Annotated in this window: 46 protein-coding genes and 12 pseudogenes (1 of these 58 cut by a window edge); 10 read left to right on the top strand and 48 right to left on the bottom strand. The window is 71.3% G+C overall.

Annotated elements, in window-relative coordinates:
- From HUN58_RS19025 to dusB, 7 genes and pseudogenes are all read right to left on the bottom strand, one after another.
- Positions 1-36, bottom strand: partial view of an ABC transporter ATP-binding protein gene (locus HUN58_RS19025; RefSeq protein WP_180225176.1) — the 5' portion only. The gene continues 1,650 nt to the left of window position 1, outside the view; only the first 36 of its 1,686 coding nucleotides appear in the window; its start codon is at positions 34-36; its stop codon lies off the left edge, out of view.
- Positions 33-972 (bottom strand): annotated as a pseudogene (locus HUN58_RS19020) (ABC transporter permease). The gene HUN58_RS19025 and the pseudogene HUN58_RS19020 overlap by 4 nt, the downstream one beginning before the upstream one ends.
- 2 nt (positions 973-974) lie before the next feature.
- Positions 975-2,048: an ABC transporter permease gene (locus HUN58_RS19015; RefSeq protein WP_141863297.1), complete on the bottom strand. Its 1,074-nt coding sequence runs from the start codon at positions 2,046-2,048 to the stop codon at positions 975-977.
- Between the two features lie 117 nt (positions 2,049-2,165).
- Complete coding sequence (locus tag HUN58_RS19010; protein ID WP_058742429.1) at positions 2,166-3,782, bottom strand: ABC transporter substrate-binding protein; 1,617 nt, start codon at positions 3,780-3,782, stop codon at positions 2,166-2,168.
- Between the two features lie 435 nt (positions 3,783-4,217).
- Positions 4,218-6,137, bottom strand: coding sequence for a DNA primase (dnaG, locus tag HUN58_RS19005; RefSeq protein ID WP_180225175.1), 1,920 nt, complete (start codon positions 6,135-6,137; stop codon positions 4,218-4,220).
- A gap of 355 nt (positions 6,138-6,492) precedes the next feature.
- Positions 6,493-7,782 carry a deoxyguanosinetriphosphate triphosphohydrolase gene (locus tag HUN58_RS19000; protein ID WP_141861219.1) on the bottom strand — a complete coding sequence of 430 codons (1,290 nt, stop codon included), beginning with the start codon at positions 7,780-7,782 and terminating at the stop codon, positions 6,493-6,495.
- Positions 7,779-8,951, bottom strand: a complete 1,173-nt coding sequence (gene dusB / locus HUN58_RS18995; protein ID WP_114850962.1) for a tRNA dihydrouridine synthase DusB — start codon at positions 8,949-8,951, stop codon at positions 7,779-7,781. Before dusB ends, HUN58_RS19000 begins: the two co-directional genes overlap by 4 nt.
- Positions 8,952-8,999: 48 nt before the next feature.
- Here dusB and HUN58_RS18990 point away from each other — a divergent pair, with 48 nt between their 5' ends.
- On the top strand, positions 9,000-9,485 hold the full coding sequence (locus HUN58_RS18990) for an aminoacyl-tRNA deacylase (protein ID WP_058742433.1): 486 nt from the start codon (positions 9,000-9,002) through the stop codon (positions 9,483-9,485).
- 16 nt (positions 9,486-9,501) lie between these two features.
- Here the strand turns inward: HUN58_RS18990 and HUN58_RS18985 are convergent, their stop codons facing one another.
- From HUN58_RS18985 to HUN58_RS18970, 4 genes are all read right to left on the bottom strand, one after another.
- On the bottom strand, positions 9,502-9,666 hold the full coding sequence (locus HUN58_RS18985; protein WP_180225174.1) for a hypothetical protein: 165 nt from the start codon (positions 9,664-9,666) through the stop codon (positions 9,502-9,504).
- Between the two features lie 5 nt (positions 9,667-9,671).
- Positions 9,672-10,406 (bottom strand): DsbA family protein, encoded by a 735-nt coding sequence (locus tag HUN58_RS18980; protein WP_058742434.1) that lies wholly within the window; start codon positions 10,404-10,406, stop codon positions 9,672-9,674.
- A 79-nt stretch (positions 10,407-10,485) separates the two neighbouring features.
- A complete protein-coding gene (locus tag HUN58_RS18975) occupies positions 10,486-11,871 on the bottom strand; it encodes a glycine--tRNA ligase (RefSeq protein ID WP_180225173.1) in 1,386 nt (461 codons plus the stop codon).
- Between the two features lie 87 nt (positions 11,872-11,958).
- Positions 11,959-13,032, bottom strand: coding sequence for an aminotransferase class V-fold PLP-dependent enzyme (locus HUN58_RS18970; RefSeq protein WP_180225172.1), 1,074 nt, complete (start codon positions 13,030-13,032; stop codon positions 11,959-11,961).
- A 70-nt stretch (positions 13,033-13,102) separates the two neighbouring features.
- Between HUN58_RS18970 and HUN58_RS18965 the strand changes: the two genes are divergently transcribed.
- On the top strand, positions 13,103-14,140 hold the full coding sequence (locus HUN58_RS18965; RefSeq protein ID WP_180225171.1) for a LysR family transcriptional regulator: 1,038 nt from the start codon (positions 13,103-13,105) through the stop codon (positions 14,138-14,140).
- Between the two features lie 118 nt (positions 14,141-14,258).
- On the opposite strand, the gene HUN58_RS18960 is transcribed toward HUN58_RS18965, so the two are convergent.
- From HUN58_RS18960 to HUN58_RS21155, 9 genes and pseudogenes are all read right to left on the bottom strand, one after another.
- Complete coding sequence (locus HUN58_RS18960; RefSeq protein ID WP_058742438.1) at positions 14,259-15,056, bottom strand: isoprenyl transferase; 798 nt, start codon at positions 15,054-15,056, stop codon at positions 14,259-14,261.
- Positions 15,053-15,901, bottom strand: coding sequence for a DNA repair protein RecO (gene recO, locus HUN58_RS18955; RefSeq protein ID WP_141861209.1), 849 nt, complete (start codon positions 15,899-15,901; stop codon positions 15,053-15,055). Before recO ends, HUN58_RS18960 begins: the two co-directional genes overlap by 4 nt.
- Before the next feature lie 269 nt (positions 15,902-16,170).
- The gene (leuA, locus tag HUN58_RS18950; RefSeq protein ID WP_180225170.1) at positions 16,171-17,940 is read right to left on the bottom strand and encodes a 2-isopropylmalate synthase; all 1,770 of its coding nucleotides are present in this window, start codon (positions 17,938-17,940) and stop codon (positions 16,171-16,173) included.
- A gap of 245 nt (positions 17,941-18,185) precedes the next feature.
- Positions 18,186-18,632, bottom strand: a complete 447-nt coding sequence (locus tag HUN58_RS18945; RefSeq protein ID WP_208745671.1) for an ABC transporter permease — start codon at positions 18,630-18,632, stop codon at positions 18,186-18,188.
- A complete protein-coding gene (locus tag HUN58_RS18940; protein WP_208745670.1) occupies positions 18,629-19,540 on the bottom strand; it encodes an FtsX-like permease family protein in 912 nt (303 codons plus the stop codon). Before HUN58_RS18940 ends, HUN58_RS18945 begins: the two co-directional genes overlap by 4 nt.
- Positions 19,537-20,289: an ABC transporter ATP-binding protein gene (locus HUN58_RS18935; RefSeq protein ID WP_058742442.1), complete on the bottom strand. Its 753-nt coding sequence runs from the start codon at positions 20,287-20,289 to the stop codon at positions 19,537-19,539. The genes HUN58_RS18940 and HUN58_RS18935 overlap by 4 nt, the downstream gene beginning before the upstream one ends.
- A 112-nt stretch (positions 20,290-20,401) precedes the next feature.
- The gene (locus tag HUN58_RS20750; RefSeq protein ID WP_058742443.1) at positions 20,402-21,091 is read right to left on the bottom strand and encodes a response regulator transcription factor; all 690 of its coding nucleotides are present in this window, start codon (positions 21,089-21,091) and stop codon (positions 20,402-20,404) included.
- Positions 21,088-21,492, bottom strand: coding sequence for a sensor histidine kinase (locus HUN58_RS20745; protein ID WP_254631554.1), 405 nt, complete (start codon positions 21,490-21,492; stop codon positions 21,088-21,090). Before HUN58_RS20745 ends, HUN58_RS20750 begins: the two co-directional genes overlap by 4 nt.
- Before the next feature lie 46 nt (positions 21,493-21,538).
- A pseudogene (locus HUN58_RS21155) lies at positions 21,539-21,664 on the bottom strand (histidine kinase); the annotation flags it as partial.
- Between the two features lie 217 nt (positions 21,665-21,881).
- Here HUN58_RS21155 and HUN58_RS20740 point away from each other — a divergent pair.
- A complete protein-coding gene (locus tag HUN58_RS20740; protein ID WP_254631553.1) occupies positions 21,882-22,223 on the top strand; it encodes a hypothetical protein in 342 nt (113 codons plus the stop codon).
- A 6-nt stretch (positions 22,224-22,229) separates the two neighbouring features.
- On the opposite strand, the pseudogene era reads toward HUN58_RS20740, so the two are convergent.
- From era to hrcA, 9 genes and pseudogenes are all read right to left on the bottom strand, one after another.
- Positions 22,230-23,025 (bottom strand): annotated as a pseudogene (gene era / locus HUN58_RS18925) (GTPase Era).
- A gap of 160 nt (positions 23,026-23,185) precedes the next feature.
- A pseudogene (locus HUN58_RS20735) lies at positions 23,186-23,272 on the bottom strand (transporter associated domain-containing protein); the annotation flags it as partial.
- Between the two features lie 113 nt (positions 23,273-23,385).
- Positions 23,386-24,150 (bottom strand): annotated as a pseudogene (locus HUN58_RS18920) (CNNM domain-containing protein); the annotation flags it as partial.
- Between the two features lie 35 nt (positions 24,151-24,185).
- Positions 24,186-24,647, bottom strand: coding sequence for an rRNA maturation RNase YbeY (gene ybeY / locus HUN58_RS18915; RefSeq protein WP_058742447.1), 462 nt, complete (start codon positions 24,645-24,647; stop codon positions 24,186-24,188).
- Positions 24,644-25,705, bottom strand: a complete 1,062-nt coding sequence (locus HUN58_RS18910; RefSeq protein WP_229666903.1) for a PhoH family protein — start codon at positions 25,703-25,705, stop codon at positions 24,644-24,646. The genes ybeY and HUN58_RS18910 overlap by 4 nt, the downstream gene beginning before the upstream one ends.
- 67 nt (positions 25,706-25,772) lie before the next feature.
- Complete coding sequence (locus HUN58_RS18905; protein ID WP_180225167.1) at positions 25,773-26,129, bottom strand: histidine triad nucleotide-binding protein; 357 nt, start codon at positions 26,127-26,129, stop codon at positions 25,773-25,775.
- Between the two features lie 49 nt (positions 26,130-26,178).
- The gene (locus HUN58_RS18900) at positions 26,179-26,952 is read right to left on the bottom strand and encodes a 16S rRNA (uracil(1498)-N(3))-methyltransferase (RefSeq protein ID WP_180225166.1); all 774 of its coding nucleotides are present in this window, start codon (positions 26,950-26,952) and stop codon (positions 26,179-26,181) included.
- Positions 26,952-28,064 carry a molecular chaperone DnaJ gene (gene dnaJ, locus HUN58_RS18895; RefSeq protein ID WP_144801452.1) on the bottom strand — a complete coding sequence of 371 codons (1,113 nt, stop codon included), beginning with the start codon at positions 28,062-28,064 and terminating at the stop codon, positions 26,952-26,954. The genes HUN58_RS18900 and dnaJ overlap by 1 nt, the downstream gene beginning before the upstream one ends.
- A gap of 108 nt (positions 28,065-28,172) precedes the next feature.
- Positions 28,173-29,195, bottom strand: a complete 1,023-nt coding sequence (gene hrcA / locus HUN58_RS18890) for a heat-inducible transcriptional repressor HrcA (RefSeq protein ID WP_058742452.1) — start codon at positions 29,193-29,195, stop codon at positions 28,173-28,175.
- 109 nt (positions 29,196-29,304) lie between these two features.
- On the opposite strand from hrcA, the gene HUN58_RS18885 reads away from it, so the two are divergent.
- Positions 29,305-29,736, top strand: a complete 432-nt coding sequence (locus HUN58_RS18885) for a DUF4870 domain-containing protein (RefSeq protein ID WP_229666891.1) — start codon at positions 29,305-29,307, stop codon at positions 29,734-29,736.
- 20 nt (positions 29,737-29,756) lie between these two features.
- Here the strand turns inward: HUN58_RS18885 and HUN58_RS18880 are convergent, their stop codons facing one another.
- The gene (locus HUN58_RS18880) at positions 29,757-30,950 is read right to left on the bottom strand and encodes a coproporphyrinogen-III oxidase family protein (protein ID WP_208745668.1); all 1,194 of its coding nucleotides are present in this window, start codon (positions 30,948-30,950) and stop codon (positions 29,757-29,759) included.
- Between the two features lie 29 nt (positions 30,951-30,979).
- On the opposite strand from HUN58_RS18880, the gene HUN58_RS18875 reads away from it, so the two are divergent.
- Positions 30,980-31,615: an HAD family hydrolase gene (locus HUN58_RS18875; RefSeq protein ID WP_208745667.1), complete on the top strand. Its 636-nt coding sequence runs from the start codon at positions 30,980-30,982 to the stop codon at positions 31,613-31,615.
- A gap of 45 nt (positions 31,616-31,660) precedes the next feature.
- Here the strand turns inward: HUN58_RS18875 and HUN58_RS18870 are convergent, their stop codons facing one another.
- The 3 genes from HUN58_RS18870 to HUN58_RS18860 all read right to left on the bottom strand — a co-directional run bounded on the left by HUN58_RS18870 (position 31,661) and on the right by HUN58_RS18860 (position 35,530).
- A complete protein-coding gene (locus HUN58_RS18870) occupies positions 31,661-32,308 on the bottom strand; it encodes a DUF1990 family protein (protein ID WP_144801458.1) in 648 nt (215 codons plus the stop codon).
- A 52-nt stretch (positions 32,309-32,360) separates the two neighbouring features.
- Complete coding sequence (gene lepA, locus HUN58_RS18865; protein WP_180225164.1) at positions 32,361-34,208, bottom strand: translation elongation factor 4; 1,848 nt, start codon at positions 34,206-34,208, stop codon at positions 32,361-32,363.
- A 155-nt stretch (positions 34,209-34,363) separates the two neighbouring features.
- Positions 34,364-35,530 (bottom strand): pyridoxal phosphate-dependent aminotransferase, encoded by a 1,167-nt coding sequence (locus HUN58_RS18860; protein WP_141861187.1) that lies wholly within the window; start codon positions 35,528-35,530, stop codon positions 34,364-34,366.
- 140 nt (positions 35,531-35,670) lie between these two features.
- On the opposite strand from HUN58_RS18860, the gene rpsT reads away from it, so the two are divergent.
- Positions 35,671-35,931 (top strand): 30S ribosomal protein S20, encoded by a 261-nt coding sequence (gene rpsT, locus HUN58_RS18855; protein ID WP_058742457.1) that lies wholly within the window; start codon positions 35,671-35,673, stop codon positions 35,929-35,931.
- A 296-nt stretch (positions 35,932-36,227) separates the two neighbouring features.
- Here the strand turns inward: rpsT and HUN58_RS18850 are convergent.
- The 15 genes and pseudogenes from HUN58_RS18850 to HUN58_RS18775 all read right to left on the bottom strand — a co-directional run bounded on the left by HUN58_RS18850 (position 36,228) and on the right by HUN58_RS18775 (position 55,136).
- A pseudogene (locus HUN58_RS18850) lies at positions 36,228-37,154 on the bottom strand (DNA polymerase III subunit delta).
- A gap of 705 nt (positions 37,155-37,859) precedes the next feature.
- Positions 37,860-39,089: pseudogene (locus tag HUN58_RS20730) on the bottom strand (ComEC/Rec2 family competence protein); the annotation flags it as partial.
- 509 nt (positions 39,090-39,598) lie between these two features.
- Positions 39,599-40,387 (bottom strand): ComEA family DNA-binding protein, encoded by a 789-nt coding sequence (locus tag HUN58_RS18835; RefSeq protein WP_180225162.1) that lies wholly within the window; start codon positions 40,385-40,387, stop codon positions 39,599-39,601.
- A gap of 413 nt (positions 40,388-40,800) precedes the next feature.
- A complete protein-coding gene (locus HUN58_RS18830) occupies positions 40,801-41,448 on the bottom strand; it encodes a DUF4276 family protein (protein WP_180225160.1) in 648 nt (215 codons plus the stop codon).
- Positions 41,449-41,452: 4 nt separating this feature from the next.
- Positions 41,453-42,595, bottom strand: coding sequence for an AAA family ATPase (locus HUN58_RS18825; RefSeq protein WP_180225159.1), 1,143 nt, complete (start codon positions 42,593-42,595; stop codon positions 41,453-41,455).
- Positions 42,596-42,692: 97 nt separating this feature from the next.
- Positions 42,693-45,204: pseudogene (gene leuS / locus HUN58_RS18820) on the bottom strand (leucine--tRNA ligase).
- Positions 45,205-45,342: 138 nt separating this feature from the next.
- Positions 45,343-47,034, bottom strand: a complete 1,692-nt coding sequence (gene cydC, locus HUN58_RS20355; protein WP_368075809.1) for a thiol reductant ABC exporter subunit CydC — start codon at positions 47,032-47,034, stop codon at positions 45,343-45,345.
- Between the two features lie 174 nt (positions 47,035-47,208).
- A pseudogene (locus tag HUN58_RS20725) lies at positions 47,209-47,522 on the bottom strand (ATP-binding cassette domain-containing protein); the annotation flags it as partial.
- 269 nt (positions 47,523-47,791) lie between these two features.
- Positions 47,792-48,430: pseudogene (locus HUN58_RS20720) on the bottom strand (ABC transporter transmembrane domain-containing protein); the annotation flags it as partial.
- Positions 48,431-48,592: 162 nt separating this feature from the next.
- Complete coding sequence (gene cydB / locus HUN58_RS18805) at positions 48,593-49,597, bottom strand: cytochrome d ubiquinol oxidase subunit II (protein ID WP_141861175.1); 1,005 nt, start codon at positions 49,595-49,597, stop codon at positions 48,593-48,595.
- 19 nt (positions 49,598-49,616) lie between these two features.
- Positions 49,617-51,029 (bottom strand): cytochrome ubiquinol oxidase subunit I, encoded by a 1,413-nt coding sequence (locus HUN58_RS18800; protein ID WP_058741682.1) that lies wholly within the window; start codon positions 51,027-51,029, stop codon positions 49,617-49,619.
- A 277-nt stretch (positions 51,030-51,306) separates the two neighbouring features.
- Complete coding sequence (locus HUN58_RS18795; protein ID WP_141861171.1) at positions 51,307-52,227, bottom strand: ABC transporter substrate-binding protein; 921 nt, start codon at positions 52,225-52,227, stop codon at positions 51,307-51,309.
- On the bottom strand, positions 52,224-53,534 hold the full coding sequence (locus tag HUN58_RS21150; RefSeq protein ID WP_368075769.1) for an ABC transporter permease: 1,311 nt from the start codon (positions 53,532-53,534) through the stop codon (positions 52,224-52,226). The genes HUN58_RS18795 and HUN58_RS21150 overlap by 4 nt, the downstream gene beginning before the upstream one ends.
- Positions 53,531-54,445 (bottom strand): ABC transporter ATP-binding protein, encoded by a 915-nt coding sequence (locus HUN58_RS18780; RefSeq protein ID WP_058741685.1) that lies wholly within the window; start codon positions 54,443-54,445, stop codon positions 53,531-53,533. Before HUN58_RS18780 ends, HUN58_RS21150 begins: the two co-directional genes overlap by 4 nt.
- A 229-nt stretch (positions 54,446-54,674) precedes the next feature.
- Positions 54,675-55,136, bottom strand: coding sequence for a TetR family transcriptional regulator (locus HUN58_RS18775; protein ID WP_302694876.1), 462 nt, complete (start codon positions 55,134-55,136; stop codon positions 54,675-54,677).
- Between the two features lie 222 nt (positions 55,137-55,358).
- On the opposite strand from HUN58_RS18775, the gene HUN58_RS18770 reads away from it, so the two are divergent.
- From HUN58_RS18770 to HUN58_RS20705, 4 genes and pseudogenes are all read left to right on the top strand, one after another.
- Positions 55,359-56,432, top strand: a complete 1,074-nt coding sequence (locus HUN58_RS18770) for an App1 family protein (protein WP_058741687.1) — start codon at positions 55,359-55,361, stop codon at positions 56,430-56,432.
- Between the two features lie 107 nt (positions 56,433-56,539).
- Positions 56,540-57,001, top strand: a pseudogene (locus HUN58_RS20715) (trehalase-like domain-containing protein); the annotation flags it as partial.
- Positions 57,002-57,296: 295 nt separating this feature from the next.
- Positions 57,297-57,392 (top strand): annotated as a pseudogene (locus HUN58_RS20710) (glycoside hydrolase family 15 protein); the annotation flags it as partial.
- On the top strand, positions 57,368-57,671 hold a 304-nt coding region (locus tag HUN58_RS20705; RefSeq protein ID WP_254631708.1), incomplete at its 3' end, for a glycoside hydrolase family 15 protein. The pseudogene HUN58_RS20710 and the gene HUN58_RS20705, both read left to right, overlap by 25 nt.

The following is a 57,671-nucleotide window of genomic DNA, read 5'->3' as shown; positions in this document are numbered from 1 at the left end:
GGGTGCGTGCTGCTGGTCGTTCGCTGCGCCGGTCATGCCGTCGCCCCTTCCGTGGTCGCGGCCTGCTTGCGCGACACCAGCTGCTTCAGCCGGCGACGGGCGCGGAGACGCGGGTCGGAGATGTCGTTGAGGCTCTCGCCGATGAAGGTCACGCCGAGCACGAGCACGACGATCGCGACGCCGGGGAACACGCCGGTCCACCAGACGCCGGAGGCGACGTCCGACAGCGCGCGGCTGAGGTCGTAGCCCCACTCGGCCCCGGCGGTCGGGCCGATGCCGAACCCGAGGAACCCGAGGCCGGCGAGCGTCAGGATCGCGTCGCTCGCGTTGAGCGTCAGGATGAGCGGGAGCGACCGCGTGGAGTTGCGGAGCACGTGGCGCGTCATGATCCGCCACGGGTTCGTGCCCACCACGCGGGCGGACTCGACGAATGCCTCGTTCTTCAGCCGGACGGCCTCGGCACGGACGACGCCCGGAGTAGCTCGAGTTGCCGCCGGAGATGACGATCGAGACGACGATCGCCAGGAGCAGCGACGGGAACGCGTAGATCGCGTCCGCCACCACGACGAGCACCCGGTCGAGCCAGCCGCCCAGGTAGCCGGACACCATGCCGAGGATGACGCCGATCGTGATCGAGACGACCACGGCGACGATGACCACGAGCACCGCGGTCCGCGCGCCGAACACCACGCGGCTGAACACGTCGAACCCGCCGACCGTGGTGCCCCAGATGTGCTCGGGGCTCGGAGCACCGGTGCGCGGGAAGCCCTGGCCGTCGGCGCCCTGCAGCTGGCCGAAGCCGTACGGGGCGATGAGCGGCGCCGCGATCGCGACGATCAGGTACAGGGCGCAGATGACCACGCCGGTGATGAGCATGGCGCGCTGCCAGCCGGTGCTCCGGCGGAGCTGGACCACCACGGGCAGCCGCTTCCAGAGCGGCTCGTGGCGGTCGACGAGCGAGACGTCGGCCATCGCTAGAACCTCACTCTCGGGTCGATGAGCGCCGCGACCACGTCGACGACGAAGTTCGTCACGGCGACGATGACGGCGAGCATCGCGACGATGCCCTGGACCGCGACGAAGTCGCGGGCCGACAGGTACTGGTTGAGCTCGAAGCCGAGTCCTCGCCAACCGAAGGTGGTCTCGGTGAGCACCGAGCCGCCGAGCAGCATGGCGATCTGCAGACCCATCACGGTGATGATCGGGACCAGCGCCGGACGGAACGCGTGCGTCCGGACGAGGCGAGCCTCCCGGACGCCGCGCGAGCGGGCTGCGTCGACGTACTCGGAGCCGAGCGTGCCGATCATGTTGGCGCGCACCAGGCGCAGGAAGATGCCGGCGGTCAGGAGCCCGAGCGTCAGCGCGGGCAGGACGGCGTGTGCCAGCACGTCGCCGATGATCTGCGCGTTGCCGGTGCGGAGCGCGTCGACGATGTAGATGCCGGTCGCGCCGGGGATGTTGTCGAGGACGAGCGACACCCGCGTCGACGCACGGTCGCCGAGCGGCAGCCATCCGAGCCAGACCGAGAAGACGAGCTTGAGCAGCAGACCGCCGAAGAACACCGGCGTCGCGTAGGTCAGGATCGCGAGCGCGCGGAACAGCACGTCCGGCCACTTGTCGCGGACGTACGCGGCGAGCATGCCGAGCGGGATGCCGAGGACGAGCGCCACGATGAGCGCCCAGAACACGAGCTCCGCGGTCGCACCGCCGTACGTGACGATGATCTCGGTGATCGGACGGTTGTCGGTCGACGTCGTGCCGAAGTCGCCGCGGACGATGTTGCCGAGGTACTCGAGGTACTGCACGATGACCGGCCGGTCGTACCCGGCGGCGTGCAGGCGCTCCTGGAGCTGCGCCGGCGTCAGGCGACCACCGACGGACGCGGTGATCGGGTTGCCGATGACGCGCATCAGGAAGAAGACGAGCGTGACCAGGATGAACACGGTCGGGAAGATGAGGAGGAAGCGGACCAGGATGTACCGGCCGAGCCCGCCGCCCTGCCCGCGGGCACGTCGCTGTGCCTGGGGCTTGGTGGGGTCGGTGGCCAGCTCCGAGGCCGCCTCCGGGGTGCTGAGGGTCACGAGGACGGGTGCCTTTCGGTGCCGTTCGGGACGCGGCCACGGGGGCGTTCCTCGTGGGAACGCCCCCGTGGGCCGACGCCGGTGTTACTTGGAGAGGGTGGCGTAGCGGAACTTGTACGAGGAGTCGAGGACCAGGCCCTTGACGTCCTTCGAGGCGACCGCGACCGACTTGCCCTGCAGCAGCGGCAGCGTCGAGATCTGGGTGGCCTCACGCTCCTGCGCCTGCTCGATCAGGTCGGCACGCTTGCTCTTGTCCGATTCCTGCTGCTCTTGCGAGATCAGGTCCTGGATCGTCGGGTCGTCGTAGTGGTTCTGCACGAAGTTCTCCTTCGTGAAGAACGGCGACAGGTAGTTGTCGGCGTCCGAGAAGTCCGGGAACCAACCGAGCTGGTACACCGGGTAGGCGTCCTTCGTGCGCTCCTGCGCGTACGTCGTGTAGACCGTCGACTGGATGTTCACGGTGAACAGGCCCGAGTTCTCGAGCTGCGTCTTGAGCTCGGCGTACTCGTCGTCCGAGGTCGAGCCGTAGTGGTCCGGCGCGTACTGGATGTCGAGCTGGACCTTGCCGGTGACGCCGGCCTTGGACAGCGTCTCCTTCGCCTTGTCGACGCTCGGACCACCGTTGCCGTCGCCGTAGAGCTGCTCGAACGGCTTCGCGGCACCGGTCAGGCCCTCGGGGACCATCGAGTACAGCGGCGAGTAGGTGTCGTTGTAGACGTCCTTGGCGAGCTTCTCGCGGTCGACGACGTCGGCGACGGCCTGACGGACCGCGAGGGCCTTCGTCTCGTCCTTGTCGGACTGGCTCGCACCGAACGGCTGCGTGTTGAAGTTGAAGACCAGGTAGCGGATCTCGCCGCCGGGGCCGTCGGTGACCTCGAGCTTGGAGTCCTTGCGGAGGTCCGCGATGTCGGTCGGCGTCAGGGAGCGGTACGCCACGTCGACGTCGCCCTTCTGCACGGCGAGCTTGAGGTCGGTCTCCTTGGTGTAGTAGCTGGCGGTGACCTCGTCGGTCTTCGCCTTGCCGAGGAGCCCGTCGTACTTCGGGTTCGCCTTGTACTGGATGGTGTCGTTCTCCTTGTACGAGGTGATCTCGTACTGCCCGGCGAACGCCTTGCCCTTGACGATGTCGGCCGCGGGCGTGAGCTTGTCGGCCGAGAACACCTGCTCGTCGACGATCGGGCCGGCGGGGCTCGAGAGCACCTGCGGCCAGGTCTGGTCGGCGTGGTCGAGGTTGAACACCACCGTCGTGTCGTCCGGGGTGTCGATGCTCTTGAGGTTGGCGAGCAGCGACTGCGGGCCGTTCTCGTTGTTGATCTTCAGCTCGCGCTCGAACGAGAACTTCACGTCGCTCGACGTGAGGTCGTGGCCGTTCGCGAACTGCAGGCCCTTCTTGAGCGTGACGGTGTACGTCGTCGGGTTCGTGAACTCGCCCTTGGTGGCGATGTCCGGCTTCACGTCCGGGCTGTTGACCGGGGTGTTCATCAGGAACGGGAACACCTGGTTCTGCACGGCGAAGGAGCCGTTGTCGTAGGAGCCCGCCGGGTCGAGGGACGTGATCTTGTCCGTCGTGCCGATGCTGATGCCGTTCAGGGCGGTGTCGGAGACGCTGCTGCTCGCGCAGCCCGTGAGCACCAGCGCCGTCGCTGCTGCCCCGGCGCCGAGCGCGAGACCGCGCTTGCCCCACTTGGTCACGGATGCCATGTCCGCTCTCTCTCTGGTGATGGTTGCAAGGGTCCTGGACAGGGCCGTGGTTCGACTGTGTGCCCGGCCAGGAACGCTCATTGGTACCACCCTGACACGGAATCTCCGGCGCCGGAGGGCATTTGTTTACACCCTTGTAATGCAGGACCGCGTCGCATGGCGCATGATGCGCGCGTGGCGCCCCGGCGTGTCACGCAGGATTGTTGCGTTCGGCAACGGGGCCGCGCGAGCGGGCCGAGCGTGCCACTTGTGGCCCGCTCGGCGGTCCGACCCGACACTTCTCGACCGCTCGACGTCGAGCACGCGGCGTGTCCTGCCCGTTCGGCGGAGGGCAGACAGCGGGCATGCCGGACCGCGGGCACGCCGGACAGCGGTCACGCCGGCCAGCGGGCACGCCGGCCAGCGGGCACGCCGGACGAGGCGGACGACGAGTCCCTACGCGGACGCCTCGCCGTCGGCCCGGAGCCGCATGCGCTGGGCGTCGAGCTCCACGAGCTCCCGCTGGATCTCGGCGCGGCGGTCGCCCTGCTCGTGCGGGTCGGCGCGCTGCAGCTGCCCGAGGAGCGCGGCCTTGCGGGCGAGCAGGTCACGCTCGACCAGGGCCTGCACGATGCTCCGGGCGTAGAGCGCGAGGTCCTCGTCGGTGCGGGCGGGGATCGGCGCGAGCGCGAGCTCCTGCACGAGGCCGCGGAACGGCGCCGGCACGTCCTGCAGCAGCCGGTCGAGCCAGTCCCCCGCGCCGATCGCGTCGACGTTGGCCACGACGGCGTCACGGACGACCGACAGCATCGGCGCCGAGAACGTCGCCGATGCAGCGAGCCAGATCAGCGGCGTCCCGACGTACCCGGGCTGCTGCACCATCGCCATCACGGCGTCGCGCTCCATCCGGGTGACCGGGTCGTTCGGCAGCAGTCGCAGCCCGGCCACGGGCTCCTCCGGAGGGGCGACCAGCTCGCCACCCGGACCCGCCTGCCCGACCGGCACCGAGCCTCCTGACTGGTCCTGACGGGCCGATCCCTGCCGCTGCCGCGCGTTCTCGACCGCGCGCCGGACCTCCGGGATGTCGATCCCGAGCCACTTGGCGGTCTCGCGGACGTAGGCGCTGGCCAGTGTGCGGTCGCGGATGCCGGCCACGACGGGTGCGGCGTCGCGGAGCCCGGCGACCCTGCCTTCGGCGGTCTCGATGTCGTGGGACGCCAAGCGGCGACGGATCATGAACTCGAACATCGGGCGCTTGGTCTCGACGAGCCGCTCGATCGCGGCGTCGCCTCGCGTCAGGCGGAGGTCGCACGGGTCGAGGCCACCCGGCGCGACCGCGACGTAGGTCTGCGAGGCGAACCGGCTCTCCTCGGAGAAGGCGCGTGCCGCGGCACGCTGCCCGGCCTCGTCCGGGTCGAACGTGAAGACGATGTCGCCGAGCTGCGACAGGTGCGCACCGGCCGAGTCGCCGAGCATCGGCCGCAGGACCTTGATGTGGTCGACCCCGAAGGACGTGCCGCACGTCGCGACCGCGGTGGTCACGCCCGCGAGGTGGCACGCCATCACGTCGGTGTAGCCCTCGACGATCACGACCTGCTTCTGCTTCGAGATGTCCCGCCGGGCGAGGTCGAGCCCGTAGAGCACCTGGCTCTTGTGGTAGATCGGCGTCTCGGGGGTGTTGAGGTACTTCGGCCCCTTGTCGTCGTCGAGCAGGCGACGCGCACCGAAGCCGATCGTCGCGCCGGTGACGTCGCGGATCGGCCACATCAGGCGTCCGCGGAAACGGTCGTACGGCGACCGGTCCCCCTGGCCCGCGAGCCCGGCGGCGAGGATCTCGTCCATCGAGAAGCCCCGGCCGCGCAGGTGCTCGCGCGTCGCGTCGTACGACTGCGGCGCGAAGCCGACCCCGAAGTGCTGCGCCGCGGCGGGGTCGAAGCCACGCTCCCCGAGGAACCGGCGGGCGGGTTCGGCGCCCGCAGTCGTGAGCTGCGCCTGGTAGAACGCCAGCGCGGCTTCGTTCACGGCGATCAGCCGCGCGCGCTGGTTGTAGTCGGTGCGCGGCCCGTCGCCTTCTTCGTAGTGGAGCGTGAAGCCGATCTTCGCCGCCATCCGCTCGACGGCTTCCTGGAAGGTCGTGTGGTCCTGCTTGATGATGAACTCGAAGACGTCGCCGTCCTCACCGCACCCGAAGCAGTGGTACCGACCGACCTGGGGCCGCACGTGGAAGGACGGGGAACGCTCGTCGTGGAAGGGGCAGAGGCCCTTGAGCGACCCGACTCCGGCGGACTTCAGCGTGACGTAGTCGCCGACGACGTCGGCGATGTTGACACGCGAGCGGACCTCGTCGATGTCGTTCCGCGCGATCCTGCCAGCCACCCCTCGATCCTAGTTCGTGCCGGTGACCCCGGCTGACGGTCGCGCCCGCCTGTGGACGAGCATCCGCCTGTGGACGGGTGACGGCCCCCGGACGGGTGACGGACTGTGGACGGGTGACGGCCTGGAGGCACCGGTGACGGCCTGGAGGCACGGCGCACCTCCGGCACGTCGGCTGCGGTCGCGGGGCGGTTCGGACCGGAGGCGTGCGCGGCCGCGTCCGCGTCCACGTCCGGTCGCGCCGAGACGGTCCGGTCGCGCCGAGACCGTCACCTCCCACCGAGACGGTCCCGGAACCGGCGGCGTCCCGCGCGCACGAGGGCGTCTCGCGGGTCCGGGACCGGCACCGGCACCCGGCTCAGACCGGGATGTGCGTCGTCTCCCGCTCACCGACAACGAGCCGCCTGTGCCACGCCAGTGCCCCCTGGTCGGTCAGGCTCGCCACCTGGTCGACCACGGCCCGCAGCCGCCCGGCGTCGTCGGACGCCGCTCGCCAGTCCGCCGCGAAGCCCGGCTCGAGGTCCGCGCTCCCCGTGGCCGCGAGGGCGTCGAGCAGCTCGGTGAGGACGCGACGCTGGTCCTCGTACACCGGCTGCCGGTCCCCCTGGGTCATCACGAACGCCGCGACGATGCCCTTGAGCACCGCGATCTCCCCGATGATCTCGGGCGGTGTGACGACGGACGCCGCGAACCGCACGAGCGACCCGGACGCGTAGGACTCCCGTGTCGCCGCCGTCGCCGTGCGCGCGAAGCGCCCGATGAGCTGCGACGTCAGGTTCTTCAGCCGCGCCATGTCCCGCCGCGACCCGTCGTACGAGGTCATCCACAGCGGCAGGGAACGCAGCCGGTCGAAGGCCTCGAGCAGCTCGTCGCGGCTGAGGTCGGACCCCACCCACGCGTGCATCGCCGTGACGATGTCGTTCTCGCCGACCCGGTCGCCGAGCGCCGCCACGTCGATGAAGCCCGCGACGACCGCGTCCTCGAAGTCGTGCACCGAGTACGCGATGTCGTCGGACAGGTCCATGACCTGCGCCTCGATGCACCGCTGCCGGCGGGGAGCCCCCGCACGGAGCCACTCGAAGGCGTCGTGGTCGTCGTCGTAGAAGCCGAACTTCGTGCGCCCGGACGACGCCTCGGCCACACCCTGCGCCGCCGGCCACGGGTACTTGCAGCTCGCGTCGAGGGAGGCCCGGGTGAGGTTGAGCCCGTACGGACGGTCGTCGTCCGGACCGACGCCGTAGACCTTCGGCTCGAGTCGCGTGAGCAGACGCAGGGTCTGCGCGTTGCCCTCGAACCCGCCGATCCCGGCAGCCCAGGCGTTCACGGCCGTCTCGCCGTTGTGGCCGAACGGCGGGTGGCCGATGTCGTGCGCCAGACAGGCCGTGTCGACGACGTCGGGGTCGAGCCCGAGCGAGTCGGCGAGCTCGCGGCCGACCTGCGCGACCTCGAGCGAATGCGTCAGGCGGTTCCGCGCGAAGTCGAGCCCCGTGGTCGGGCTGAGCACCTGGGTCTTCGCGGCGAGCCGCCGGAGCGCGCTCGAGTGCAGCAGTCGGGCACGGTCGCGGGCGAAGTCGGACCGACGGTTGCCGTGGGTCTCGGGCAGCCAGCGCTCGGCGTCGGCGGGCCCGTACGAGGCGGTGGCGCTCATCCGCCGCTGTGGTGCAGCTCGGCGGCGGCGAGGACCTTCCGGAACGCCTCGTCGACGTCGCGGGACTCGAGCCAGCGGTCCGGCAGGGCCGTGCGCTTCGGGTGCCCAGCGCGACCGCGCGGCCCCTCGACGTCGGCGCCCGGGTACGGGGCCGTCCAGTCGAGCTGCCCGAGCAGGTCGTCGATCTCCTGCAGGCTCGACGCCATCGACAGCGCCGACCGGACGTCGCCGCCGATCGGGTAGCCCTTGAAGTACCAGGAGACGTGCTTGCGGGCGTCACGGCAGCCGTGGTCCTCGGACCCGAAGAACTCGACGAGCAGCTCGGCGTGCCGGCGGAACGCGGTCGCGACGTCGCCGAGGGACGGCATCGCACGGACGTCCTCGCCGCGGAACGCCGCCGCGAGGTCGCCGAACAGCCACGGACGCCCCAGGCACCCGCGGCCGACGACCACGCCGTCGCAGCCGGTCTCGTCGACCATGCGCAGCGCGTCGGCGGCGGACCAGATGTCCCCGTTGCCGAGCACCGGGATGTCGGTGATCGCTTCCTTCAGCGTCGCGATCGCCGACCAGTCCGCGTGCCCGGAGTAGTGCTCGTTCGCGGTGCGGGCGTGCAGCGAGATCGCGGCCACACCCGCGTCCCGGGCGATGCGCGCCGCGTCGAGGTACGTGAGGTGGTCCGCGTCGATGCCCTTGCGCATCTTGACGGTCACCGGGACGTCACCGGCGGCCTTGACGGTCTTCTCGACCAGGTCCTTGAACAGGTCGAGCTTCCACGGCAGGGCCGCTCCCCCGCCCTTCCGCGTGACCTTGGGCACCGGGCACCCGAAGTTCAGGTCGATGTGGTCGGCCCGGTCCTCGCCCACCAGGATCGTCGCGGCCTCGGCCACGGTGTTCGGCTCGACGCCGTACAGCTGGATCGACCGGGGCGTCTCCGACTCGTGGTGCTGGATGAGCTGCATCGAGACCGGGGTCCGCTCGACCAGGGCGCGCGAGGTGATCATCTCGCAGACGTAGAGACCCGCGCCGTACTCGCGGCAGAGTCGGCGGTAGGCCATGTTCGTGATGCCCGCCATCGGAGCGAGCACCACGGGCGCGTCGACCTCGATGGGGCCGATGCGCAGGGGCTTCGCCGGTCGGGTCGCCGTCCGGGGCGCGTCAGTGATCGTCATACGTCGTCCATTCTCCCATGCCCGTTCCGCGCCGGTAGCGTTCTCCACATGTCCGACACCGCCATCGCCCGCTTCGACGCCGACGCAGCAGCCAGGGGGCTCGACGTCGAGGTCGTCGAACGCCCCGCGGCCGACTCGCTCGAGCAGGCCGCCGCACTGCTCGGGATCATCCCGGGCGACATCGTCAAGACCCTCGTCGTCAAGCGGCACGACGGCGGCTTCCTGCTCGCGCTCGTACCGGGAGGGCGGAGCATCGCGTGGAAGAAGCTCCGCACGGTCGTCGGGGTCAACAAGCTCTCGATGCCCGACGCGGCCACCGCGCTCGAGGCCTCGGGCTACGAGCGCGGCACGATCACCCCGATCGGTGCGACGGGTGACCTGCCGGTCGTCGCCGACGAGCGCGTGCTCGGCCGACGGATCGCGCTCGGCGCGGGACGGCACGGCGCGAGCGCGTTCGTCGACGCGGACGCCCTGGTCGCCGCCTACGACGCGACGGTCGCGGACATCACGGACGAGGAACCCGTCCGGGGCTGACCCGGGCGCGGGTCCGTCAGTCCGGGACCTCGGTCCAGCTCCCCTCGGCGCCGGGCACGAAGCAGCTGTCGCCCTCGCAGACCGGCGCGCCGCCGGTCACGGGGAACGTCAGCAGTACGGGTCCGGCGGACGGGTTCGACCCGGCCTGGAGGCCCGGTGCGGCCCCGCCGGTCGTCGTCACGTCGCTCACCGGGCCGCCGCCGCATCCGCTGCCGCGTCGTCCTCGGCTCGCTGCTGCTCGGCTGCGAGCTCCTCGGGTGTGGACGAGCGCAGCGCCACGACCTGGCGGAGCACCTGCTCGAAGGCCGCCGGGTCCTGGGCGCCGGAGACGCCGTACTTGCCGTCGATGACGAAGAACGGGACGCCGTTGATGCCGAACGCCTGTGCCTGGGCCTGGTCGGCACGGACGGCGGCGAGCTGCCCGTCGTCGCGCAGGGTCGTCAGGACCTCGTCGCGGTCCAGGCCGACCTCGGCAGCCAGGTCCGCGAGGGACTCGTCCTGCCCGACGTGCTCGCCCCGCTCGAAGTACGCGGTGAAGAGCCGCTCGACCATGTCGAGCTGCTTGCCGTGCTGCTTGGCGAGGTGGATGACCTGGTGCGCCTTCACCGTGTTGGTGTGGTGCATCGCGTCGAAGTCGTAGTCCAGGCCGACACCCTCTGCGATGCCGGCGACGTGCTCGAGCATCTGCTGCGCCTGCTCGACGGGCATGCCCTTGTGGCCGGACAGGAACTCGGCCTCGGTTCCCTCGAAGTCGACCGGGGTGTCCGGGCTGAGCTCGAACGAGTGGTACTCGACCTCGACGGGCGCGGCGTCGGGGCCGGCGCCGAACGCCGCGGCTCCCGCCTCGAACTTGCGCTTGCCGATGTAGCACCAGGGGCACGCGATGTCGGACCAGACATCGACCTTCACGGAGTCGTTCACGCGGACGACAACGCGGCCACAGCCCGGGTATTCCCGGGCCGTGGCCGCGTGTGTCTGTCCGTCGGTCGGGCGGTCGGTGCTACGCGCCGAGCAGCCGCTGCGCCAGGTAGCCCTGCAGCTGGTCGAGGGACACGCGCTCCTGCGCCATGGTGTCGCGCTCGCGGACCGTCACGGCCCGGTCGTCGAGGGTGTCGAAGTCGACCGTGATGCAGAACGGCGTGCCGATCTCATCGTGGCGACGGTAGCGGCGACCGATCGCGCCCGCGTCGTCGAAGTCGACGTTCCAGTGCTTGCGGAGGTCATCGGCCAGACCACGGGCGACCGGCGAGAGCTGCTCGTTGCGCGACAGCGGCAGGACCGCGGCCTTGACGGGGGAGAGTCGGGGGTCCAGGCGCAGGACGGTGCGCTTGTCGACGCCGCCCTTCGCGTTCGGGGCCTCGTCCTCGTGGTAGGCGTCGAGCAGGAACGCCATGAGCGCACGGGTGAGCCCGAACGACGGCTCGATGACGTACGGCACGTACTTCTCGTTGGCGGCCTGGTCGAAGAACCGGAGGTCCTTGCCCGAGGACTCGATGTGGTTGTTCAGGTCGAAGTCGGTGCGGTTCGCGACGCCCATGAGCTCGCCCCACTCGGACCCGGCGAAGCCGAAGCGGTACTCGATGTCGGCCGTGGCGTCGGAGTAGTGCGCGCGCTCCCCGTCCGGCACGTCGAACCGGCGGAGGTTCTCCGGGTCGATGCCGAGGTCGGTGAAGAACGCGACCGAGTCGGCGATCCACTGCTCGTAGTGCGTGTCGACGTCGGCCGGCGGCACGAAGTACTCGATCTCCATCTGCTCGAACTCGCGGGTCCGGAAGATGAAGTTGCCGGGGGTGATCTCGTTGCGGAACGCCTTGCCGACCTGGCCGATGCCGAACGGGGGCTTCATGCGGCTGGTCGTGACGACCTGCGCGAAGTCGACGAAGATGCCCTGCGCGGTCTCGGGGCGCAGGAAGTTCAGGCCCTCTTCGGACTCGACCGGGCCGAGGTACGTCTTGAGCATCCCGGAGAACTCACGCGGCTCGGTCCACTCGCCGCGGGTGCCGCAGTTCGGGCAGGCGATCTCCGCCATGCCGCCCTCGGGGTCGCGGCCCTTCTTGGCGACGAAGGCCTCGACCAGGTGGTCCTCGCGGAAGCGGTGGTGGCAGTGCAGGCACTCGACGAGCGGGTCGGTGAAGGTCGCGACGTGGCCGGAGGCCTCCCACACCTTGCGCGGCAGGATGACGGCCGAGTCCAGGCCGACCATGTCGCCACGGCCGCGGACGAACCGCTGCCACCACTGGCGCTTGATGTTCTCCTTGAGTTCGACACCGAGGGGCCCGTAGTCCCACGCGGAGCGCGATCCGCCGTAGATCTCCCCCGACTGGAAGACGAAGCCGCGGCCCTTGGCCAGGGCGATGACGCTGTCGAGACGGGAGGACGGTGCCAAGAGGGACTCCTGTGGTCGCCGGACTGGGTGCCCGGGTCGGAACGGTACCCGGCAAGCGTACCGGCCCGTCGAGCGGGGGCGGACGGGCTACCGCACGCTGTGGACGAGCGGCCGCTCCACCGGTCGGAAGCTGCCGAGTCCCCCGAGCACCGCGACGACGCGGTCGACGTCCTCGGTGTCGTTCCACAGGTGGAAGGCGAGCCGCAGCCGCCCGGCCCGGCCGCTCGCGGTGACCCCGGCGTCCGCCAGTGCGCGGAGCGCCGTGCCGTCAGGGTCCGGGAACGTCGTGATCGCCTGCCCGGGTCGGGGCCTCCCGAGCGCGTCGGCGAGCCGGTCCGCGAGACCGGTGGCGTGCCTCCAGGCCGAGGCCGCGTCGACGGACGCGAGGTGCCGCAGGGCGGCGACCGCCCCGGGCCAGGCCTGCCAGGCCGGGGAGACGTCGAAGCGACGGGCGTCGTCGGCGAGCCGCATGTCGGGTCCGTAGCACGAGGACCACACGTCGGCGCCCGCGTACCAGCCCGCCTGCACGGGCCGGAGCTCCGCGAGCGCGCGGTCCGAGAACGTCGCGAACGCGACCCCGCGCGGCGCGCAGAGCCACTTGTAGGCGTGCGTCACGGTGACGTCGAAGGGTGCCGCGTCGACGGGGAGCACCCCGGCCGCCTGCGTGAGGTCGCACAGCGTCAGGGCGCCGACCGCCCGGGCCGCGGCGAGCACGGGCGCCGGGTCGGTCACCACGCCGGAGGCGGACTGCACGGCGGACCACGCGACGAGTCGGGTGCCCGGGCGTACGGCGTCGGCGAGGTCCGCGAGCGGGACGCTCCGCACCCGGACCCCGCGGTGGGCCTGGGCGAGGAACGGGAAGACGACGGAGCTGAAGTCCCCGTCGGGGACGACGACCTCGGCGCCGTCGGGCAGCGAGGCGGCCACGACGGCGACCATCGCCGACGTCTGCGAGCCGGTGGCGACCCGCGCCCGGTCGACGCCGACGATCCCCGCGAACAGTTCGCGGCCCTGTTCGACGAGTGCGCCGTAGCCGGTCGGGGTCGTCGCCGCCCGGGACCACGCGTCGAGGTCCGCGCGCTGGGCGGCGAGCGTGCCGAGGGTCGGCAGCCCGGCAGTGCAGGCGGCGAGGTACCCGGAGCCGTCGACGAAGGAGTCCATGCGTCCAGCGTCGACGGCAGGCCGCCATCACACCAGGGCAGCTTCCTTCGGCACCCCATAACATCGTGTTGTGGACGACCTCGACCCCCAGCTGCTCCGTGTGCTCCGTGCCGTCCGGGACGCCGGGTCGATCAGCCGCGCCGCGAACGTCCTCGGGTACAGCCAGCCGGCCGTCAGCCAGCTCCTGGCGCGGGCCGAGCGTCGGCTGGGCCACGAGCTCGTGCTGCGCGGCGGGACCGGCGGGAGCGCCGGGCCCGGTGGCAGCGCCGGCACCGGTGGCAGCGCCGGCACCGGCGTCGGCCGCGGCGGAGTCGGCGGTCGTGGTGGGCGCGGCGCCACGCTCACCGAGGCCGGCGCGGTGCTCGCCGACCACGCGCAGGCGGTCGAGTCCGCGCTGGCCGCCGCACGCGAGGACCTGGACGCCGTCGGCGGACTCGCCCGCGGACGGGTGCGGTTCGCCGGGTTCCCGAGTGCCTCGTCCACCCTGGTGCCCGCCGTGCTCGCCACCCTGGCGGCGGACCACCCCGGGGTCGTGACCTCGTACGTGGAGGCCGAACCGCCCGAGGCCGTCGAGCTCGTCCGCCGCGGCGAGGTCGACGTCGCCCTGGTCTTCTCGCACGCCTTCGTCGGGCCCGCCGACGACACCACCACGGACCCGACGCTCCGCACCCGGGCGCTCGGACGCGACCCGCTCGCACTCGTGACGCCGAGTCCGGACGGCGGCCACGCTGCACTGCCGGTCGACTGGTCCGGCGGAAGCGTCGCGGACCTCGCCGACCACCGCGAGGCGCGCTGGATCGGCGGCTGCCCGCGCTGCCGGGGACACCTGCTCGCCTCGTGCGCCGCCTCCGGGTTCACCCCGGAGATCGTGCTCGAGACCGACAACGCTGCGGCGGTCGTCGGGCTCGTCGCGGCCGGGCTCGGGGTGGCGCTCCTGCCCCGGCTCGCGCTCGTGTCGACCGTCATCCCGGCCGGCATTGCCGTCACCCCGGCCGAGGACGACCTGGCCAGGCGGGTCGAGGTCGTCGTCGCGCGCGGGGCGGACCGGGTGCCGAGCGTGCGCGCCGCGCTCGACGCGGTGTGCGGGGCGGCGCACCTGCTCGACTGACGGGGCCGGCCCGTGCCTGGCTGTGGCCGGTGCAGGTCGGTCCGCGTCGGTCCGTGTTCGTGCTTGTCGGTCCGTGTCGGACGGGAGGATCGTGGCGGAGCCCGCCACGCGCCTCCGGTCAGGCGGTGGGTGCGTCGACGGCGCCGCCGTACCGGCGGTCCCGGCTCGCGTACTCCTCGATCGCGCCCCAGAGGTCCGTCCGCCGGAAGTCCGGCCAGAGCCGGTCGAGGAACACCATCTCGGCGTAGGCAGACTGCCAGAGCATGAAGTTCGAGGTGCGCTGCTCCCCCGAGCTCCGGAGGAAGAGGTCGACGTCCGGCAGCTCCGGCACGTAGAGGCGCTTCGCCAGGGCCTTCTCGGTGACCTGGCTCGGCTTCATCCGCCCGGCGGCGACGTCCTCGGCCATGCCGCGGACCGCGTCGACGATCTCGTTCCGGCCGCCGTAGTTCACGCACATCGTCAGCGTGAGACGCGCGTTGTCGGCCGTCATGCGCTCGGCGGTCTGCAGCTCGTCGACCACGCTCCGCCAGAGCCGCGGGCGCCGTCCGGCCCACCGCACGCGGACGCCCCAGGCGTGGAGCTGGTCCCGTCGGCGGTGGATGACCTCGCGGTTGAAGCCCATCAGGAAGCGGACCTCGTCCGGGGAGCGCTTCCAGTTCTCGGTCGAGAACGCGTACGCCGAGACGTGCTTGACGCCGATCTGGATCGCGCCGGCGACGACGTCGAGGAGCGAGGCCTCGCCCGCCTTGTGCCCCTCGACCCGCGTCAGTCCGCGCTGGTTCGCCCACCGGCCGTTGCCGTCCATCACGATCGCGACGTGCTCGGGCACGAACTGCGCGGGGATCGCGGGCGGCTGCTCCCCCGTCCAGTCGACGGGCTTCATCGGCTCGGACGCTGCTGACCGGCGTGGGCTCATGCAGGGGCTCCTTCGGGATCGGACGGCACGGTGTCGGTCGGCACGGGGACCGTGGGTGCCGGTGTCGCGGAGACCGCGGCGGGGACCCCACCCGGCGTCGGTGCGACCGGTGCCGGGTGCTCGCTGCGGTCGACGTGCGGCAGGGACCGGAGCGATCGTTCCAGGTGCCACTGGGCGTACGCCGCCACCACGCCGGAGGCCCGGGAGCGCGTCCGTTCGTCCGCGACGTCCACGGTCGCCCAGTCGCCCGCGAGGAGGGCTCCGAGCAGGCCGAGCGTGTCGATGTCCAGGCGCGGGGTGCCGGGCGGCGCCGCCCGGTCGGCCACGACGCCGCCGAGTTGCACGACGAAGGCGGTGTGCGGCCCGGGCTCCCCGGTCACCGCGCAGTCGCCGAACGAGGGCGCCCAACCCGCGATGCTCATCGCCCGGAGCAGGTAGGAGTCGAGCGTCGCGCTCGTGACGTGCTCGCGACGGGACAGCGAGCGCAGGGCCCCGACGAGCAGCAGGTACTGCTGCAGCCCGGCGTCCGCCTCGCTCAGGCGGTCGGCGGTCTCGACCATCGCACTCGCGGCCGTGTACGCGCCGTAGTCCGCGACGATCTGGGCACCGTACGACCCGAGGCTCTCGGCCTGCGTGACGATGTCGAGCGTGCGGCCCTCGTAGAACTGCGCGTCGACGACCATGAACGGCTCGAGCCGAGACCCGAACTTCGACGCGGTGCGCCGGACGCCCTTCGCGACGGCCCGGATCTTGCCGTGCTGCCGGGAGAGCATCGTGACGATGCGGTCGGCTTCACCGAGCTTGTGGGTGCGCAACACGACGCACTCGTCCCGGTACAGCGGCATCGCACCAGTATCCCCCGCCCCGCCGACAGCGGGGTGCGCGGGGGGGGGGGCGACCGTTCCGCGCGTCGGAGACCGATCCGCGCGTCGGAGACCGCGAGTTCCGTCCTCCCATGCGCGATCCGTCCTCCCATCTCGGGCGCGATGGGACGGAACGCACCACGCGACGGCGGGCGCGACGGGTAGGGACGGGACGGCACCACGGACGGGAGGCGCGGTGCGGGTCGGACCCGCACCGCGCCTCCCGTCAGGTGGTCGCGCTGAGCGCGCGGTCAGGCGGAGACCAGCTCCGGCGCGCCGGACGCGGCCCCGGCGCGGATTGCGCGGTTCACCGCCGAGACGATCGCCTTGAGCGAGGCCGTCGCGATGTCCGCGTCGATGCCGACGCCCCACAGGCGGACGCCGTCGACGTCGAGCTCGACGTACGAGGCGGCCTGCGCGTCACCCGAGGCGCTCATCGTGTGCTCCGAGTAGTCGTACAGCGTGACGGCGACGCCCTGGTCGCGCATCACCGACAGGAACGCGTCGATCGGCCCGGTCCCGACCGCCTGCGCCTCGACCGACCCCTCGTCGACGCGCATCGCGACCGAGAGCTTCGTCGTGCCGTCGAAGTCGCTCGACGTCGCCGTCTTCGTGATCTCGTAGCGACCCCACTTGTCCTCGTCCGTGGTCGCGGGCAGGTACTCGTCGCGGAACAGGTCCCAGATGCGCTCAGACGAGAACTCGCCGCCCTCGGAGTCGGTGCGCTGCTGCACGACACCGGAGAACTCGATCTGCAGCTTGCGGGGCAGGTCGATCGCGTGGTCGGTCTTGAGCAGGTACGCGACACCGCCCTTGCCGGACTGCGAGTTGACGCGGATGACCGCCTCGTACGAGCGGCCGATGTCCTTCGGGTCGACCGGCAGGTACGGCACCGCCCAGGCGATCTCGTCGACGGTCGTGCCGGCCGCCTCGGCCTTCGCCTGCATGGCGTCGAAGCCCTTCTTGATGGCGTCCTGGTGCGACCCGCTGAAGGCGGTGTACACGAGGTCGCCCGCCCAGGGCTGACGCTCGGGCACCGGCAGCTGGTTGCAGTACTCGACCGTCCGCTTCACCTGGTCGATGTCGCTGAAGTCGATCTCGGGGTCGATGCCCTGGGTGAACAGGTTCATGCCGAGGGCGACGAGGTCCACGTTGCCGGTGCGCTCCCCGTTGCCGAACAGGCAGCCCTCGATGCGGTCGGCGCCGGCCATGTAGCCGAGCTCCGCAGCGGCGACGGCCGTCCCGCGGTCGTTGTGCGGGTGCAGCGAGAGGATGACGTCCTCACGGTGGTCGAGGTTCCGCGACATCCACTCGATCGAGTCGGCGTAGACGTTCGGCGTCGCCATCTCGACCGTGGCGGGCAGGTTGATGATGACCTTGCGATCAGGGGTCGGCTCGAAGACCTCGAGCACGGCGTTGCAGATCCGGACCGCCACCTCGAGCTCGGTGCCCGTGTAGGACTCCGGTGAGTACTCGTAGAACACCGTCGTGTCGTGCTGCAGCGCCGCCTCGGCCGCCTTGCACATCCGCGCGCCCTCCACCGCGATGTCCACGACACCCTGCACGTCCGTCCGGAAGACGACCTCGCGCTGCACGATCGACGTCGAGTTGTACAGGTGCACGATCGCCTGCTTCGCACCGTCGATCGCTTCGTACGTGCGGTTGATCAGGTGCTCGCGGGCCTGCGTGAGGACCTGGATCGTGACGTCGTCGGGGATGGCTCCGTCGTCGATGAGCGACCGGACGAAGTCGAAGTCGGTCTGCGAGGCGCTCGGGAACCCGACCTCGATCTCCTTGTAGCCCATCCGGACGAGCAGGTCGAACATCGCCCGCTTGCGCTCGGAGTCCATCGGGTCGATCAGGGCCTGGTTGCCGTCCCGGAGGTCGACCGCGCACCACCGCGGCGCACGGTCGATGCGCTTCGTCGGCCAGGTGCGGTCGGGCAGCTCGACCGCGATCTGCTCGTGGAAGGGGACGTACTTGTGGATGGGCATCCCGGAGGGGCGCTGCGTGTTCTGCATCGGTTCGTCGCTTTCGTCGTCAGGTGTGTGTCAGGCCACGACGGACTCCGCGACGAGGTGGGCCGTTGTGTCAGGCCTCGTCGCGGCAGCGAAGGAGGAGGAGTGCCGGGTACATCACCGCCACCGTAGCACTGGTACACCAGCGCGGTGCAAGTGCGTGACGCTGCCGGCGCCCGGGCCTGGGTGCTGCAGTCCTGGCCCGGGCGCTGCTGTCCGGGCACTGCTGCCCGGGCCAGGTGCCGTGCTCAGTCGACGGCGAGCGCCTCGGTCGGCGGGACCCGCATCGCCCGTCGGACCGGAGCGACGGTCGCGACCACCGCCAGGACGAGTGCCCCGACGACGACCACGGCGACGGTACCGAGCGGCAGCACGGGCGGCACGACGGTGCCGATCGAGCCGAGGAGCGTCTGCCCGCCGACCCAGCCGTAGCAGGTGCCGAGCACGAGTCCGGTCACGACCGCCGCGACGACCATCTGCACGGCCTCGGTGACGATCATCCGCCGGACCTGCGCCCCGGTGAGCCCGAGCACACGGAGCAGACCGAGCTCACGGCGACGCTGGAGCACGCCGAGGGCGAGGGCGTTCACGACCCCGACCGCGGCGATCACGGCGGAGAACCCGACGATCACGCTGACGACAGCGTTGAGCTGCACGAAGAAGTCGCGCTGCGCCTGCAGGACCTGGGGCGTCATCGTGCCGTCGTCCATCGCGGCGAGCTGCTGCGGAGCGTCACGCCGATGACGAGTCCGATCGTGGCACGCGAGGCCCGCCCGGGCGCCCGCATCGCGTTCCGACCGGCGAGGAGCACCACGGGGTCGCGGGAGCCGATCCGTCCGATCAGCTGCAGGACCGGCGGCATCACGATGGTCGCTCCGACGGCGACGCCCGCGAAGGACACGAAGCCGCCGAGGGCAGCAGGCAGGACCGCGAACGGCGAGCTCACGCTGACGCCCAGCCCGAGCAGCATCAGCAGCGCGCCCGCGGCCATGAGCAGGATCGCCCACACCTTCCGCGCAGTGCCGGACCGGACGTCCTCGTGCGCGGGTTCGACACTCGACGACAGCGCCTGGAGCGGGGTCACCGTCAGGACGCGCCGCGACCCGGCGGCGAAGGCGCCCCAGGTCGCGAGGACGACGGCGACGAGCGGCAGGACGAGCTCCCACGGGACGAGGGTGTACGCCGTGTCCGGCAGGAAGCCGTTCCCGCGCAGCACCGCGACGAACACGACCGACAGCCCGGTCCCCACGACGACACCGATCGCACCGCCGAGCGCGCCGACGAGCAGCCCGGTCCGGGTGATGCGGGCGCGGAGCGTGGCGCCCGTGGCACCGACGAGCCGCTGCAGCGCGATGATGCGCGTCTGGCCGGCGATGAGGGTGGCGCAGGTGTTGGCCGTGACGATCGCCCCGACGTACAGGGCGATGCCGAGGAAGAGCCAGCCGATCACCGCGAGGATCGCCTTGACCGGACCGAGGTCGCTCAACCCCGCCGCGGCCATCGCCTGGGTCACGACGCCCGGTGCGATCACGAGCGCCGAGCCGAAGGTGGTGCCGAGCGCCGCGACGAGCACGGTGGGCGCGAAGGCGCGGAGGCCGCTCATGCTGCCGCCTCCATCCCGAGCATCGTGGCGGAGATGTCCGACGCGGTCATCGCCGGACGGTCGTCCACGATGCGGCCGTCGGCGAGGAACAGGATGCGGTCGGCGTTCGCCGCCGCGACGGGGTCGTGCGTGACCATGACGACGCTCTGCCCCCACTCCTGCACGGCGCCACGGAGGATCCCGAGCACGTCGCGCCCGGTCCGCGAGTCGAGGGCTCCGGTCGGCTCGTCGGCGACGACGACGGCCGGACGCGAGGCCAGCGCCCGCGCGATCGCGACGCGCTGCTGCTGTCCGCCGGAGAGCTGGTGGGGACGGTGGCCCAGGCGGTTCCCGAGGCCGAGCATCTCGACCAGCCGGTCGATCCACGCCGACTCGTCCCGCGTGGGCTTCTGCCCACCGAGCAGGAACGGCAGGCGGATGTTCTCGGCGACGTCCAGGGTGGGCACGAGGTTGAACGACTGGAACACGAAGCCGAGACGGCGCCGACGCAGCTCGGTGAGCTCGCGGTCCGCCAGCCCGGTGATCTCGACCCCGTCGATGCTGATCCGCCCCGACGACACCGCGTCGAGTCCGGCGGCGACGTGCATCAGTGTCGACTTGCCTGAGCCGGACGGACCCATCACGGCGGTGAACTCCCCCGCACCGATGTCGACGCTGACGTCGTCGAGGGCGGTGACCCGGCGCGCGGCGTCGCCGTAGTGCTTGGAGACGTGGTCGAGTCGGATGATCGGCGTCTGGTTGGTGGTCATGGCACCACCCTCCCGGTCGGGAGGCACGCCCCGCGTCGGTCCGTCGTCTCCTGTGGATCGTCCGCTCGGCTCGGTTCCCTGTGGAGGGGTCATCCTGTCGGATGACGGTCGGTCACTCCGCCTTCGGCACGAGCCCGTGCTCGTGCGCGAACACCACGAGCCGCACGCGGTCCCGGAGGTCGAGCTTCGTCAGCACCCGCGAGATGTGCGTCTTCACGGTCGCCTCGCTGACGTACTCGTGCTGGGCGATCTCGCTGTTGCTGAACCCACGGGCCGCGAGGTCGAAGATCTCGCGCTCGCGCGGGGTCAGCTCGGCGAACGACGGCGGGACCGGCGCGGACTGTCCGGCGGTGTCGTCGTACCGGCGCAGGAGCTCGCGGGTGGCCGACGCGGCGAACACCGCGGTGCCGGCGTGCACCGTGCGGACGGCGGCGAGCAGGAACTCGGGGTCGGCGTCCTTCAGGACGAAGCCGCTGGCCCCCGCGCGGATCGCCTTCGCCGCGGCCTCGTCGAAGTCGAACGTGGTCAGGACGAGGACCTTCGCGGCGTCCGGACCACCCTGCTCGACGATGCGAGACGTCGCGGTGATGCCGTCCATCACGGGCATCCGGACGTCCATGAGCACGACGTCCGCCCGGGTCCGGCGGACGAGCTCGACACCCGCTGCTCCGTCGCCCGCCTCGCCGACGAAGAGGAGGTCCGGCTGCGAGTCGACGAGCATCCGGATGCCCGTGCGGAAGAGCGCCTGGTCGTCGACGAGCGCGACACGGATCTGGGGGGCGGTGGCCGCGGTGGTGGTCATCGGGTGGTGCGCTCCTGCTGGGTCGAGGTGATCCGGTCGCGGGGCATCTGCCCGCTGGCCGGGACGGCGGGCATCCGGACGGCCACCGTGAAGTCGTCGCCGCGGGGTCCCGCGGTCATCGTGCCGCCGGTCATCGTCGCCCGTTCGCGCATCCCGACGAGCCCGTGCCCGGTGCCCGGGCCGCGGGTGCCGTCGTCGGCGCGCCGGTTCACCACGGTGATCTCGACGGTGTCCGGACGGTACGTCAGCGACGCGTGCACGGGGGCTCCGGGCTGGCCGTGCTTCCACGCGTTCGTCAGGCTCTCCTGGACGATGCGGTAGACCGCGAGCTGCGTGGTGGTGGGGAGCCGTCCGGGGTCGCCCTCGCGGTCGACGCGGACGTCCAGCCCGACGTCGCGCATCTCGCCGACGAGCTTCTCGACCCGAGGAGCTCACGGAGAGGGCTCCGCGCGCCGTGCTCGAGATGGTGCCGAGGGCCTGGTCCGCGATCGCGGGGTCGGCCTTGAGCGCGTACCGCGCCCCGTCCGCCTGGGCGATCACCACCGCGAGCGAGTGCGCCACGATGTCGTGCATGTCTGCGTCCCGCTCGGCGACGAGCTGCGCTTCGCGGCTCATGCTGGCGGACCGGCGCGTCCGGACCACGAGGCCGGCGAGCCACGGCAGCAGGAGGAGCAGGAGTGTGACGGCGAAGAACGAGATCGTCACCTGCAGGGACTCCTGCAGCGGCGTCGTCGCAGTGGCCTCGCCGACCCGCACCCCGTAGTCCGTGACCCCCTCGTAGAGCGCGGCCGTGACCGACCCGCCGATCGCGGACGCCAGCCCGAGGCCGCGGACCCGTGGACTGCCGTACGCGCTCGTCGTGTACATGATCGGCGCGATGAACAGGTTCGCGATGCTCGGCGTCTGGCCCGTGACCATCTGGAACGCCGCGAAGACCCATGCGATACCGAGGGCGAGCCCCGGGGAGAGTCGGCGGAACGCCAGCGCGGCGGTCAGTCCGACCACCGTCAGCCAGCTGACCGGGCCGTCCACCCCGCGCGCCGACACCACGAGCACGAGCAGCCCGAGCACCGACGCCGTGACGACGTCGGGTACGTCCGGCCGGCCACGAGCGCGTCCGTCCGGCGGATGACGCGGGTCAGAACCCCAGGCGCCCGAGCTGCTTCGGGTCGCGCTGCCACTCCTTCGCGACCTTCACCCGGATGTTCCGGGCACGCGACCCGACGTCCTTGAGCCGCTCGCCGCCCCGGCCGATCACGATCGCCTTCTGGCTGTCCCGCTCGACGAACAGGTTCGCGAAGATGCGCAGCGGCCCGTCCGGGTCGTCCTCGTCGTCGGGTTCGACGACGTCCTCGACCACGACGGCCAGCGAGTGCGGTAGCTCGTCGCGGACGCCCTCGAGCGCGGCTTCCCGGATGAGCTCGGCGATGCGGTCCTCGTCGGTCTCCTCGGTGACGGTCGCGTCGTCGTAGAGCTGCGGCGACTCGGGCAGCAGCGAGGTGATCTCCCCGAGGAGCGCCTCGAGCTGCAGGCCCTTCGTGCCCGAGGTCGGGACGATGGCGTCCCAGTCGCGCAGCTTCGAGACCGCCAGGAGCTGCTCCCCCACGGTGTCCTTCGCGGTGCGGTCGATCTTCGTCACGATCGCGATCTTCGCCGGGGCCGATCGGTTCGTTCGCCGGCACGCAGAACCCGATCACGTCGACGTCGCCGAGCGTGGACTGCACGAGGTCGTTCAGCCGCTCGCCGAGGAGCGTCCGTGGCCGGTGCACGCCGGGGGTGTCGACGATGATGACCTGGCCGTCGGGTCGGTGCACGATGCCGCGGATCGCGCGCCGCGTGGTCTGCGGCTTCGACGACGTGATCGCCACCTTCTCGCCGACGAGCGCGTTGGTGAGCGTCGACTTGCCGACGTTCGGGCGACCGACGAACGACACGAAGCCGGCGCGGTAGGGGCGCTCGGGGGTGGTCGGTCCGGTCTCGGTCGAGGGCGTCCTCGGCGTCCTGCAGCGCGGCGGTCCGCTCCGCGAGGACGGTGACCAGGTGGCGGCGCTTGCCCTCCACCCGGTCGGCGGTGAGCAGCAGACCGGACACGCTGACCTGCTCGCCGCTGGCCGGCAGTCGGCCGAGTTCCTTGGTGAGGAGTCCGCCGGCGGTGTCGACGTCGTCGTCCTCGAGCTCGATGCCGACTCGGTGCGGTCGACGACGGTGCGGTCGTACTCGTCGGAGATGTCCCCGACGAGCTCCTCGATGAGGTCCTCCATCGTGACGAGCCCGGCGACCCCGCCGTACTCGTCGACGACCAGGACCAGGTGGTTCTTCGCGAGCTGCATGTGCCGGAGGGTGTCGTCGGCGTGCTTCGACTCCGGCACGAACTCGGCCGGACGCAGCAGCGTCGTCACGGGTTCCTGCCCAGCGCCCTGCCGCTCGTACAGCGCGCGGGACACGTCGCGCAGGTACAGGACCCCGAGGACGTCGTCGCTGTCCTTGCCGGTCACGGGCATGCGCGACACCCCGGCGACGAGGAACTGCTCCATCCCGGCCGCGAGGGTGTCGTCCCCGTCGACGGTCAGCATGTCGGTGCGCGGCACCATGACCTCGCGCACGAGGGTGTCGCTGAACTCGAACACCGAGTGGATGAGCTCCCGGTCGTCCTGCTCGAGCACGTTGCTCTCGGTCGCCTCGTCGACGAGCGACAGCAGCTGCTCCTCGCTCGACACCGTCGACGCGCTGCGACCGCGTATCCGGACCCCGCGGACGAGCCCGCCGGTCGCGGCGATGAAGCGCTCCGCGTGCGCCCGCCCGACGCTGCGCGGACTGGACCCGACGAGCACGAACGAAACAGCGGTCATGATCGCCGCGGACACGATGAGCGCCACCCACCAGGTGTCGAACACCGTGACGAGTGCGATGGTCACGAGCACCGCGGCGGCGGTCTCGGCCAGGACGCGGACGAAGTTCAGCGCGTTGACGTGCGCGCCGACGTCGTCCGCGATCGCCTCGATCGCCCGACGGCGGCTGCTGTCCTTCGCGATCTCGTCGAGGTCGGCGCGGGACAGCACCGTGCGCGAGCAGGACGGCGACGAGCACCATCAGGTCACCGCCCGCGCTGCTGGGCAGCGAACGCGGAGAGGATCTCGCCCTGGAGTCCGAACATCTCGGCCTTCTCCTCCGGCTCGGCGTGGTCGAACCCGAGCAGGTGCAGGATGCCGTGGCAGGTGAGGAGCAGCATCTCGTCGGTGCTCGTGTGCCCGGCGGTCTTCGCCTGCTCCGCCGCGACCTGCGGGCAGACGACGATGTCCCCGAGGAGTCCGGCGGGCGTCGGCTCGTCCTCGGTCCCTGGTCGCAGCTCGTCCATCGGGAAGCTCAGCACGTCGGTCGGGCCGGGCTCGTCCATCCACCGGACGTGGAGCTGCTCCATGGCGCCCTCGTCGACGAGCACGATCGCGAGCTCCGCGTCCGCGTGGACGTGCATCGCGTCGAGCGCGAAGGCGGCGAGGCGCTGGATTGCTGCCTCGTCGACCTCGACGCCGGACTCGTTGTTGAGCTCGATGCTCACCGGTTGCCTCCTCGGGCGTCGTTCTGGGGGTACGGGGACTGCTGCCGGTCCTGCGGCGGCCGTCCCCGACGCTCGGCGCGGTTCGCTCCGGCGGGGTTGCCGGCGGGCGCGGTGCCCCGACCGCCGGGACGGTGTCCGGCCTGCTCGGCGAGACGTTCCTCGTCGTAGACGGTGTAGGCGTCGACGATCCGGCCGACGAGCGTGTGGCGGACGACGTCCTCGCTGCCGAGCCGGGCGAAGTGGATGTCCTCGACGTCGCCGAGGATCCGCGTCACGAGCCGGAGCCCGGACAGGTTGCCGGGCAGGTCGACCTGGGTGATGTCGCCCGTGACGACCATCTTCGAGCCGAAGCCCAGGCGCGTCAGGAACATCTTCATCTGCTCGGGCGTGGTGTTCTGCGCCTCGTCGAGGATCACGAACGAGTCGTTGAGCGTCCGGCCGCGCATGTAGGCGAGCGGAGCGACCTCGACCGTGCCGGCGGCGAGGAGCTTCGGGACCAGCTCCGGGTCCATCATCTCGTTCAGCGCGTCGTACAGCGGGCGCAGGTAGGGGTCGATCTTGTCGGTCAGCGTGCCCGGCAGGAATCCGAGCCGCTCGCCGGCCTCGACCGCGGGGCGGGTCAGGATGATCCGGTTCACCTCGCGCCGCTGCAGGGCCTGGACCGCCTTGGCCATCGCCAGGTAGGTCTTGCCGGTACCGGCCGGACCGATGCCGAACGTGATGGTGTGCTCGTCGATGGCGTCGACGTAGGCACGCTGCCCGTCCGTCTTCGGACGCACCGACTTGCCGCGGCTCGAGACGATCGGGGTGCCGAACGTGTCCGAGGGCTTGCGGTCGTCGTCGAGCATCCGGGCGGAGACCGGGATGTCGGACGGCCCGATGTCCTGGCCGCGCCGGACCATCCCGACGAGCTCGTCGACGAGCGCGTGGGCACGGGCGACGTCCCGCTCCGGGCCGGTCAGTGTGACCTCGTTGCCGCGGACCAGGACCCGCACGCCCGGGTACTGCCGTTCGACGGTCTTGAGCAGGCGGTCCTGGGGGCCGAGGAGCTGGACCATCGCGATGCCGTCGACCTGGATGTCGACGGTGACGTCCGACGGTTCGGCGTCGTGGTGGGCGGTCGTGTCAACCGGCAAGGAGGTTCCCTTCGTGCAGTTCGCCCGCGAGCACGTGCGCGTGCACGTGGAAGACGGTCTGGCCGGCGGCTTCGCCGGTGTTGAAGACGAGTCGGTACTGGCCGCCCGCGCGCTCGTCGGCGATGCGCTGGGCGGTGGCGACGACGTGGGCCAACAGGTCCGGGTCGCCCGCGGCGAGGGCGCCGACGTCGCGGTACTGCCCGGTCTTCGGGATGACGAGCACGTGCACCGGGGCCTGCGGCGCGATGTCCTCGATCGCGATCACGCGGTCGTCCTCGGCCACGACGGTGGCGGGGATCTCGCGCGCGATGATCTTCGAGAAGACGCTCGGGGTGCTGGTGCTCATTGGTCCATCGTAGAACGCGGGTCCGACGCCGGACCTTCCCGGTCCACCGCTACCAGCGTCCGAGCCGCGTCTGGAGGACGGCCAGGGCGGCCGGGCCCGCGGTGGAGGTGCGCAGCACCGTGTCGCCGAGCCGCGCCCGCACCGCACCGGCGCGCTCGAGCCGGTCGAACTCGGCGCTGTCGATCCCGCCCTCCGGACCGACCACCAGGACGATCTCGTCGACGTCCGCCGGCGGTTCCCACGCCGACAGCCGCACCGCGCCCACCGGGTCCAGCACGACCAGCGCACGCCGAGCCTCCTGGCCGACACCAGACGACGGGCCGACACCCGACGACGATGCCAGCTGCGCCGTCGTCACTGGTGCGTCCACCTCGGGGACGCGGGACCGGACGGCCTGCTTCGCGGCTTCCTGCGCGATCGCGGCCCACCGGGCCCGACCCTTCTCGACCTTCGCGCCGTCCCACCGCGACACGCTCCGCGTCGCCGCCCACGGGACGATGCGGTCGACCCCGATCTCGGTCGCGGCCTGCACCGCCATCTCGTCGCGGCCGCCCTTCGCGAGCGCCTGCACGAGCACGAGCGCCGGTCGGAGCGCCGACTCGACCGTGACGGCGTCGACGGTGAGCGTCAGCTCGTCGCGACCCGTCGACGCGACCGTCCCGGCCACCACCGTGCCGCGGCCGTCGGCGATGCGCAGGGCCTCGCCGACACGGACCCGCGCGACCGACACGGCGTGCCGGCCCTCCGGACCGTCGAGCGTGACGGTGTCACCGACCCCGACACCGTCGAGCGTGCCCGGGTCGACCAGGTGGAGGGACGCCATCAGAAGTGCAGGAAGCGGTCGCGCAGCTTGCCGAACATGCCCTGCTGGAACCGGGCGAGCTGCGGCTTCGCGGCCTTGTGCGACTTCGCGAGCTGCTCGACGAGCTGGCGCTCCTTGTGCGACAGCTTGGTCGGGGTGACGACCTGCACGCCGACGCGCAGGTCGCCGCGACCGTTGCCGCGGAGCTTGGTGACCCCGCGGTCCTTGATCACGAGCACGTCGGCGCTCTGCACGCCCGGGCGCAGCTCGAGCTCGACCGGGCCGTCCAGACCGTCGATCGTGGTGTGCGCGCCGAGGATCGCGTCGGTCATCTGGACCTCGAGCGTCGCGAGCAGGTCGTCGCCGTCGCGGCTGAACACGTCGTGGTGGCGGACCTTCACCTCGAGGTAGAGGTCACCCGAGGGGCCACCAGCCGGACCGACCTCGCCCTGACCGGGCATCTGCAGGCGGAGCCCGGTCTCGACGCCGGCGGGGACGTCCACCGGGATCGTGCGGCGCGCACGGACGCGGCCCTGGCCCTGGCAGGTCGGGCAGGGGCTCGGGATGACGGTGCCGTAGCCGCGGCAGGTGCCGCACGGGGCGCTCGTCACCACGTTGCCGAGGAGCGACCGGACCTGACGCTGGATGTGGCCGCTGCCGCCGCAGATGTCGCACGTGCGCGGGCTCGTGCCGGGCGCGCAGCACGAGCCGTTGCAGGTCTCGCAGACGACGGCCGTGTCGACCTCGACGTCCTTGTGGGTGCCGAAGACGACCTCGTCGAGGTCGACCTCGATGCGCAGCAGGGCGTCCTGTCCACGCTCGGCCCGGCTGCGCGGACCGTTGCCCCGCCCGCCACCGCCGCCGCCGCCGAAGAACGCATCGAAGATGTCGCTGAACCCGCCGGCGCCGCCACCGAAGGGGCTGTCCGCCTGCGGTCCGGCGTCGTACCGCCGCCGCTGCTCGGGGTCGCTCAGCACGTCGTACGCGTGCGTCACGTCCTTGAAGCGCTCGGCCGCGTCCGGGCTCGGGTTCACGTCCGGGTGCAGCTCGCGCGCGAGCCGGCGGTACGCCTTCTTGATGTCGGCATCGGAGGCGTCCTGCTGGACGCCGAGGACGTCGTAGTGGTCTGCCACGTATCCCTCAGTCGGTTCGGTCGGTGCGGCGTTCGCCGCCGGTCAGGTCGGTCTGGAGGCACGGATCACCCGGGCGGGGCGGCCTGTGCCCGTCGGGGGCCGGGTCGGTCAATGTTCGCCCAGGAGCTTGGACAGGTACCGTGCGACGGCGCGCACCGCGGCCATGTTCGTGCCGTAGTCCATCCGCGTCGGCCCGAGCACCCCGAGCCGCGCGACCTCGCCGCCGCCGGCCAGGTAGCCGCCCGCGACGATGCTCGTGGCGTCGAGCCCGTACTCGGCGTTCTCGGCGCCGATGCTCGCGGCGACCGCGACGTCGTCCACCTGCATCTCCCCGAAGAGCCGGAGCAGGGTGACCTGCTCCTCGATCGCCTCGAGCACGGGGAACAATCCGCCGGAGAAGTCGCGTTCGCTCTTCGCGAGGTTCGCCGCCCCCGCCATCACCAGGCGGTCCTGTCGGTTCGCCGCGACCTGCTCGATGAGCGTCGCGACGACGACGCCGGCGAGCGTCTGGGCGTCGGGGCGGAGCTGTTGCGGGACCGCCCGGAGCGCCCGGGGCACGTCGTGCAGGAGCAGCCCGACGGACGCGCCGTTGAGCACCGAACGCAGTTCGCCGAGAGCGGCTTCGTCGAGTGGGACGTCGGTCTCGACGACGCGCTGCTCGACCCGGGCGGTGTCGGTGATGAGCACCACCATGAGCCGTGTGTCGCCGAGGCGGACGAGTTCGATGTGCTGCACGCGGGCGCGCACCATCGACGGGTACTGGACGAGTGCGACCTGGTTCGTGAGCTGGCTGAGCAGCCGGACGGTGCGGCCGAGGACCTCGTCGAGGTCGTTCGGGGTGCCGAGGAACGTCTCGATCGCGTGGCGCTGCGCGCTGGACAGCGGGCGGGCGGCCGCGAGGTGGTCGACGAAGACCCGGTACCCCTTGTCGGTCGGCACCCGGCCCGACGAGGTGTGCGGGGCCACGATGAGCTGTTCGTCCTCGAGCAGGGCCATGTCGTTCCGGATCGTCGCGGCGCTCACCCCGAAGGCGTGCCGGTCGACGATCGACTTCGAGCCGACGGGCTCGCGCGACGCGACGTAGTCCCGCACGATGGCCTTGAGGACCTCGAGGGAGCGTTCGCTGACCATCCGGACCCCTTCCGTTCGATGCTGGCACTCGGACGTCTCGACTGCTGATCCTACGCCCGACCGCCGACGGACCGGGACCCGGGCGGGCCCCTCCCGCTACGCTCTGGGCATGAGCTACGGACAGCAGCCCGGAGGGCCCTACGACCAGCAGCCCGGGGGGCCGGCGAACCCCGGCGGACCGCAGTACCCGCAGGGGTACCAGGTCCCGCAGCCGATGTCGCCGGAGGACCAGCGACTGTGGGCGACCCTGACGCACGTCGGCGGCATCTTCTTCAACTTCCTCGTGCCGTTGATCGCCTACCTGGTGCTCCGCGACCGTGGGTCGTTCATCAAGGAGCACACCCGCACGGCGCTGAACTTCCACATCACCGCCGCCATCGCGTACATCGTCGCGGGGCTGCTCTGCATCGTCCTGATCGGCTTCGTGCTGCTCCCGATCATCGGGGTGCTCGTCATCGTCTTCGCGATCATGGCGGCCATCGCAGCGAACCGTGGCGACCTCTACAAGTACCCGCTCACGATCGAGTTCATCAAGAACTAGGCCGCTCGAGCAGGACCAGGTCAGTCGAGCAGCTCGCGGACCACCGCGTCCGCTAGCAGCCGACCCTGCTGGGTCAGCTCGAGCCGCCCCCGCACCGCGGCTGGACCGTCCACGAGTCCGCGTGCGATGAGCCCGGCGACCCGCTCGCGTGACGACGGTCGGAGCTCCGCCGTGGTGAGCTCGCCGCGGACCCGCGCGGCGAGCAGGACGCGCTCGACGTACCGGGTCTCGTCGTCGAGCATCTCGCGGCCGGCGGCGGGTGACTCCCCCGCGAGCACCCGGTTCGCGTACGCGGCCGGGTGCTTCACGTTCCACCAGCGGGTGCCGGCCACCGCGGAGTGCGCGCCAGGTCCGATCCCCCACCAGTCGTGTCCCTTCCAGTACGACAGGTTGTGCCGGCTCGCGTGCTGCGCCGGACTGCCGTCCGCTTCCGCCCGGGCCCAGTTCGAGACCTCGTACCAGGTGTAGCCGGCGTCACCGAGGACCCGGTCCGCCAGCTCGTACATGTCGGCGGCGAGGTCGTCGTCCGGGGCCGGGAGCTCGCCGCGCGACACCGCGCGGCCCATCGCCGTGCCGTCCTCGACGATGAGCGAGTACGCCGAGACGTGGTCGGGCCGGCACGCCAACGCCGCGTCGAGTGACGTCCGCCAGTCGTCCAGGGACTCGCCGGGCGTCGAGTAGATGAGGTCGAGCGAGACGTCGAGCCCGTGCTGCTTCGCGAGGTCGACGACGACGGGCACCCGTTCGGGGTCGTGCGTGCGGTCGAGCGTCGCGAGGACGTGCGGCACCGCGGACTGCATGCCGTAGCTCATCCGCGTGAAGCCCGCGCGCTGCAGGGTGCCGATCGCGTCCGCGTCGACGGAGTCCGGGTTCGCCTCGGTCGTGACCTCTGCCCCGGGCAGGATCCCCCACGTGTCGTCGATCGCCCGCAGGATCATCGCGAGGTCCGACGCAGGGAGCATCGTCGGGACACCGGAGCGGTCGAGCACCTCGGCCGCCCAGGCGATCTCCTGCACCGCGTGGCCGGCGTAGTCGTCGCGGCGGACCCCGCGGAGCTCGGACGCCGTGTAGGTGTTGAAGTCGCAGTAGCCGCAGCGCACCCGGCAGAACGGCACGTGCACGTACACGCCGAAGGGGACGTCGCCCGCTCCGGGGCCGGGGATGATCAGGCCGTCCGACGGCGCGGGGTCGGCGATCGGCAGAGCACTCGGCATGGACTCCATTCTCGGTCATGATGGAGGGCATGGAGCACCACACCGTCCCCACCACGGTGCTGTGGGACATCGACGGCACCCTCGTGTTGAACGCCGTCTCGCCCGGCAACCTCTACCACCTCGCGCTCGAACGGGCCGTCGGTCGCGACCTCGCCCTGCGCGTCGGGCACCAGCACGGGCGCACCGACGCGGGGCTCATCGCCGAGCACGTCCGGGCGCACCACCTCGACGACGCGCTCATCCCCACCGTCACCGGGCACCTGCGGGACCTGACCGACGAGCGGCACCGGCGGGGTGACCGTCGTTCGCCCGCACCGGGGGCGACCGCGCTCGTGCAGCGGTTCGCCGCCCTGGGCTGGCGGAACGGGCTGCTCACCGGCAACTCCGAGCACCACTCGTTCTTCGGCGACGAGGAGGTCGACCGGTCCGGCGTGACCGCGAGGGCCGCCGCCGCATTGGCGGGCACCCGCGCCGTGATCGTCGGGGACACCCCGCGGGACGGCGAGGCCGCGGACACCGCGGGGATCCCGTTCCTCGCCGTCGCGACCGGGGTCTACGACGTCGACGCCCTCCGCACGACCAACGCCGTCACGGTCGCGCGGGACTGCGTGCAGGACGCGGGGCTCATCGAGGACGCGATCGCCGCGCTCCCCCCGCTGCGGTAGCGCACCCATCGCGGAGCGCGGCGTCAGTCGTCGCGCAGCGCAGGGTCAGTCGCCGCGCAGCGCCTCGAGGTACTTCGCCGCCATGACCTTCTGCTGCCGCTTGAGCAGCGGCGACAGGAAGCGCCACTTCGGGCTCGCCGGCTGCGAGAACTGCCGGACCTGCAGCCAGACCGACCCGTCGGCGGTGCGCTCGACCACGAACGACTCCTCGCCCGACAGCGGGTGACCCTCGAGCGTGCCGTAGGCGAAGCCCTTTCGGTCGGTCTCGTCGATGATCGACACGACCCGGACCGGCGCATGCACGGTCTGCCCGAACGCGTGCATCTCGAGCGTGGCCGTCGTGCCGGCCGTCAGGAGCGGTGTGCCGTCGGCCGCGAACTTCTCGACGCGCGGGGTCCCGATCGACGCCGGCGCGATCGGCACGCCCCGTTCGTCGAAGGTCACCGGGTTGTAGCGCACCTCGTCGTCGTCGGGCTGGTCCTCGACGCGCACCCGGATGCCGCTGCGCTCCTGGATCTGCCAGGACAGCGTCTGCGTGACGGCGGTCTCGAAGCGCTGGTCGCCGTGCCCGATCCGGGCCCGCGACTCCGCCGGGACGAAGCCCTCGGGCGGGTAGGTCATGAGGTCCGCCGCCTGGGTCGCGCCCACGGCGCCGTACGTCAGGGCGGTCCGGTAGCTGCCGCGGGAACTCATGCGGCAAGCCTACCCGGGCGACTCGGGCGCACCTGCCCGCCCGGGCTCCGCGCTACTTCTTCTTCTCTTCGACGTCACCCGAGAGCGCGGCGATGAAGGCTTCCTGCGGGACCTCGACGCGACCCACCATCTTCATGCGCTTCTTGCCCTCCTTCTGCTTCTCGAGGAGCTTGCGCTTGCGGGTGATGTCACCGCCGTAGCACTTCGCGAGGACGTCCTTGCGCATCGCCCGGATGCTCTCGCGGGCGATGATGCGCGCACCGATGGCCGCCTGGATCGGGACCTCGAACTGCTGGCGCGGGATGAGCTTGCGCAGTCGTTCGGTCATGAGCGTGCCGTACGCGTACGCCTTGTCGCGGTGCACGATCGCGCTGAACGCGTCGACCTGCTCGCCCTGCAGCAGGATGTCGACCTTCACGAGGTCGGCAGCCTGGTCGCCGGTGGGCTCGTAGTCGAGGGAGGCGTAGCCCTGCGTCTTGCTCTTGAGCTGGTCGAAGAAGTCGAAGACGATCTCGCCGAGGGGCATCTCGTAGCGGATCTCGACGCGGTCCTCGCCGAGGTACTCCATGCCGAGCAGGGAGCCGCGACGCGACTGGCAGAGCTCCATGATCGCGCCGACGTAGTCCTTCGGCGCGAGGATCGCGGCACGGACCATGGGCTCGCGGACCTCGACGATGCGGCCGCCGGGGAACTCGGACGGGTTCGTGACCTCGGTCACGGTGTTGTCCTCGTTCGTGACCTCGTAGATCACGCTCGGCGCGGTGGTGATGAGGTCGAGGCCGAACTCGCGGGACAGGCGCTCGGTGATGATCTCGAGGTGGAGCAGACCGAGGAAGCCGCAGCGGAAGCCGAAGCCGAGCGCGACCGAGGTCTCCGGCTCGTAGACGAGCGCCGCGTCGGACAGCTTGAGCTTGTCGAGCGCTTCACGGAGGTCCGGGTAGTCGGAGCCGTCGATCGGGTACAGGCCCGAGAACACCATCGGCTTCGGGTCGGTGTAGCCCGCCAGCGCTTCGGTCGCGGGCTTCTGCGCGGTCGTGACGGTGTCGCCGACCTTCGACTGGCGGACGTCCTTCACGCCGGTGATCAGGTAGCCGACCTCGCCGACGCTGAGGCCCTTCGTCGGCTTCGGCTCGGGCGAGGACACCCCGATCTCGAGGATCTCGTGCGTCGTCCCCGTCGACATCATCTGGACCTTCTCGCGCGGCTTGATCGTGCCGTCGACCATCCGGACGTAGGTCACGACGCCGCGGTAGCTGTCGTAGACGGAGTCGAAGATCATCGCGCGGGGCGACGCGTCGACGGTGCCGACGGGCGGGGGCACGGAGCCGACGACGCGGTCGAGCAGCTCGGGCACGCCGACGCCGGTCTTGCCGGAGACGCGCAGGACGTCCTCCGGCTTGCCGCCGATGAGCTGCGCGAGCTCCGCGGCGTACTTGTCCGGGTCCGCCGCGGGCAGGTCGATCTTGTTGAGGACCGGGATGATCTCGAGGTCGTTCTCGAGCGCCAGGTACAGGTTGGCGAGCGTCTGCGCCTCGATCCCCTGGGCGGCGTCGACGAGCAGGATCGCACCTTCGCACGCGGCGAGGGACCGGGAGACCTCGTACGAGAAGTCGACGTGCCCCGGGGTGTCGATCATGTTGAGCGCGAAGGTCTGCCCCTCGAACTCCCACGGCATACGGACGGCCTGCGACTTGATCGTGATGCCGCGCTCGCGCTCGATGTCCATGCGGTCGAGGTACTGCGCGCGCATCGCACGGTCCTCGACGATGCCGGTGATCTGCAGCATGCGGTCGGCCAGCGTCGACTTGCCGTGGTCGATGTGCGCGATGATGCAGAAGTTGCGGATCGACCCGGCCGGGGTCGCGGCGGGCTCGAGTGGCGCGGATGCTTGTGGGCTCACGGTTCCTCAGGGGTCGGGACGGTCGAACGATTGTCCCACGGTTGTGCGCGCGGAGCGCGCAGCGCCGGCACACCTGTGGACGGCGGGCGCCGCACCAGGTGGTGTTGAGGACGGACGGGAGGCGCGTGGCGGGGTCGCCCCGTACCTCCAGTCCGTCAGACGGCCACCGTGGCGGGGGCGGGCAGCGCGCCGAGGCCGCGGCGGAGGTCGTCCGCGGTGGCGGCGAGGCAGACACGGATCCAGCCCTCGCCGGAGCGGCCGAAGGCGCTGCCGGGCGCGACCGCGACGTGCTCGCGGTGCAGGAACGCGAGGGCCCACTCCGCGACGTCGCCGGCGGCGGCGTGCGACACGTCGACCCAGAGGTAGAACGCCCCACGCGGGTCGAGGTAGCGGATCCCGGCTGCGTCGAGGACCTCCTTCGCGACGGCGAGGTTCGCGCGGTAGTGCTCGCGGGCGTCCTGGACGGACTGGTGGTCGCCGACGATCGCGGCCAGTGCCGCCCACTGGTCCGGCTCCGCGACGCAGCTGATCATCGCCTCCTGCGTGGTGCGCATCGTCGGGCCGAGGCCCTTCGGTGTCACGAGGTAGCCGACGCGGACACCGGTCATCGCGTAGGTCTTGCTCAGGGAGAAGGCGCTGAAGACGCGGTCGTCCTCGTCGAGGGCGGCGATGCTGACGTGGCGGGTGCCGTAGGTGAAGTACTCGTAGACCTCGTCGCTGATCACCCAGAGGTCGTGCCGCTTCGCGAGGGCGAGCAGGGCGCGCAGGGTGTCCTCGCCGAACACCGAGCCGAGCGGGTTGGACGGGGAGTTCACGACGAGCGCCCTGGTCCGCTCGGTGATGCTCGCCTCGAGCGCGTCGAGGTCCGGCTCGAAGCCGTGCTGCGGCTCGAGCCGGTACGGCACCGGGGTCGCGCCGAGGATGTGCGCGTTCATCGTGAAGGTCGTGTACCCGGGGTCCGGCACGAGCACCTCGTCGCCCGGGCTGAGGACGAGGGTCATCGCCTGGAACAGGGCCTGCGTCGCACCGATCGTCATCCAGACCTGCTCGAGGTCGACCTCGATACGGTTCTCGCGGCGCAGCTTCTCCTGGATCGCGGCACGGAGCGGGGCGATCCCGCCGTTCGGCGTGTAGTCGGTGCGGTCCTCGGACCAGGCACGGCGCGCCGCCTCGCCGACGTGCGGGGCCACCGGGACGTCCGGCTCGCCGATCACGAGCATCGCCACGTCGGTGCCGTCGGCCTGGAGCAGGGCGGCCTGCTCGTACACCCGGCGGATGCCGGAGGCGGGGACGGTGTCGATCCGGGGCGCGAGGGAGGGCATGCCGTCACGGTAGCGGCTGCGTGTTGCCGGGTGGTTTCCGACCGCGACGCTTCGGTCTTTGGTGGGACCCCGTCCTGCTGGTAGAGTTGGTGGCTGGCTTCCGCGTTCCCCGCCCACGGGTGGAACGCGATGCAACACGCATGGCGAACATCAAGTCGCAGATCAAGCGCATCAAGACCAACCTGAAGGCCCAGGAGCGCAACAAGGCCTACCGCTCGGAGCTCAAGACGGTCATCCGTCACACCAACGAGGCCGTCGCCGCCGGCGACAAGGACAAGGCCACCGCGGCCCTCGTCCTCGCCTCGAAGAAGCTCGACAAGGCCGTGAGCAAGGGCGTCATCCACAAGAACCAGGCGGCGAACCGCAAGTCGGCCATCGCCAAGAAGGTCTCTGCCCTCTGAGATCCTGCTCTCTGATCTACTGAGTGCCGCACGAAGGCCCCGCACCGCTCGGTGCGGGGCCTTCGTCGTTGCCGGGGTGCGGACACCGGGGCGGGCGCAGGCATGGTCGCCGGGGGCCGGCATGGTCGCTGAGGGCCGGCGCCGGGGCGTGTGTGCGAGCCGCGGGCGGGCACGACGCGGCACAACCGGAAGCACGACGCACCACGGAAGTGCGTGGTTCGGCGTGCTTCCGGTTGTGCGACCGCACGACGCGCCACGCACAGGCGCCAGCACCGCGCGGGCGGCGCGCCGTCGGGTCAGCGGGCTTCGCCGCGCCGGGCGATCGTGCGGACCATGACCTCGAGCGCGTAGTGCGCGTCCCGCGAGCCGCCCTTCACCGCGGTGTCCGCCTCGGCGATGCTCGTGATCGCGTTCGCCAACCCGGCCTCGCTCCACCCGGCGACGTCCCGCTGTGCACGCTGGACCTGCCACGGCGCCATGCCGAGGGCGGACGCCGCCTGGCCGCTCGTGCCACGGAAGGAGCTGACCTTCGCCATCGTGCGGATCTTGCTCGCGAACGCGGCGACGATCGGGACCGGGGCCTCCCCCGTCGCCAGGGCGTGCCGCAGCTCGAGGATCGCCGGGGCCGAGCGCCCCGCGAGTACTTGTCGACGACCTTGTCGGTGATCTCCTCGGCCTCGTCCGCCAGGAGCTGCCGGCACGCGGCCGCGAGCTCGGCCAGGTCGTCGGAGAACGCCGCCACGAGCGTGCGCACGGCCGAAGTCGATCTTGTCGGTGTCGCGTTTGAGCTCGTCGCACTGGACCTCGACGCCACCGCCGATCCCGCTGCGGATCGTGTCGAGGAGCTTCTTGCCGCGGACCCCGCCGCCGTGCCGCAGGACGAGCGTGACGTCGTCCGCCGGGCCCTGCAGGTACGCGATGGTCTCGGTGATGAAGGCGTCCGTGCACTTCTCGACGTTCGTGACCCGCACGAGTCGGGGCTCGCCGAAGAGCGACGGACTCGCGAGCGTCGCGAGCAGCCCCGGTGCGTACTGGTCGGCTTCGAGGTCGTGCACCTCGAGCGCGGGGTCCTCGCCCACGAGCAGGTCGCGCAGGACACCGATCGCACGGTCGGCGAGGAACGCCTCCGGCCCGGTGACGAGCACCACGGGCGCGGGACGGATCCCCGACCACGGCACCTGGTCGATGGCGGCGGCGGCGCGCGAGGGCTTCTTGGCGGGCATGCGGTCCTTCCGTCGCGGGCCGGGTCGTGGACGACGCCGAGGTCGGCGCCGGGGTCGGCTCCGGGTTCGTTCGGGGCCCGCGACGATCCTACGGCCGGCCGCCGACGGCTCGGCCCGCACTCCACCGGTCGGCTCCGGAGATGCGCCGTCCGGGTGCTCCGTCCAGACCCGGAGCGCCCCGGAGCGGTCCCGTGAGACGACGACCGTCCCCTGCCGGTCGGCTCGGAACGCCGTCGTCCCCGCGACCCGGAGCAGGTCGAGCGTCCGCTGCGTGGGGTGCCCGTACGTGTTGTCCGCCCCGACGCCGATCAGCCCCACCGGCGCAGCCAGCTGCCGGTAGAGCCCCGGGTCCTGGTCGGCCGACCCGTGGTGCGCGACCTTGACGACGTCGGGGTGCACGTCCAGGTGCGGGCGGAGCCGCCGCTGCGCCCGCTCACCGAGGTCACCGAGGAAGACGCCGGACACGCAGGTCCCGCACCCGGCGGACTCGGTCGTGGCGAGCACGACGCTCGCGTCGTTGCCCGCCTCGATGGAACCCGACGGCGGCCACACGACCCGCCACCCCAGGGCGCCGAGCGTGCCCTCGGTCGTGTCGTCCGCCGTCCCGACCTGCACGTCGGCGCGGCGCAGGTCCTCGACGACCCGGGCGTCCTCGGCGCGCCCGACCGGTCCGACGAGCGCACGGTCGACCAGCCCCGCGACGGCGGGCAGCGCGCCCACGTGGTCCCGGTCGAAGTGCGTCAGGACGAGCAGCGCCAGCCGGTCCACCCCGAGCAGGTCGAGGCACGCGAGCAGGCGCGGTTCGTCGTCCCCGGTGTCGACGAGTGCGATCGGGCCGTCCGGCGCCCGGACGAGCACCGCGTCCCCTTGTCCGACGTCGCACATGGCCACCGACCAGTCGGCCGGCACGCTCGTCCGCAGGACCGCGCGGGGCACCGCGACCGCGCCGACGCCCAGCGCGAGTGCGACCGCACCGACGAGGAGCACCGGGACCCGGAGCCGCTCGCGGACGAGCACGGCCCCCGCGACGGCTCCGCTCACGACGACCGCGGCGACGATCCCCGTCCCGCCGGCGGGCCACCCGATCGACGCCGCGGGGAGCGCGGCTGCGGTGTGCGCCACCCACCCGATCGCGGCGGCCGGTGCCCAGGCGACGCCGGCCAGGACCGCCGCCGCCGCGGGCCACGCCGGTGCCACCGTGCACGCGGCGAGGCCGAGGACCGTGACGACCGGCGCGAGCGGCTCGGTGAGCAGGTTGGCCGGCACCGCGTAGGTCGGGAACACCGGGGCGAGCACGATCGTCACCGGCCAGCAGGCCGCCTGCGCCGCGACCGGGACCGCCACCGCGGCGGCCACCGGTGGCCAGAGTCGCCGCGCGAGCAGCTCGGTGAGCGGTGGCCCGAGCACGAGGATGCCGCCGGTCGCGAGCACCGAGAGCGCGAACGCGATCGCCCGCCCGGTCCAGGGGTCGACGACGAGCATCCCGAGCACGGCCAGGGCGACGAGGGGCACGCCGCGGACCGGCCGTCCGGTCAGGCGGACGACGAGCACGACGACGGCCATCAGGGTCGCCCGCAGGATGGACGGGTCCGGGCGGACGAGCACGACGAAGGCGACGAGGAGCGCCACCGCCGCGACGGCGCGCACGCACCTGGGCGCGCCGAGCCCGCGGCCGACCGTCATCACGAGTGCGACCACCACCGCGCAGTTCGAGCCGGACACCGCCGTCAGGTGGGTGAGCGCCGACGTCTCCATCGCGGCTTCCGTCCCGGGGTCGAGCCCGCTGCGGTCGCCGATCGCGAGACCGCGGAGGAGGGCGGCGCCCGGTTCCGGCAGGTCCGCCGTGACGGCGACGAAGGCCCGGCGGACCTCGGCCGTCGCCGCCAGCGCGCCGGTCGGTGGCTCCCGCTCGGGCTCGCCGCGCAGGAAGAGCACCGCCGCGGTCGGCGATCCTGGGTCGTCCCGCTCGACGGTCGCGCGCCCGGTGAGCAGGGTCCCCGCTGGCAGCACCGTGTCGGAGGTCGTGACCACCCGCACCGGCACGGCCCCGACACCGTGCCCGTCCACCGCGCGGAGCGCTCCGACCACCGAGTGGTCGCCCGGCGCGAGGTCGCGGCGCAGGTCGACAACGACCGTGGCGCTGTGGCCGACGGCACGCCGCAGGGCCTCGGGGTCGCGGTGCACCTGCCCGACCGCGATCGACACCGCGACGAGCACGCAGCACGCCCCCGCGGTCAGCACGACGGCGCCGACCGCCCGCACCCGCGGGCGGAGTGCCGGGTGCCCGGTGACGACCCCGCTGAGCACGGCGACACCGGCGGCGACCGCCGCGACGACGATCGCGGACCCGGGCTGCGCGACCAGGAGCACCGCGACCACCCACGCCACGGCGACCGGGCCGGCGAACCGCAGGTCCGTGAGGACCGGACGGAGGTCGACGCCCCTCACACGCGGACCCGCTCCCGGAGCTCCGCGAACCGGGCGTCGCCGATGCCGCTGACGTCGAGCAGGTCCTCGACCGTGGTGAAGCCGCCGTGCTCTTCCCGCCAGGCGATGATCCGCGCGGCGAGGGCCGGACCGATCCCGGGCAGGGTCTCGAGCGTCGCCTGGTCCGCCCGGTTCAGGTCGACGACGTCACCCGCGCCGCCGGCACCGGCAGTCGAGCCGCCACCGGCGCCAGCCCCGGCACCACCGTCGGCGCCGCCCGCCACGTCCGGACCGAGCGCCGCCGGCACCTCGGTCTCGCCCACCGCGGGCACGTACAGCCGCTCACCGTCGACCACCGGGCGCGCCAGGTTCACCCGCGTCAGGTCCGCGACGTCGGTCGCCCCGCCTGCTCGTTCGATCGCGGCCTGCACGCGGGAGCCGTCCGGCAGCTCGACGACCCCCGCGCGAGCGACCGCGCCGACCACGTACACGGAGACGAGCACCGCCGTCGCTGACGGAGCCGGACCACCCGTCGGACGCGCGTCGAGCGACCGGGGCGCCCCCGTGCCTCCAGGCCGACCGTCCGTCCCGGCGGACGCGGCCCCGGACGCCGACCCAGACCCCGCGACCGACCCGGCCGGCCCACCGGACACCGTGACCTGCCCCGTCGAGCGCTCCCCCACGGCACCCACGCCGACGATCGCGAGCGCGACCGCGACGACCACCGCCCCGAGCACCACCGCCGTCCGCGGCGTCAGCGTCCAGCGTCGCCAGCGGGCGTCGGGGACCGGGTCAACAGGAGCCATGCCGGCACGTTAGAAACGCCGGACCGACGACGACGGCCCGGCGTCCGCCCCTGTGGAGGGCGACGCCGGGCCGATGCCTGTGGAGGAGGGCCTCAGCCCTTGATCGCGATGTTCACGAGCTTCGGCGCCCGCACGATGACCTTCACGATCTCGCGCTCGCCGATGTACCGCTGCACGTTCGCCGACGCACGCGCGAGCTGCTCGAGCGGACCTTGCCGTTGACCTGCACGACCGCCGTCAGCGTGTCCTGCACGAGCAGCGTCGGGTCGGCCTTCCGCCAGCCGTACGGGGCAACTTCAACGGAGCCCTCCAAGCAGGCTTGCGACGATCAGTGTCCTGAGGCGTGAGTTCCAGATGCAGCCATCGCGCGGACGGATGAGGATGACTTGCACCCGCGTTTGATCATCAACAAGCTAGCCAAGGCCGAGCTCATCCATCCACGTTTTCATGTGTGGCGTCGCTGCGAGGGCTGCTTTGAAGTGAGGGAAGATGATGGCGACCCCGTCTCTCACTTTGTCATAGTCCGGCAGCAACCTGACTACCCGCTTCGACGGGGCACTGCTACGACCGTTGTTGATCAGCTCAGCGTTTCCACCATGCTCATCTATCAGGCGAGCGAAAGTTGCAGGCAGCTCACGATCGTCGAAGATGTCGGGAGCCTCCGCGCCCGCCGCTATGACGAGCGTCTCGAACTCGTGCAACATGACAAATGGGCGAAACTTCTCGGGACTACCCAAGGTCGAACCCATGCGAAGTTCGATCTCGTCTACACAGGTCGGCTGCTTGTGAGAACCGCTGCACCCACAGACCGGGCCGCCACTCGGGAAGGCATAGAAGTCGAGCATCGTCGTCACGCGATCCCAATGGGGCTGGCTGACCAGATTCCTGACCAATCTTTCGTAGTGCGCCCAGTTTCCACCGCCTCTGTGCGCACGACCATCCGCCGATCGTGAAGTGTGAACGACGATCGGCGTCAGGTGCATCCCGCGTTGCGAGGCGAGAGGCTGGAGGACGACATTGACGAAAGCTTCCTCAGTCTGGCCTTCGACGACAACAGCCACGAGCCTAGTCATCATCGGCTCCGCTAGCGAGAGGCGAAGATGTCGGCCTGCCTCCGAGGAGATTCATCTCCCAAAGCTCTCCCACCGAGTAGTCCTGAAGCCAGTTCTGGAGCTCGGACTCGTTGGGGCGCATCACCACCGTTGAACCAGCGCTCCGCTCAACGACTGCTACCTCCGAAAGCCCGAACTGGCCTAGAAGGGTGACTGATTGAGTAGCCGCTATCAGGCGATGCTCCGGTCCCAAGTTACGAAACAGTGCGGCCAATTGATGAATAGCAGCAGGATGCAGACCCAATTCAGGCTCGTCCAGGATGATCGTAGAGGGTTTTCTCGGCTGCTGTAGCAGCACAGCAAGACAGATGAAACGGAGAGTCCCCGAGCTCAAGGCACTCCCCGAAAGTACGTCGTCCAATCCTCTCTCACGCCATCGCAGCAAGACAGTATCGCCGCGGGGCCGGAGCACAAAATCATCGAAAAAAGGAGCAATGTTACGGACAGACCGGACGACCTGATCATATTGTCGAGAACTATTCTCACGCATCTCGAGCAACACTGCTGCGAGGTTGCGGGCATCATCGTGAAGCATTTCGCCGTCGGCGACGTCTACCCTACGCAAGGGTGGCGCAGAGACGCTTGTATCGTCGAAATGAAAGACTCGACAGCCCGACAGTACATCGAAGAGATACTCGTGTGAGACGTGATCGGAGATCCTCTCCTTGAGCCTCCCGTCTCTACTAACACCCAGGGAGTTGCTATAGGGCCGCTGATATGAATCTCGATGCAGGAATGTGGTCTCTGTCAGAATGGCGGAGTCATCAGCAGCAGGCTCAAGCCGTAAGGCGTACCCGTTGCGAATTGCTCCTCTCGCTGATTCTACCCAATCGCCCCAGATCTGCAGGTCAATGGAGTCTGAAGAAGGTCTACCTGGCCCCCGGTGTACGAGCTGAGAAATTCCCCCCAGCTTCGCAATATGCTTCGATATACGCCCATCCACCGCGTAGCCCAGCAGCTCGAAAGCATCAACGAGGTTGCTCTTCCCCGCTCCGTTCGCGCCAATGAGCAGAGTGATCGGGCCGGAAAGATCAAGGGTAAGGGATTCAATCGAACGAAAGCCTTGAATGCTTATAGAGCGCAGAGGCGTCGTCATCAGTCTGTCCCCGACCGTTCAGTAGAAGGTTCAAAATTGCTGTCGATGTGGCTTCCGGAGAAGAACTCGGGGTCGATTGCTCGCATCGACAACCGCCTCAGCCCTTGATCGCGATGTTCACGAGCTTCGGCGCCCGCACGATGACCTTCACGATCTCGCGCTCGCCGATGTACCGCTGCACGTTCGCCGACGCACGCGCGAGCTGCTCGAGCTCGTCCGCCTCGATCGACTTCGACACCTCGAACGAGTCCCGGACCTTGCCGTTGACCTGCACGACCGCCGTCAGNGTGTCCTGCACGAGCAGCGTCGGGTCGGCCTTCCGCCAGCCGTACGTGGCGACGGTGGCCTCGTAGCCCAGCTTCTCCCACATCTCCTCGCCGGTGTACGGCGCGAACACGGCGAGGGCCAGTGCGACGGTCTCGGCGGCCTCGCGCACGGCGGGGTCACCGGCGCCGGGGCCGCTGTCGATGGCCTTGCGGGTGACGTTCACCAGGTCCATGAGCCGCGCGATCACGACGTTGAACTTGAACGACTCCATGAGGCCGGGGGCGTCCGCCAGGAAGCGGTGCGTAACCTGCCGGAGTGCACGGTCGCCGTCGGCCCACACGGCGTCGGGCGACGACGTGACGTCGGTCGCCAGGCGGTAGGCACGGGCGAGGAAGCGCGCGGACGCCGACGGAGAGACGTCCTCCCAGTTGATGTCGTCCTCCGGCGGGCCGGCGAAGCCCATCACCAGGCGGATCGCGTCGACACCGTTCGCGTCGAGCTCGTCGCCGAGCGAGACGCCGCCCTTCGACTTCGACATCTTCGAGCCGCCGGACAGCACCATGCCCTGGTTGAGGAGCGCCGAGAACGGCTCGGTGAAGTCGAGGTAGCCGAGGTCGAACAGGACCTTCGTGACGAAGCGGGCGTACAGCAGGTGCAGGATCGCGTGCTCGATGCCGCCGATGTACTGGTCGACCGGAGCCCACTTGCGCGCGATGGCCGGGTCGAACGCCTGCGTGTCGTCGTTCGCGGCCAGGAAGCGCAGGAAGTACCACGACGAGTCGACGAACGTGTCCATCGTGTCGGTGTCGCGCAGCGCCGGCGAGCCGTCCACCGGGTTCGGCACGTTCACCCAGTCCGTGGCGCCGCCGAGGGGCGAGGTGCCCTTCGGCTTGAGGTCGAGGCCCTCGGTCGACGGCAGTCGCACCGGCAGCTGGTCGAACGGCACCGGGTGCTCGGTGCCGTCGGCGCCGTGGATGATCGGGATCGGGGTGCCCCAGAAGCGCTGCCGCGAGATGAGCCAGTCGCGCAGGCGGTAGGTCTTCGCGGCACGACCGGTGCCGCGCTCCTCGAGCAGGCCGATCGCCGCGGTGATCGCGTGCTGCTTCGACATGCCGTCGAGCGGGCCGGAGTTGATCATCCGTCCCTGGCCGGTCAGCGCCTCGCCGGTGGAGACGGGGTCGAGGGCGGGCAGGTCCTCGAGCGTCGCGCCCTCGGGGATCACCGGGATCGCGCCGGTGACGGCGGCGTTGGTGTCGACGACGACCTTGACGGGCAGGTCGAACGCCCGCGCGAAGTCGAGGTCGCGCTGGTCGTGCGCCGGGACGGCCATGACCGCACCGTGGCCGTAGTCGGCGAGCCGCGAAGCGGCCGAGCGGGACGCCCGTCTTCGGACGGTCGGCGTTCTGCCGGTCGATCTCGGAGGTCTTCTGCGTCGCCGTCAGGTACTCGTCGAACGCCTCGCGCACCGCGGGCTCGGCCGAGGAGACCAGCGACGCCGCCAGGTCGGAGTCCGGCGCCACGACCAGGAACGTCACGCCGTGGATCGTGTCCGGGCGCGTGGTGAAGACGGTGACGGGCTCGTCGCGACCCTCGATGACGAAGTCGACGTCGGCACCGACCGACCGGCCGATCCAGTTGCGCTGCTGGGCGATGACCTTCGCCGGCCAGCGGCCCTCGAGCTGGTTGAGGTCGTCGAGCAGGCGGTCGGCGTACTTCGTGATCGCGAAGTACCACTGCGTCAGCTTCTTCTTGACGACGACGGCGCCGGAGCGGTCCGAGGTGCCGTCGGGCAGCACCTGCTCGTTCGCGAGCACGGTCTGGTCCACCGGGTCCCAGTTGACCCAGCTGTCCTTCCGGTATGCCAGGCCCTTCTCGTACATCTTGAGGAACAGCCACTGGTTCCACTTGTAGTACTCGGGGTCCGAGGTGTGGATCTCGGTCGTCCAGTCGAAGGACGGCGCGTAGCGCTTGAACGACGCCTTCTGCTGCTCGATGTTCGCGTAGGTCCACTCACGCGGGTCGACCCCGCGCTTGATGGCGGCGTTCTCGGCGGGCAGCCCGAACGAGTCCCAGCCGATCGGGTGCAGCACGTTGAAGCCCTGCTGCCGCCAGTAGCGCGCCACGAAGTCGCCCAGCGCCCAGTTCTCGGCGTGGCCCATGTGCAGGTCGCCGGACGGGTACGGGAACATCTCGAGGATGTACTTGCGCGGGCGGCTGTCGTCGAGGTCGGTGGTGAAGAGTCCGAGCTCCTCCCACCGCGGCTGCCACTTCTCCTGGATGCGCCGGAAGTCGTAGGCGTCGGGGTCGACGGGTGCCTGCTCGGTGGGGTGCTCGGTGGTCACGGTCACCCAGCGTACAAGGCCTGGAGGCACGGCTCGGCCCCGCCCCGCACCGTCGCTCCCGCCACCGGGTCACGCCCACCCCGGACCGCGGGCCACATCCGTCACGACGCCCGTCCGGCCCCGCCTCCGGCCCGCGGCTCACGCCGAGACGAGCCGCCCGTCCCGCATCCGCAGCGTCCGGTCCACGAGGTCGGCCGGCACCGGTACGTGCGACACGACGAGCACCGTCCGTCCGGCCGACCGCGCCGCCCCGACGAGGTCGCGCAGCACGGCGTCGCCGAGGTCCGGGTCGACGTCCGCGGTCGGCTCGTCGAGCACGAGCACCGGGAACGCGTGGAGCAACGCCCGCGCCAGGGCGAGCCGGTGCGCCTGGCCGCCGGACAGCAGCGTGCCGCGCTCCCCCGCGGGTGCGTCGAGTCCGCCGCGTCGGGCGAGCCAGCCGCCCAGGCCGACCCGTTCGAGGGCGTCGACGAGCTCGGCGTCGGTCGCGGTGTCGCGGGCGAAGAGCAGGTTCTGCCGCACGGTCTGGTCGAACACGAACGGGTCCTGCTCGACGAGTCCGACCCGGGCGCGCACGGCGTCCGGGTGCAGCCGTCGCGCCTCGACGCCGTCGAGCGTGTACGAGCCCTCGTGGTCGACGAACCGGACCAGGGCGTCGACGAGCGTGGACTTCCCCGCGCCGCTCGGCCCCGTGAGGACGACGACCTCGCCGGGTCGCAGGTCGAGGTCGACCCGGTCGACCGCGGGTGTCCCGGCGCCGGGCCACCGGACGGTGAGGTCGCGGAGGGCCACGGTCACCGGCCCGTCGACGGCGAGCTCATCGGCGGTCGCGGGCTCGTCCGGCTCGGGGACGATCCCGGCCGGCACCGCTGCCGGGACGACCTGCTCCACCCGCTCGGCGGCGGCCCGGACCCGACGGAGCGTCAGGACGGCGAGCGGCACACCGCCGACGACCTCGAACAGGGCCAGCGGCACGAACACCGCGAGCGCCCACAGCGGTCCGTCCAGCGCACCACGGACGACGGCGGGTGCGCCGACGGCAAGGACGCCGACGACCGCGCCGCCGCCGAGCAGCCCGACGAGCGCCCCGACGAGCGACTCGACGGTCGCGCGACGCCGCACCGCCCGCGTGACCCGGTCGTCGAGCGCCGCGATCGTCGCGAGCCGGTCCGGCAGCGTGCCGTACGCGGCGAAGACGTCGAGCGTGCGCACGGTGTCGAGCACCAGGTCCGCGACCCGGCCGCGCTCCGCGGCGGTCTCGCGGTCGGACCGCCGGGCGACCGCGAGCGTCACGACCGTCCCGAGCACCGCAGCGGCACCGAGGGCGAGGAGCAGCACGAGCGCGGCCGGCCACCAGACGAGCGCGACGGCGACCACGGACAGCACCGCGACGACCCCCGCCGACACCAGCGGCCCGACGACGCGGATCGGCAGGTCCTGCAGGCGGTCGGTGTCGGTCACGAGCCGCGTGAGCAGGTCGCCGCGACCGGTGCGGCCGAGCCCGGCCGGGGCGATCGACGCGAGCCGGCGGTACATCTCCGTCCGGACGACGGCGAGCTGCCGGAAGGACGCGTCGTGCCCGGCGAGCCGGTCGACGTAGCGCAGGGCGGCCCGACCGAGGGCGAACGCCCGGACGCCGACCATCACGAGCGTCAGGTACAGGATGGGCGGCTGCTCGGCCGCTCGCGTGATCAGGTAGCCGCTCGCCGCGAGGAGCGCGACCGCGCAGAGCGCGCTGGTCGTGCCGGCGGCGACCGCCTTCGCCCAACCCGCACCGTGCGGCAGGGCGAGCCGCAGGACCGACGCGTCCGCGTGCAGGTCGACGCGCACGTCGGCCGCGTCGAGCACGGCCGGGCGGTGGCTGGCGACCACGACGACCGCGCCGTCGTCCGCGAGGGCGCGCAGGGCGCGCACGACGGTCTGCTCGGCCTCGGCGTCGAGGGCCGACGTCGGTTCGTCGAGCAGGACGAGCGGTGTCCGCTCGCGCCGGGCGCGGTACAGCGCGCGGGCCACCGCGACCCGCTGCGCCTGGCCGCCGGAGAGGCCGGCTCCGCCGGGTCCGACCGGGAGGCCCGGGTCGAGTCCCAGCCCCGCGTCGCCAAGGGCGCGCCGCACGTCGGCCGTGTCGGGTCGGGAGTGCAGGGCGACGTTCTCGGCGACCGTGCCGCGGACGAGGCGCGGCCGCTGGTCGGCCCACGTGGTGCGCTGGTGACCGTGCCGTCGTGCGGGAGGACGCCGCGGATCGCGGCGATGAGGCTCGACTTGCCGGAGCCGCTCGGGCCGGCCAGCGCGACGACCGTGCCGGGGGCGGCGCGCACGTCGAGCGGGCCGATGACGGTGTCGGGGCGGGTGACCGTGAGGCCGGTGAGGACCAGGTCGGTCCCGGGGTCCGTCGGTCCCGGTCGTGTCCAGCGCGGTCGTCGAGCACGTCGAGGACGGCCGCGGACGCCTCGACGCCGTCCTGGGCGGCGTGGAAGTCGGCGCCGACCTGCCGGATCGGCGCGAAGGCCTCCGGCGCGAGGACGAGCACGAACATCGCGGCACCGAGGCCGAGCGAGCCGTCGACGAGCCGGACGCCGATCGACACCGCGACGAGCGCGACGGACAGGCTCGCGGCGAGCTCGAGCGCGAAGCCGCTGACGAACGACAGCCGCAGCACGCCGAGGGTGCCGCGACGGTACTCGTCGGTGACGTCGCCGATCCGGCCGACCTGGCGGCGGGCGCGGCCGAACACCTTGAGCGTCGCCAGGCCCTCGACGGCCTCGGTGAACGCGCTCCCGAGACGGGCGAGGGCATCGGCCTGCCGGCGCTGCAGCGACTGGGTCGCGAGCCCGATGAGCACCATGAACACCGGGATCACCGGCATCGCGAGCACGATGACGACCGCACTCGTCAGGTCTCCGGCCCCGATCGCGAGCAGCAGGACCGGGGTCGCCACGGCGGTGAGGGCGAGCTGCGGCAGGAACCGGCCGAAGTACGCGTCGAGCGCGTCGAGCCCGGGGCCGAGGGTGGTCGCGAACGCGGCGCTCGAACGGCCCTGCAGCCACGCCGGTCCGCGCTCCGCCGCACGCGCCAGGACGGTGGCCCGGAGCTCGCTCTTCACCCGAGCACCCGCCCGGGCAGCGAGGTCATCGGTCGCCCACGCGGCGACGGCCCGCACGACGAAGGCCGCGCCGAGCAGGGCGAGCGTCGGGGTGAGCGCGGCGGGGACGACGCGGTCGCGCACCCCGTCGACGCCGAGGATGACGGCGGTGGCGATGCCCCAGGCGATCGCGACGGTGGCGAGCGTCCGGACCAGGCCGGTGGCCGCCGACGCCGCGACGGCCCCGCGCGCCGTGCGCGACAGGCGGAGCAGTCGGGGGTCGAGCGGCTTCACGGCGGTGTCCTCCTAGTGCGCGGCCTGCGCGATGTGGGCCCGGGAGACCCGCTTGCGGAACACCCAGTACGTCCAGGCCTGGTAGGCGAGCACGAGCGGCACGAAGATCAGCGCCACCCAGCTCATCACCGTCAACGTGTAGGTCCCGCTCGCGGCGTTGACGACGTTCAGGCTGTTCGCCGGGTCGTTCGACGCGGGCATGACGTCCGGGAAGATCGCGGTGAACATCGCCAGGACGACCGCGGCGATCGTGACGGCCATGAGCGCGAACGCCCGGCCCTCCTTCCCCCACGCCGAGCAGAGCACCGCGAGCACGAGGGCCAGCGCCGCGACGACCGAGAGCACGAGGCTCGCCGGGGTCGCGCGGACGAACGCCATCGCGACGAGGAACGCCGCGGCGACGACGATCGTCAGCACACCCGCCCGCGTCGCGAGGCGCTTCGCCCGCTCGCGGATCTCGCCCTCGGTCTTCAGCGCGACGAACACCACGCCGTGTGTGAAGAACACGAGCAGGGTCGCGAGCCCGGTCAGGAGCGCGAAGGGGTTGAGCAGGTCGAGGAAGGTGCCGGTGTAGTTGTGCCCGGCGTCCATCGGGATGCCCCGGACGACGTTGCCGAACGCGACACCCCACAGGAACGACGGGACCGCGCTGCCGACGACGATCATCAGGTCGAACCGGCGCTTCCACGCCAGGTGCTTCTCCTGGTGCCGGTACTCGAACGAGACCCCGCGGGCGATGAGCGCCGCGAGGATGAGCAGCAGCGCCAGGTAGAACCCGGAGAACATCGTCGCGTACCACTCGGGGAACGCCGCGAACAGGCACGCCCCCGCGACGATGACCCACGTCTCGTTGAGGTCCCAGACCGGGCCGATCGTGTTGATGAGCACGCGACGGTCGGTGTCGTCCCTGCCGAGGAACGGCAGCGACATCCCGACGCCGAAGTCGAACCCGTCGAGCACGAAGTACCCGACGAAGAACAGACCGACGATCGCGAACCAGAGAACGGGGAGGTCCATGCTCAGACAGTTTCCATTTCTAGTAGACCGTCACTTCGTGCTTGACCGCGCCGGTCTCCTCGTCGACCTCCGCCGGGGCGGCGGGGCCCTCCTGCGCGACCTTCTTGATGAGGCGGAACTCGACGACCGCGAGCGCGCCGTAGATGAGTGTGAACACGACGAGCGAGATGAGGACCTCGACCCCGGTCACGTTCGGGGAGACCCCGTCGGCGGTCTTGAGCAACCCGAACACGAGCCACGGCTGGCGGCCCATCTCGGTGAAGACCCAGCCCATGATCATCGCGGCCATCGGCAGCGGCACCGACCAGGTCGCCACGCGCCACACCCACCGCTGCGTCGGGAACCGACCCTTGCGGGTCAGCCAGAGCCCGACCAGGGACACGAGCACCGCGCCGACACCGAGCGCGATCATCCACCGGAACGACCAGTAGGTCACCCAGATGATCGGCTTGTAGTCGCCGGGGCCGTACACCTGCGAGTACTGCGCCTGCAGGTCGTTGATGCCCTCGACCGTGCCGGTGAACGTGTGGGTCGACAGGAACGACAGCAGGTACGGGATGCGGATCGAGAACAGCTCGTGCACGCCGTCCGGCGTCCCCAGCGTGAAGATCGAGAAGGAGGCGTCCTTGCCGGTCGAGGTGTTGTAGAGCGCCTCGGCCGCTGCCATCTTCATCGGCTGCGTGTCGACCATCGTGAGCCCGAGCTGGTCGCCCGACAGCACCGTGAGCGCACCCGACGCGAGCATCGTCCACATGCCGAACTTCAGCGCCGGCAGCATGGTCTCGAGGTGCTGGTTCCGCGCCAGGTGGTACGCCGCCACCGCGACGATGACCGAGGCCGCGACCATGAACGCGCCGAACAGCGTGTGCGGGAAGGCGGCGAGGGCGACCTTGTTCGTCAGGACGGCCCAGATGTCGGTGAGCTCCGCGCGACCCTTGGCCTCGTTGATCGCGAAGCCGACCGGGTGCTGCATGAACGCGTTCGCCGCGAGGATGAAGTACGCGGACAGCATCGTGCCGACGCTGACGCACCAGATGCTCGCCAGGTGCACGGCCTTCGGCAGGCGGTCCCACCCGAAGATCCAGATGCCGATGAACGCGGCCTCGAAGAAGAACGCCAGGATGCCCTCGAGGGCGAGCGGGGCGCCGAAGACGTCACCGACGAACCGAGAGTAGTTCGACCAGTTCATGCCGAACTGGAACTCCTGCACGATGCCCGTGACGACACCCATCGCGAAGTTGATGAGGAAGATCCGCCCGAAGAACCGCGTGAGCTGCAGGTAGTGCGCCCGGCCGGTGCGGACCCAGGCGGACTGGAACACGGCCACGACGAGGGCCATGCCGATCGTCAGCGGGACGAAGAGGAAGTGGTAGATCGTCGTCAGGCCGAACTGCCACCGCGACAGGATCAGGGGGTCGAGGATGTCGTTCATGCGGCGCGTCCATGCCGGGTCGCCGCGCGCTGGTGCTGCACGTCAGTTGCTTCCTGTGGAAGGGGGACTTCTGCTGTCACTGGCCGTTGGGACACCTTCACGCTACCGGCGGGACACCTGCTTCGACAAGTTGTAGAGGGTAGAACTGCACGAACGTGCAGGGCCTGTGATCGGCACAACCGTGCGGAACATCGGTGCTGGACGGACCCCTCCCGGAACGACGACAGGCGCCGGGCTCGATGCCCGACGCCTGTCGTCTCCTGACGCTGTGGAACCCCTACAGGAGGCCCTTCGAGGAGAGGAAGTCCTTCGCGATCTGCGACGCCTTCTCCTTGTCGACGGTGCTCTTCGAGTTGACCTCGATGAGCGCGGCCTCGGTGAGCACCTTGTTCACCTTGTCGATGTCCGCCGCGGCCTTGTCGTCGACCTTCTTCGAGACGACCGGGATGACGTTCTGCGGCAGGATCAGGTTCTCCGGGTCCTTGAGCGAGACGAGGTCGTTCGCCTTGATGCTCGGGTCCGCGGTGTAGATGTCGGCGAGCTGGACGGTGCCGTCCTTGAGCGCCTTGACGGTCAGGGCTCCGCCGGAGTCCTCGATCGCCTTGAAGTCGACGTCCACGCCGTAGACCGACTTCAGGCCGTCGGGGCCGTACGGGCGGGTCTGGAACTCGGAGTTCGCGCCGACGGTGAGCTTCTCGCTGACGTTCTTCAGGTCGGCCAGGCTCGTGACGTCGTTCTTCTCGGAGAACTCCTTGGTCACGGTGTAGCTGTCCTGGTCGGTGGCCTCGGCCGCGTCGAGGACCCGCAGGCCGGACGGGAGCGCCTTGGACAGGCCCTCGTCGATCTGGCTGGCGGTCTTCGCCGTCGACTCCTTGTCGAAGTACTGCAGCAGGTTGCCGCTGTACTCGGGCATGACGTCGATCGCGCCCTTCTCGAGCTGCGGGATGTAGATCTCACGCTGACCGATGTTGAAGTTCCGCTTCACCGTGAAGCCGTCCTTCTCGAGGACCTGCGCGTACATCTCGGCGATGATCTCGTTCGAGTAGTACTGCTGCGAACCGATGACGATGGTCTTCGAGTCGCTCGACGCACTCGAGCCGCTGTCGAGCGGGTTGCTCGACGCGCAGCCGGTCAGGGCGGCGGCGACGCCCAGTGCCAGCGCTGCTGCGACGCCGGCACGGATCTTTGCTGTGATCACGATGGATTTCCTTCCGGGATGGGATTGCGGGAGCGCTCGCGCGACCCCTGGCGCCGCCGGGCCGACGGGTCGACGGTGCCCTTCGGCACCGCCGCCCGCTGGAGAGCGGCGAACACGATCTCGAACGCGATCGCGAGGGCGATCACGAGGATGGAGGCGCCGAGCATCTCGGCGTAGTCCTGGGTCTTGAGCCCGAGGAAGAAGTAGCCGCCCAGACCACCGGCGCCGACGTACGCGGCGAGCGTGGCGGTCAGGACCTGCCACCCGGTCATCCCCTGCGCCTTCGCCGCGTCGACCGTCACCGGGTCCACCGACTCGATGCCCGAGTAGGCGCCGGCGAGCACCGACGGGATCGCCAGGATGACGAGGGCCAGGAGCGGCGCTTGCAGGCCGATGCCGAGAAAGAGTCCGAACAGCGAGAGCACGCCGAGCGTGGGCAGTGCCCGGATGCCGCCGGACAGCGCGATGGAGAACCCGCGGGCTCGTCCGGTGTGACCGATCGCGTACCCGATCGGGACGGCGACGACCGCGGCGATGAGCACGGCGAGCAGCGTGATCCAGACGTGCTCCCACACCCGCCCCGGGATGGCGTTGAAGCCCGTGTAGTTCTGCGGGTCGAAGACCCACCCGAACGCCTGCGCGATGATCACGACGCCACCTCCGCCCGCTGCAGCACACGCCGGACCGCACGGCGGCTCCGGGGTGCACGACGGGTCCACGGCATGACCAGCCGGCCGAGCAGCACCAGCAGCCCGTCGAGCGCGAAGGCCAGGACGAGCACCATCACGATGCCCGACAGGATCTCCTCGTAGATACCGCGACCGAGGCCGTCCGTGAAGAGCGACCCGAGGCTCTGGATGCCGAGCACCGCACCGACGGTCGTGAGCGAGATCGTCGACACCGCCACGGCGCTGCAGGCCCGAGTACCCCATGGCGGTCGCCGCGGCCTTCGTCCCGGCGTCGACCGAGGTGAGCGCGTCGACGGTCGAGCGCACCATGAGCGCGAGGCCGTAGAGCGTCAGGCTGATGATGAGGTTGACCGGGTCCTGCAGCCCCGTGCCGATGACGGCGGGCAGGGCGACGAAGAGCGCGAGGGACGGGATCGCGTAGAGGAGCCCGGCGACGGTCACGATGCCGGTGCCGACACCTGCGGCGACGCGGGAGCCACCGGGACGCTGCAGCCGGACGACGAGCCAGCCGATCGGGATCGACAGCAGGAACGCGATGAAGATCGGTGGGATCGCGATCGCGAGGTGCGCGAGCGTGGCGTCACTGATCGTGTCGAGGTTCGACAGGACCCACTTCACCGGGGTCCCCCACCCTGCGCCGGAGCACCCGGGGCGGTGTCACGCGCCCCGGCCTCCGCACCCTGCGGCACGGCGGCTGCCGCGTCCACCACCGTCACCGGACCGGTGAGCACGCCGGCCGCGCGGCCGTCGCCGTCCACCACGATCGGCCCGGTCGGGGTCTGCTCCACCCGCAGCGCCCGCCGACCACGGCCGACGCCGATGAAGTTCGCCACGAACTCGTCCGCCGGCTCGGCGAGGATCTCGGCCGGGGTCCCGAGCTGGGCGATCTCGCCGCCCTTCTTGAGGATGACGACCTGGTCGCCGAGTTTGAAGGCCTCGTCGATGTCGTGCGTGACGAAGACCACCGTCTTGCCGAGCTCGCGCTGCAGCCGGATGAGCTCGTCCTGCAGGTCGTTGCGGACGAGCGGGTCGACGGCGCCGAACGGCTCGTCCATGAGCAGGACGTTCGGGTCCACCGCGAGGCCACGGGCCACACCGACGCGCTGCTGCTGGCCGCCGGAGAGCTGCGACGGGTACCGGTCCGCGAAGGCCCGGTCGAGCCCGACGGTGTCCATGAGCTCGAGCGCGCGCGCCCGGGCCTCGCCCTTCGAGACACCGGTCAGGAGCGGGACGGTCGCGATGTTGTCGACGACCTTCCGGTGCGGCAGGAGCCCGGCGTTCTGCATCACGTACCCGATGCGCCGCCGGAGCTGCACGGGGTCGACACCTGCGACGTCCTCGTCGTCGATCGACACGGTGCCCGAGCTCGGGTCGACCATGCGGTTGATCATGCGGAGGAGGGTGGTCTTGCCGCAGCCGCTGGACCCGACGAAGACCGTCGTGGTGCGGGAGGGGATGACGAGGCTGAAGTCGTCGACCGCCGTCGTACCGTCCGGGTACGTCTTGCGCACCGAGCGGAACTCGATCATGTGGGTGCCCTTCTGTCCGGAGGTAGCCCGACTCCGACCGAGCGTACACACGCGGTCATCGTCCGGTCCGCGTGGTGACGGCCCATGACGGCTCGCGGACAACGCTCCCCCCGACTGCGCGGTCCCGATCGCGACGACGCCCGCGACTCCTCTTCGGAGCGCGGGCGTCGGCAGGTGGGTCGGCCGGTCGGCCGGGCGGGTCGCGCCCGGCGGCGGGGCCGGGATCCGATCAGGAGGCGGCGGCCACCGCTTCGAGGTGCGCCCGGCTCATCGTGCGGACGGCGCGCGCGATGACGGCGTGCGCGGACTCCGCGAGGACGACCCACGTGCGCTCGACGCGCTCCCCCGTCGGGAAGTCGAACCGGTCGTGCAGGACCTGCGCGACGGCCGCCCCCAGCGCGGCCATCCGGTCCTCGGCGTCCCCGGTCCCGGTGTCCGCGGGGTCCCCGAAGCGGATCGCCCGGAAGCCCGGCTCGGTGCGGTACATCTCGACGGTCGCGTCGATGAGTGCGTCGCAGGCGTCCTGCCAGGTCGTCGCGTCGCTCTCGTCGAGCGCCGTGAGGAACCGCTCGGCGAGCCGCTGCGTGCTCCGGATCGCGAGGGCCTCGACCACGGCGATGCGGTCCGGGAAGTACCGGTAGACCGTGCCGATGGACGCACCGGCGCGCTCCGCGACCATGGCGGTCGTCAGGCGCTCGAGAGGCGCGCCGAACTGCGGGCTTGGACCGGCTCGTTCCTGAGCAGTGATGATCCCCCCGGCAGTGCGTTCGATACCTCGGTGACGAGCACGTGTTCTCCTCTTGCGCCCGGACGGACGCGGTCATGTGGGATGTGACGGGGCAACTCTCGCAGAGACCGGCTGGAACATCGCTGCGACTCACCACAGCCTCCGACAGCGTGGGATAGTGGACGAATGCCCGACTGGACGCCCCACGAGCCGTCGTTGGCCGAGCCGATCCTGCACCGAGCCGCCCGCATCGAGGACGCCGTGCAGGAGTTCCGGGAGCACCGTGCCCGTCGTCGTGGGCTCGTGCCGACCGTGATCCCGTACACCGGGTACGGCGCTCCGGGCTGGATCCGCGTGCTCTGCCGCGTCCTGCTCACCCGGCGCGGGCTCGCCTCGGACGCCTCGTACTACGGCGTGCGCGGGTGGAAGAGCTTCACGAGCGTCGCCGTCGACGACGCCGAGGTCACGGTGACCGCGGGTGGCACGACCCACGTGGTGCAGTCCGACCGCGGCGGCGTCGTCGACGTGAAGGTCCCGATCGACCTCGAACCGGGGTGGCAGACCGTGCGGCTTTCGGCCGGTGGGATGCGCGACGTCGAGGCGGACGTGTTCATCGTCGACCCGGCGACGCGCTTCGGGCTCCTCTCCGACATCGACGACACCGTGATGGTGACCTCGCTCCCCCGCCCGATGCTCGCCGCGTGGAACTCCTTCGTGCTCACCGAGCACGCCCGCCGCCCGGTGCCGGGGATGTCCGTGCTCTACGAGCGCATCCTCGCGCAGCACCCCGGTGCCCCCACCGTCTACCTGTCGACCGGGGCGTGGAACGTCGCGCCGACCCTGCAGCGCTTCCTGACCCGCAACATGTACCCGAACGGCACGATGCTGCTCACCGACTGGGGTCCCACCCACGACCGCTTCTTCCGCAGCGGTCAGCAGCACAAGCGCGACAACCTCCGCCGCCTGGCCCGGGACTTCCCCGACGTGCAGTGGCTGCTGGTCGGTGACGACGGGCAGCACGACGAGACGCTCTACGGCGACTTCGCCCGCGAGCACCCGGACAACGTCGCCGGCGTGGCGATCCGGCAGCTCTCCACGAGCGAGGCCGTGCTCGCCGGTGGCCGCTCCCGTGCGCAGGAGCGCTCCCGCGACTCGGCGGCCCCGTGGGTCTACGCGCCGGACGGCGCCGGGCTCTGGACCGAGCTCGCCCGGGTGGGCGTCGCCGACGCGGACCCGCAGGCTCCCCTGCCCGGCGCCTGAGCCCGGCGCCCGGGCCCGGCGCCCGGGCCCGGCGCCCGGGCCCGGCGCCTGAGCGCTCCTTCAGCGCTCCTCCCGTCGCGGACTGGTGGCGGTGGTTCGATGAGGGCATGAGCACCGCGACGCCGCGCAATCGCATCGAGGACCACGCCCTGATCGGCGACACCTACACCGCAGCCCTCGTCGGCCGCGACGGGACGATCGACTGGGCGTGCCTGCCCCGCTTCGACAGTCCGTCCACGTTCGCGTCGCTCCTGGGGACCGAGGACCACGGGCACTGGACGCTGCGACCGAGCGATCCGCACGCGACCGCGGTCCGACACCACCACCGCGACACGCTCGTGCTCTCGACCGTGTGGACCACGGCGACGGGTGTCGTCGAGGTCACCGAGTTCATGCCCGTCGGGTCCCACCGGGCCGCGATCGTCCGCCGGGTCCGCGGTCTGCAGGGATCGGTCGAGGTCGAACAGACCCTCCGGATCCGCTTCGACTACGCGCGTGCGCTGCCCTGGGTCCGGCAGATCGGCGGCGACGAGGACCCCGCCCTCCTGGCGACCGCCGGCCCGGGGTCGGTCGTCGTCCGCGGCGTCCGGTTCCGTGCGGACGACCACCGGCACACGAACACGACCACCGTGCGTGACGGCGACGTCCTCGACACCGTCCTGACCTGGTACCCGTCCCACCGCGAGCCACCGGCGCCGCTCGACGTGGACGCGGCCCTGCACCGGACCGAGCACTGGTGGCGGGACTGGATGGCGACCGCGCACACCGAGGGGAAGTACGCCGAAGCGAGCCGACGCTCCCTGCTGCTCCTGCGCGCGATGACCGGAGGACCCCGGCGGAGAACGCAACTGGGACTACCGCTACGTGTGGTTGCGCGACGCGTCGCTCGCTCTGGCGTCCCTGATCGCCCACGGGTACCGCGACGAGGCCGCGCACTGGCGCGGCTGGCTGCTCCGCGCGATCGCCGGGGACCCCGCCGACGTCCAGATCATGTACGGCATCGCCGGGGAGCGCGAGCTGCCGGAGGCGCCTCGACCCAGTACCAGGGCGACGTCTTCGGCGAGGTCCTCGCCGCGCTCCACGACGCCCGCGAGCTCGGCGTCGAGGAGAACGCGGACTCCTGGGCGCTGCAGCGTGCCCTGCTCGGCTACGTCGAGGAGCACTGGCAGGAGCCCGACAACGGGATCTGGGAGATGCGCGGTCCGCGACGGCACTTCACGCACTCGCGGGCGATGATCT

This window comes from Curtobacterium sp. Csp1 (assembly GCF_013347185.1).
The sequence above is the reverse complement of the archived record's forward strand: the minus strand, read 5'-3'. Positions and strand labels throughout refer to the sequence as shown.

What these genes read in the sequence shown, in the direction of transcription:
- HUN58_RS19010 (WP_058742429.1), bottom strand. Translation starts at nt 3,782, where the DNA reads ATGGCATCCGTGACCAAGTGGGGCAAGCGCGGTCTCGCGCTCGGCGCC.
- HUN58_RS19000 (WP_141861219.1), bottom strand. Translation starts at nt 7,782, where the DNA reads ATGAGCGCCACCGCCTCGTACGGGCCCGCCGACGCCGAGCGCTGGCTG.
- dusB (WP_114850962.1), bottom strand. Translation starts at nt 8,951, where the DNA reads ATGACGATCACTGACGCGCCCCGGACGGCGACCCGACCGGCGAAGCCC.
- HUN58_RS18990 (WP_058742433.1), top strand. Translation starts at nt 9,000, where the DNA reads ATGTCCGACACCGCCATCGCCCGCTTCGACGCCGACGCAGCAGCCAGG.
- HUN58_RS18970 (WP_180225172.1), bottom strand. Translation starts at nt 13,032, where the DNA reads ATGGACTCCTTCGTCGACGGCTCCGGGTACCTCGCCGCCTGCACTGCC.
- HUN58_RS18960 (WP_058742438.1), bottom strand. Translation starts at nt 15,056, where the DNA reads ATGAGCCCACGCCGGTCAGCAGCGTCCGAGCCGATGAAGCCCGTCGAC.
- recO (WP_141861209.1), bottom strand. Translation starts at nt 15,901, where the DNA reads ATGCCGCTGTACCGGGACGAGTGCGTCGTGTTGCGCACCCACAAGCTC.
- leuA (WP_180225170.1), bottom strand. Translation starts at nt 17,940, where the DNA reads ATGCAGAACACGCAGCGCCCCTCCGGGATGCCCATCCACAAGTACGTC.
- HUN58_RS18945 (WP_208745671.1), bottom strand. Translation starts at nt 18,632, where the DNA reads ATGACGCCCCAGGTCCTGCAGGCGCAGCGCGACTTCTTCGTGCAGCTC.
- HUN58_RS18940 (WP_208745670.1), bottom strand. Translation starts at nt 19,540, where the DNA reads ATGAGCGGCCTCCGCGCCTTCGCGCCCACCGTGCTCGTCGCGGCGCTC.
- HUN58_RS18935 (WP_058742442.1), bottom strand. Translation starts at nt 20,289, where the DNA reads ATGACCACCAACCAGACGCCGATCATCCGACTCGACCACGTCTCCAAG.
- HUN58_RS20750 (WP_058742443.1), bottom strand. Translation starts at nt 21,091, where the DNA reads ATGACCACCACCGCGGCCACCGCCCCCCAGATCCGTGTCGCGCTCGTC.
- HUN58_RS20745 (WP_254631554.1), bottom strand. Translation starts at nt 21,492, where the DNA reads ATGCGCGACGTCGGGCTGGACGTCCGCGTCGACCGCGAGGGCGACCCC.
- HUN58_RS18910 (WP_229666903.1), bottom strand. Translation starts at nt 25,705, where the DNA reads ATGGTCCAGCTCCTCGGCCCCCAGGACCGCCTGCTCAAGACCGTCGAA.
- HUN58_RS18905 (WP_180225167.1), bottom strand. Translation starts at nt 26,129, where the DNA reads ATGAGCACCAGCACCCCGAGCGTCTTCTCGAAGATCATCGCGCGCGAG.
- HUN58_RS18900 (WP_180225166.1), bottom strand. Translation starts at nt 26,952, where the DNA reads ATGGCGTCCCTCCACCTGGTCGACCCGGGCACGCTCGACGGTGTCGGG.
- hrcA (WP_058742452.1), bottom strand. Translation starts at nt 29,195, where the DNA reads ATGGTCAGCGAACGCTCCCTCGAGGTCCTCAAGGCCATCGTGCGGGAC.
- HUN58_RS18885 (WP_229666891.1), top strand. Translation starts at nt 29,305, where the DNA reads ATGAGCTACGGACAGCAGCCCGGAGGGCCCTACGACCAGCAGCCCGGG.
- HUN58_RS18880 (WP_208745668.1), bottom strand. Translation starts at nt 30,950, where the DNA reads ATGCCGAGTGCTCTGCCGATCGCCGACCCCGCGCCGTCGGACGGCCTG.
- HUN58_RS18875 (WP_208745667.1), top strand. Translation starts at nt 30,980, where the DNA reads ATGGAGCACCACACCGTCCCCACCACGGTGCTGTGGGACATCGACGGC.
- HUN58_RS18870 (WP_144801458.1), bottom strand. Translation starts at nt 32,308, where the DNA reads ATGAGTTCCCGCGGCAGCTACCGGACCGCCCTGACGTACGGCGCCGTG.
- HUN58_RS18860 (WP_141861187.1), bottom strand. Translation starts at nt 35,530, where the DNA reads ATGCCCTCCCTCGCGCCCCGGATCGACACCGTCCCCGCCTCCGGCATC.
- rpsT (WP_058742457.1), top strand. Translation starts at nt 35,671, where the DNA reads ATGGCGAACATCAAGTCGCAGATCAAGCGCATCAAGACCAACCTGAAG.
- HUN58_RS18835 (WP_180225162.1), bottom strand. Translation starts at nt 40,387, where the DNA reads ATGGCTCCTGTTGACCCGGTCCCCGACGCCCGCTGGCGACGCTGGACG.
- HUN58_RS18825 (WP_180225159.1), bottom strand. Translation starts at nt 42,595, where the DNA reads ATGACGACGCCTCTGCGCTCTATAAGCATTCAAGGCTTTCGTTCGATT.
- cydB (WP_141861175.1), bottom strand. Translation starts at nt 49,597, where the DNA reads ATGGACCTCCCCGTTCTCTGGTTCGCGATCGTCGGTCTGTTCTTCGTC.
- HUN58_RS18800 (WP_058741682.1), bottom strand. Translation starts at nt 51,029, where the DNA reads ATGAACGACATCCTCGACCCCCTGATCCTGTCGCGGTGGCAGTTCGGC.
- HUN58_RS18780 (WP_058741685.1), bottom strand. Translation starts at nt 54,445, where the DNA reads ATGATCGAGTTCCGCTCGGTGCGCAAGACGTACCCGGACGGTACGACG.
- HUN58_RS18770 (WP_058741687.1), top strand. Translation starts at nt 55,359, where the DNA reads ATGCCCGACTGGACGCCCCACGAGCCGTCGTTGGCCGAGCCGATCCTG.